The sequence below is a fragment of the Streptomyces sp. NPDC028928 genome (assembly GCF_055564915.1).
Genome location: NZ_JBVHVI010000001.1, coordinates 845980 through 903650, shown reverse-complemented (window position 1 = coordinate 903650; position 57671 = coordinate 845980). Strand labels below are relative to the sequence as shown.

Sequence of the window (57671 nt, the reverse complement as noted above, 5' to 3'; positions counted from 1 at the left end):
CGGCGCCGGGACCACGAGACCCGCTCCGGCCGCGTGCACACCGCCGGACTGTCCGACGAGGTCTCCGCCCGGCTGGCCCGCACCGCCCGCGCGGCCGGACTCACCCTCGGCACCGTCGTGCAGGGCGCCTGGGCGCTGCTGCTGTCCCGCTACAGCGCCGAGCCGGACGTGCTGTTCGGCACCACCGTCTCCGGACGCCCCGACGACCTGCCCGGCGTCGAGTCGATGGTGGGCATGTTCATCAACACTCTGCCCACCCGCGTCCGCGTGGACGGCGGCCGCGGTGCCACCGCCTGGCTCCGGGAGCTCCAGCAGGCGCAGGCCGAGGCACGGCGGTTCGCGGCGGTGTCCCTGGCCGAACTGACCTCACTGAGCGACGTCCCCGCCGGCACCCCGCTGTTCGACAGCATGGTGGCCTTCGAGAACTACCCCTTCGACCAGGCCCGTTCGGCCGGTACGGGGATACGCCTGGCGGACGTCTCCGCCCGCGACGCCACCAACTACCCCCTCGTCCTGCGTGCCTACCAGGGCGAGCGGTTCGGTTTCGACCTCGCCTACGACCCCGAGCTGTTCGACGCCACGACGGTACGCGGCCTCGCCGACCGGCTGTGCCTGCTGCTCACCGAGCTGGCCGACGACCCGGACCGGCCCGTGCGCGCCCTCGCCTGGACGACCGCCGAGGAGCGGCGCCGGCTGCTCGCCGACGGGAACGGCACCGAGGAGGGCAGGCCCGCCGACACCCTCGACGCCCTGTTCGCCGCCCAGGCCGCCCGCACCCCCCACGCCGAGGCCGTCAGCTGCGGCGACGACCGGCTCGACTACGCCACCCTCGACGCGCGCGCGGGCCGGCTCGCCCACCGGCTCGCCGAACTCGGCGCCGGCCCCGAGACGTACGTGGCCCTCGCGCTGCCCCGCTCCACCGACCTCGTCGTGGCCGTCCTCGCCGTCCTCAAGACCGGCGCCGCCTACCTGCCCATCGACCCCGCGCTGCCCGCCGAACGCGTCCGGCAGCTGCTCGCGGACACCGGGCCGGTGGCCCTGGTGACCACCACGGGTACGGCAGTCGAAACAGCCGTACCGCTCCTCCCGCTGGACGAGCCCGGCGTCCGCGCCGACCTCGACCGGCGCCCGGCCGCCGGCCCGGCCCGCCGGGCGCTGCCCGAGAGCCCCGCCTACGCCATCTACACCTCCGGCTCCACCGGCCGGCCCAAGGGTGTCGTCGTCCCGCACGCGGGCGTGGTCCGGCTGTTCACCCGCACCCGGCAGTGGTTCGGCTTCGGCCCCGACGACGTGTGGACGCTGTTCCACTCCTACGCCTTCGACTTCTCGGTGTGGGAGCTGTGGGGCCCGCTGCTGCACGGCGGCCGGCTCGTGATCGTGCCCGAGGACACCGCCCGCTCCCCGGAGGACTTCCTGCGCCTGCTCGCCGACGAACAGGTCACCGTCCTCAACCAGACCCCCTCCGCGTTCTACCCGCTCAGCCGGGCGGACGCCGAACTCCCCGAGGTGAGCGCGCGGTTGGCGCTGCGCACGGTGATCTTCGGCGGCGAGGCGCTGGACGTGACCCGGCTCGCCGACTGGTACGCCCGCCACCCGGACACCGCGCCTCGCCTGGTCAACATGTACGGCATCACCGAGACCACCGTGCACGTCACCTACGCCCCGCTGGACCGCCGGGCGGCCGGCGCGGGCGCCGCGAGCCCCATCGGCACCGGCATCCCCGACCTGCGGCTGTACGTCCTCGACGACACGCTGCGGCCGGTGCCGCCCGGCGCCGTCGGCGAGCTGTTCGTCGCCGGCGAGGGCCTGGCGCGCGGCTACCTGAACCGGCCCGGCCTCACCGCGACCCGCTTCGTCGCCGACCCCTTCGGCAGGCCCGGCACCCGCATGTACCGCACCGGGGACCGGGTCCGCCGGCGGGCCGACGGCACCCTGGACTACCTGGGCCGCGCCGACCAGCAGGTCAAGATCCGCGGCTACCGCATCGAACCCGGGGAGATCGAGGCCGCCCTGCACAGCCACCCGGGCGTGGGCGCGGCCGCCGTCGGCGTGTACGAGGACACCGCCGGGACCCGCCGGCTGGTCGCCCACGTCGTCGGCACCGGCACCGGCGACCGCGCCGTACCGCCCCCGCCCGCCGCCGAACTCCGCGCCCACCTGGCCGGATTGCTGCCCGCGCACATGGTGCCGGCCGCCTACGTCCCGCTGGCCGCGCTGCCGCTCACCGTCAACGGCAAGCTCGACCGGCGCGCCCTGCCCGCGCCCGGCCCCGACGGCTTCGCCGCCGACACCACCCGGACCGCGCCGCGCACCCCGGCCGAGCGGCTGGTCGCCGCCGCGTGGACCGACGTCCTGGACACCGACGAGGTCGGCGCCGACGACGACTTCTTCGCCCTCGGCGGCGACTCCATCCTCGCCGTCCGCGTCACCTCCCGGCTGCGCGCCGCCTTCGGCACGGACGTCTCGCCCCGGCTGCTGTTCACCCACCCCACCCTGTCCGGCCTCGCGGCCGCGCTGGGCGAGCCCCGGGCCACGACTACCGCCGACGTGATCCCGGCCGCCGCCCCGGACGCGCCGGCACCGCTGTCGTACGCCCAGCAACGCCTGTGGTTCCTCGACCGGTTCGAGCCGGGCGGCACCGAGTACACGACCCTGTCCGCGCTGCGGTTGCGCGGCCCGCTCGACACCGCCGCCCTGCACACCGCCCTGGACGGTCTCGTCGCCCGGCACGAGGCCCTGCGCACCACGTTCGCCGAACACGACGGCCAGGCCCGGCAGACCGTCCACCCGCCGCGGCCCGTGGACCTCCCGCTGGACGACCTCGCGGACACCACCGCCCTGGACGCCCTCCTCGACCGCGAGGCCGCCACCCCCTTCGACCTGACCACCGGGCCGCTCTTCCGGGCCCGCCTGGCCCGGCTCGCCCCCGACGAGCACGTCCTCGTCCTGGCCGCGCACCACATCGTCACCGACGGCTGGTCCACCGGCGTACTGGCCCGGGACCTGGGCGAGCTGTACACGGCGGCCCTGACGGACCGCCGCCCCGACCTGCCCGACCTGCCCGTCCGCTACACCGACTACGCCGCCTGGCAGCGCACCCGCGCCGAACGCGCCGAGGCCGAACTCGCCCACTGGCGCCGGGCCCTGGACGGCGTGACCCCGCTGGAGCTGCCCACCGACCGGCCGCGCCCCGCCGTCCGCACCCGCGACGGCGCCCTGGTGACCTTCACCCTGCCCGCCGCGCTCACCGAGCGGCTGCGCGAGCGGGGCCGGGAGTCCGACGCCACCCTCTACATGACCCTGGTGACGGCCTGCCAGGTCCTGCTCGCCCGGTGGGCGGGCCAGGAGGACGTCAGCGTCGGCACCGTCACCGCAGGCCGCGAACGGCCCGAACTCCACGACGTGGTCGGCATGTTCGTCAACACCCTGGTGCTGCGCGCCCGGGTCCGCCCCGGACTGCCCTTCCGGGAACTGCTCGCCGAGGTCCGCACCACCGTCCTGGAGGCGTTCGCCCACCAGGAGGTCCCCTTCGAGCGTGTCGTGGACGCGGTCCAGCCCGAGCGGGACACCAGCCGCACCCCGCTGTTCCAGGTCATGGTCGCCCTGCACAACCTCGGTGCCGCACCGCCCCGGCTGCCCGGCCTGGCGGTGGAGCCGCTGACCCCGCCGGTCCGCACCGCCACCTACGACCTCGCCTTCGACTTCGTGGAGTCCGACGGCGGGCTCACCGGCCACCTGGAGTACAACACCGGACTGTTCGACGCCGACACCGCCGAACGCCTCGCCGCCCGGCTGCGCATCCTGCTGGAGGCCGCCGCCCAGGACCCCGGGCTGCCCGTGGGCCGGCTGCCGCTGATGACCGACGACGAGCACCGGCAGGTCCTCGGGTACGGGCAGGGCACCCGGCTGCCCGAGCCGGACACCACCTTCCCCGCCCTGTTCGAGGCCCAGGCCGCCCGCACCCCGCACCACACCGCCCTGGTGGCCCGCGACACCACCCTGGACCTCGCCGCGCTCAACCAGCGCGCCAACCGGCTCGCGCACCACCTCATCGCCCAGGGCGCGGGCCCCGAGGACGTCGTCGCCGTACGGCTCCCGCGCACCTCCGACCTGATGGTGGCGCTCCTCGCCGTCCTCAAGGCGGGCGCGACTCTCCTCTGCCTCGACCCCGGACTCCCGCGGGAACGCCAGGACTTCCTCCTCGCCGACGCCCGCCCCCACACCCTGCTCACCGACCTCGGCACCGTCCCCTGGGACCGGCTGCCCGCCCACGACCCGACCGACGCCGACCGCGTCCGGCCCCTGCTGCCCGAGCACACCGCGTACCTCGTCCACACCTCCGGCTCCACCGGCCGCCCCAAGGGCGTCGCCGTCGAACACCGCCAGCTGGTCAACCTCTGCCACGACCACCGCGCGGGCCTGCTCGCCCCGCACACCGCCGGCGGACGGCGGCTGCGGGCCGCGCTCAGCGCCTCCTTCTCCTTCGACACCTCCTGGGAAGGGCCGCTGCTGCTCGCCCTCGGACACGAGGTCCACCTCGTCGACGAGGACGTGCGCCTGGACCCGGAGGCCTTCTGTGCCCAGGTCGCCGCCCGCCGCCTCGACCTGGTGAACGTCACCCCGTCCTTCCTGCGCGAACTCACCGCCGCCGGACTGCTCGCCCCCGGCCGCCACCACCCGCGCCTGCTGCTCGTCGGCGGCGAGGCCGTCACCCCGGCGGGCTGGCGCGAACTCGTGCGCGCCGAACGGGAGCTGGGCGTGGCGGTGTACAACATGTACGGGCCCACCGAGTGCACCGTCGACGCCGTCTACGGCCGCGCCGGCGACCGGCCCGACCGCCCGGCCATCGGCCGGCCCGGCGGCAACCTGCGCGCCTACGTCCTCGACGGCGCCCTGCGCCCGGTGCCGCCCGGGGTGCCCGGCGAGCTGTACCTGGCCGGGGCACAGGTGGCCCGCGGCTACCTCAACCAGCCCGGTCTCACCGCCGCCCGCTTCCTCGCCGACCCGTACGGCGCGCCGGGGGAGCGGATGTACCGCACCGGGGACCGGGCCCGCTGGGACCGGGACGGGCTGCTGGAGTTCCTGGGCCGGGTGGACGAACAGGTCAAGATCCGCGGGTTCCGCATCGAGCCCGGCGAGGTGGAGGCCGCACTCCTGGACCACCCGGACGTCGCCGACGCCGCGGTCACCGCCCGCGAACACGCCGGCCGGCTCATGCTCGTCGGCTATGTGGTGCCGTCCGCCGGCCGCACCCCGTCCGCCGACGAACTGCGGCTCGCCCTGCGCCGTACCCTGCCCGACCACATGGTGCCCGCCGCGTTCGTCCCGCTGGCCCGCATCCCCCGCACCACCACCGGCAAGACCGACCGGCGCGCCCTGCCCGCCCCGCCCGCCCAGCCCGACAGCACCACCCCGTACGTCGCCCCCCGGGCCGGCGCCGAGGAGCGGCTGGCGGCGATCTGGGCGGAGGTGCTCGGCGTCGAACGGGTCGGCGCCCGCGACAACTTCTTCGCGCTCGGCGGCGACTCGATCCTGAGCATCCAGATCGTCTCCCGCGCCCGGCAGGCCGGACTCGCCCTCACCACCAAGGACGTCTTCCGCCACCAGACGGTCGCCGAACTCGCCCTGCGCATCCGCGAGTCGGCCCCACGGCCGGCCGCCGAGGAGGAGACGGCCGAGGCGCCGCTCACCCCGATCCAGCACTGGTACCTGGACGGCCGCGAACCCGGGCAGCGGCTCCGGTTCACCATGACCCAGCGCCTCGAACTCGCCGCCGGCACGGACGGGCCGGCGCTTCGGTCCGCCGTCGACGCCCTCGTACGCCACCACCCGGCCCTGCGCACCCGGTTCCACCGCACCGGCGACGGCTGGTGCCAGGAGGTGCTGCCCGAGGCCCCGGACGGCGTCTTCACCCGCCACGACATGGCCGCACTGGACGACGCGGCGCTGGAGCGCGAGGTGCAGCGGCTCACGGACGAGACGCAGGCCGCACTCGACCCCCTCACGGGCCGGGCCGTCCGCGTCCTGTTCTTCGACCGGGGCCCCGAGCTGCCGGCACAACTGGTCGTCACGGCCCACCACCTGGTGATCGACGGGGTCTCCTGGCGCATCCTGCTGGCGGACCTGGAGACCGCCCACCAGGCCGCCGCGGCCGGCCGCGACGTCGAGCTGCCCGCCACGGGTACCTCCTACGGCCACTGGGCCGCACGGCTCGACCGGCACACCCGCTCCGGCGCGCTGGACGCCGACCTGCCGCACTGGACGCGCACCTGCGCGGCACCGGCCGAGCTGCCCGCCGGGCGGCCCGGCCCGAACACCCACGGCACCGCCGCCACCCTCACGGTCACCCTGGACGAGGAGACCACCGACGCCCTGCTGCGGCAGGTCCCCGAGACCTACCGCACCCAGGTCAACGACGTCCTGCTCAGCGCCCTCGGCCGCACCCTGGCCCGCTGGTGCGGGCGGGACACCGTCCTGCTCGGCGTGGAGGGCCACGGCAGGGAAGACCTCTTCGACGACGTGGACCTCTCCCGCACCGTCGGCTGGTTCACCGCCGAGTACCCGCTCGCCCTGCGCGTCGACCCGGACGCCGGCTGGCACGACACCCTCCGTACGGTCAAGGAGCAGCTGCGCGCGGTGCCGTCGCGCGGCTTGAGCCACGGCGCCCTGCGCCACCTCGTCCCCGGCAGCCCGCTCGCCGGTGCCCCGGCGCCGCAGGTCGGCTTCAACTACCACGGACAGTGGGACACGGGCGGCACCGGCGGCCTGTTCCGCGGCGCCCTGCCCCCGGCCGGCCGGGACACCGACCCCGACGAACCCCGTCCCTACGTCCTGGACATCACCGGAGTGGTACAGCAGGGCCGCCTGGAACTCGGCTGGACCTACCCGGCGGCCGTCCACGACGAGGACACCGTCCGCCGGCTCGCCGAGGAGACGCTCGCCGCCCTGCGGGACATCGTGGCCCACTGCGCCCACCCCGACGCGGGCGGCCGCACCCCCTCCGACTTCCCCCTCGCCGGTCTCGGCCAGGACCAGCTGGACGGGCTCGTCGGCACCGGCCGGCACGTCGAGGACGTCCTGCCGCTCACCCCGCTCCAGTCCGGCATGCTCTTCCACGGCCTGGTGGACACCGAGCACGCCTACTTCGACCGTACGGCCGTACGGCTGTCCGGGGTGTCCGACCCGCGCGCCTTCGCCGCCGCCTGGCAGCAGGTCGCCGACCGCACCCCGGCGCTGCGCACCAGCGTCCACTGGCAGGGCCTGCCCCACCCCGTTCAGGTCGTCCACCACCGCGCCGAGCTGCCCGTCACCCACCTCGACTGGCGCGCCCTCACGCCCGAGCGGCGCGCCGAGGCCACCGAGCGGCTGCTCGCCGAGGACCGCGCCGCGGGCATGGACCTCACCACCGCGCCGCTGACCCGTCTCACCCTGGCCGCCCTGCCCGGCGACGAGGTGCTGCTGCTGTGGTCCACCCACCACATCGTCCTCGACGGCTGGAGCACCGGGCAGCTGCTCACCGAGGTGTGCGAGCGGTACGCCGCCCTGACCGGCGGCCCGGACCCGGTGCCCCCGGCACGGCGGCCCTTCGCCGACTTCCTGCACTGGCTGCGCGAGCAGGACGAGACGGCGGCCGAACGGCACTGGGCCGACACGCTGGCCGGGTTCACCGCCCGCACCCCGCTGCCGTACGACCGCACCCCCGCCGAGGCCCACCGGGCCCGCTCCGCCGCGGCCGTCCACCGCGAGCTGGACCCGGGGGTCTCGGGCCGGCTGCGGGAGACCGCCGCCCGCGCGGGCCTCACCGTCAACACCGTGGTGGAGGGCGCCTGGGCGCTGCTGCTGGCCCGCTCCAGCGGCCGCGACGACGTGGTGTTCGGCACCACCGTCTCCGGCCGCCCGGCCGAACTGCCCGGCGTCGAAGGCATGATCGGCATGTTCATCAACACCGTGCCGACCCGCGTCCGCGTCCCCGCCGGGCCGGTGCTGCCCTGGCTGCGCGGTCTGCAGGACCGGCAGAGCGACGCCCGCCGCTTCGACTTCCTCGCCCTGCCCCGCATCCAGGCCGTCAGCGAAGTCCCGCCCGGCGAGCCGCTGTTCGACAGCATGGTGGTGTTCGAGAACTACCCCGTGGACGAGGCGGCCACCGCCCGCACCGGCGTCCGCGTCGAGGAGGTCCGCGCCGACGACGCCACCACCTTCCCCTGGTGCCTGCGCGCCCACCTGGCCGGACGGCTCGGCTTCGACCTCGCCTATGACCCCGCCATGTTCGACCCCGGCACCGCCGAGCGCGCCGCGGACCGGCTGGCCGCCCTGCTCACCGCCCTCGCCGACGGGTTCGACACCGACCTGGCCGGCCTGGACCTGCTCACCCCGGCCGACCGCGACCTGCTGGCCGCCTGGAACACCACCGCCCGCCCGGCCGCCCCGGCGAGCCCGGTGGACCTCTTCGCCGAGCAGGCCCGCCGCACCCCGGACGCCATCGCGGTACGGGACGGCGACCGCGAGCTGTCCTACCGCCGACTGGCCGACTGGGCCGGTGCGTTGGCCGGTCGGCTGGTGGCCGGCGGGCTGGCGGCCGAGGACCGGGTGGCCCTGCTGATGGACCGCTCCGCCGAACTCGTCGTCGCCCAGCTCGCCGTGCTCATGGCCGGCGGCGCCTACGTCCCCGTCGACACCCGGGCACCCGAGGAACGCCGCCGCACCCTGCTCGCCCAGGCGGGCACGACGGTCCGGCTCACCACCGCCGAGGTGGCCGCCGCCCGCACAGGCGCGGTGGACGACCGGACACCGACCGCCGACGTGTCGCCCACCGACACCGGCCGACCGACCGCGGAGCGTACCCCGGGCTCCGGCCTCGGCCTGTCGGCGCCCGGTACGGGTGAGGGGGCGGAGCGTGTTCCGGGCTCCGGTCTCGGCCTGTCGGCGCCCGGTACGGGTGAGGAGGCGGAGCGGACTCCGGGCTTCGGCCCCGGCCTGTCGGCGCACGGCATGCGCGTGGAAGCGGAGGGCGCCCCGGCCCCGGAGCCCGGCCGGCCCGCGCCCGGCGCCCTGGCGCGGCGGATGCCGGACGCCGATCCCGACCGGCTGGCCTACGTGATGTTCACCTCCGGCTCCACCGGCCTGCCCAAGGCGGTCGCGGTGCGGCACCGGGACGTTGCGGCGCTGGCCACCGACAGCCGGTTCGCCGGCGGGGTCTGCGACCGGGTGCTGCTGCATTCGCCGGTGGCCTTCGACGCCGCCACCTTCGAGGTGTGGGCACCGCTGCTGAACGGCGGCTGCGTGGTCGTGGCCCCGGGCGGCAGCGTGGACGCGGCCCTGCTGCGCCGGCTGGCCGCCGACGAGGGGCTGACCGCGCTGTGGCTGACCGCCGGACTGTTCCGGCTGCTCGCGCAGGACGCCCCCGACTGCTTCCGGGGCCTGACCCAGGTGTGGACCGGCGGCGACGTCGTCCCCGCCCAGGCCGTGCGCCGGGTGCTGGCCGCCTGCCCGGGCCTGACCGTCGTGGACGGCTACGGGCCCACCGAGACCACGACCTTCGCGACCTCCCACGCCCTCACGGACCCGGCGGCCGTCCCCGGCACCGTCCCCATCGGCCGGCCGCTGGACGACATGCGCGTGCACCTTCTCGACGCCCGGCTGCGGCCCGTACCACCCGGCTGCGCGGGCGAGATGTACCTGGCCGGCGAGGGCGTCGCCCGCGGCTATCTGGGCCGCCCCGGAGACACCGCCGCCCGCTTCCTCGCCGACCCCTGGGGCCCGCCCGGCGCCCGTATGTACCGCACGGGCGACCTGGCCCGGCGGCTGCCGGACGGCACCGTCGAGTTCCTGGGCCGCGCCGACGACCAGGTGAAGATCCGGGGCTTCCGGGTGGAGCCCGGCGAGGTCGAGGCCGTGCTCGCCGCCCACCCGGACGTCGTGGACGTCGCCGTGCTGGCCCGCGAGGACCGCCCGGGCGCCAAACGGCTCGTGGCCTACGTCGTCGGACCGGCCGGGGCGGACCCCGAGGAGCTGCGGGCCTTCGCCGCCCGTACGCTGCCCGACTACCTCGTCCCCACCGCCGTCGTCCAGCTCGACGCCCTCCCGCTCAGCCGCAACGGCAAGGTCGACCGGGCGGCCCTGCCCGCACCGGAGGCCCTGCCGGGGCGCGTCCGGGTCGAGCCGCGCACCGAGGCCGAGCGCCGCACGGCCGCCGTCTTCGGCGAGGTGCTCGGCAGCGAACCACCCGGTGTGGAGGACGACTTCTTCCAGCTCGGCGGCGACTCGATCCTCAGCATCCGGCTCGCCTCCCGCCTCGCCGAGACCTTCGACACCGACCTCACCCCGCGCGAGGTGTTCACCCACCCGACCCCGGCCGGCCTGGCCCGCCTGCTCGGCACCCGGCAGGGCAGCGGCCGGGCGGTGATCGTCCCGACCGCCCGCGACGGGGCCGCACCGATGTCGTACGCCCAGCAACGCCTCTGGTTCCTGGAGGAGTTCGCCCCTGGCGGCGCGGAGTACGTGACCGCGCTCGCCCTCCGGCTGCGCGGCGCCCTGGACACCGGCGCCCTGCGCGCGGCCCTCGCCGCCCTCGTGGCCCGGCACGAGTCGCTGCGCACCACCTTCGACAGCGTCGACGGACACGGCGTACAGCTCGTCCACCCGCCCCACGACGTACCCCTGCCCGTGCGGGACCTGTCCGGTGCCGCCGAACCCGCGGCGGCGCTGCGGGAGTTGCTCGCCGAGGAACGCTCCCGCCCCTTCGACCTGCGTCAGGGGCCGCTGCTGCGCACCGGACTGGTCCGGCTGGCCGAGCAGGACCACGTCCTCACCCTCACCCTGCACCACATCGTCACCGACGGCTGGTCCACCTCCGTCCTGCTCGGCGACCTCGCCCACTTCTACCGCGCCGGACTCGGCGCCGAGCGAGACGAGTTGCCGCCGCTGCCGGTGCAGTACGCCGACTACGCGCACTGGCAGCGCGCCGCCGGCGACAGGGGTGCGGACCTCGCCTACTGGAAGCGGCAACTGGCCGACACCGCACCGCTGGAGCTGCCCACCGACCGGCCCCGCCCGCCGGTGCGGACCAGCGCCGGCGCGACCACCCGGCTGGTCGTGCCCGCCGGGACCGTCCGGCGGCTGACCCGGCTCGCCCGGGAACACGGGACCACCCTGTTCACCACGCTCGTCGCCGCCGCCCAGGCCTACCTCGCCCGGCTCTCCGGCACCGAGGACATCGCCGTCGGCACCGTCACCTCCGGCCGCGACCGGCCCGAGACCCAGGGCGTCGTCGGGTTCTTCGTCAACACCCTGGTGCTGCGCTCCCGGGCCGGGGCCGAGGAGCCCTTCACCGGGTTCCTCACCGCCGTACGGCAGACCGTCCTCGACGCCTTCGCCCACCAGGACGTGCCGTTCGAGCGGGTCGTGGACGAGGTGGACCCGGTCCGCGACCCCAGCCGCAGCCCGCTCTTCCAGGTCATGGTCGTCCTGCAGAACACTCCGGCCGCCGCCCTCGACCTGCCCGGACTGGACGTCACCGACGTCGAACCGGACTCCGAGCAGGCCGCGTTCGACCTCACCCTGGAGTTCGCCGAGACCGGCTCCGGCGACCTGCACGGCCTGCTCACCTACAACACCGACCTGTTCGACCCGGCCACCGCCGAACGCATGGCCGGACAGCTCGGCACCCTGCTGCACGCCGTCGCCGAGGACCCGGGCCGCCCGCTCGGCGCCCTGCCGCTGACCTCCGACGACGAGCTGAAGACCCTGCTGGAGCAGGGCCGGGGCACCTTCCGCCCGGTGCCCGAGTCCACCCTGCCCGCCCTCTTCGAACGGCAGGCGGCCCGTACGCCGGACGCGGTGGCCCTCGTGGACGGCGAGCGGGAACTGACGTACGCGGAGGTGGACCGGGCCGCCAACCGGCTCGCCCACCGGCTCCTGCGGGACGGGGTCGGACCGGAGCGGGTCGTCGCGCTGGCGCTGCCCCGCTCGGCGGCGGCCGTGGTGGCCCAGCTCGCGGTCGCCAAGGCCGGCGGTGCCTTCCTGCCCGTGGACCCCGACTACCCGCCGCAGCGCCGGGAGTTCATGATCCGGGACGCGGGCGCCCATCTGGTCCTCGGCGACCCGGCCCAGGTGTGGGCCGCCGACGGGCCCGAGACGGCACCCACGGACGCCGACCGCACGGCGCCGCTCACGCCGGCCCACCCCGCCTACCTCATCTACACCTCCGGCTCCACCGGCACCCCCAAGGGCGTGGTGGTCACCCACCGCGGCCTCGCCTCCTTCGCCGCGGCCGCCGCCGAACAGTACGCGGCGGGCCCCGGCGACCGGGTCCTGCAGTTCGCCTCGCCCAGCTTCGACGCCTCCGTGCTGGAGCTGTGCGTCTCCCTGCTCGGCGGGGCCGCGCTGGTCACCGGCGAGGAGGGGCCGCTGGTCGGGGAGCGGCTGGCCGAGGTGCTCGCCGAGCGGCACGTCAGCCACGCCCTGATCCCCCCGGCGGCGCTGGCCACCGTCCCGCCGGAGACCGCCGCGGCACTGCCCCGCCTGCGCACGCTCATCGTGGGCGCCGAGGCCTGCCCCGCCGACCTGGTCGACACCTGGGCCCCCGGCCGCCGCATGATCAACTCCTACGGGCCCACCGAGGCCACCGTCGTCGCCACCTGGACCGGCCCGCTGACCCCGGGCACCGGCGCCCCGCCCATCGGCCGCCCCGCGGCCGGCACCCGCGTCCGCGTGCTCGACGCCGCCCTGCGTCCCGTACCGCCCGGCGTGACCGGCGAGCTGTACCTCGCGGGGCCCGGGCTCGCCCGCGGCTACCTGGGCCGGCCCGGCCTCACCGCCCAGCGGTTCGTCGCCGACCCGTTCGGCGCGCCGGGAGAGCGGATGTACCGCACCGGGGACCTGGTCCGCTGGACCGCCGACGGCCGGCTCGTCTTCGCCGGACGCGCCGACGACCAGGTCAAGCTGCGCGGCTTCCGCATCGAGCCCGGCGAGATCGAGAGCGCACTGCGCCGCAGCCCCCTGGTCCGGGACGCGGTCGTGGCCGTACGCGCGGAGGAGACGCCCGGCGCGCCCGCCCGGCTCGTCGCCTACGTCGTCCCGGCCGAGCCGTCCGGCGCCGGGCTGCCCGTCGGCGAGCTGCGGCTGCACCTGGCCGGGCTGCTGCCCCCGCACATGGTCCCGGCGGTCTTCGTCACCCTCGACCGGCTGCCGCTCACCCCGAACGGCAAGACCGACCGGCGGGCCCTGCCCGCACCCGGGCCCGTGCAGGCCGCGGACGGCCCCAGGACCGCGCCGCGCACCGACACCGAACGCCGGATCGCCCGTATCTGGGCCGATGTGCTGGGCATCGAGGAGGTCGGCGCCGACGACAACTTCTTCGCGCTCGGCGGCGACTCCGTCCTCAGCATGCAGGTCGTCTCCCGGCTGCGCCGTGACGGGCTGCACGTCGCCACCCGGGACCTGTTCACGCACCAGACGGTGGCCGAACTCGCCACCGTGGTCCGCGCCGTGTCCCGGCGGACCGGGGACGGCCCGGTGACCGGCGAGGTGCCGCTCACCCCGATCCAGGAGTGGTTCCTCACCACCCCGCGCGCCGCCCACCACCACTTCAACCAGTCCGCGCTGCTCGAACTCGACGGCACCCCCGACCCGCGGGCGCTGCGCGCCGCCCTCGACGCGCTGCTGGAGCACCACGACGCGCTGCGCATGCGGTTCACCCGGGACGCCGACGGCTGGCGGCAGTTCAACCCGCCGCCCGCCGTCGGCCACGACCTCCTCGTCCGGCACGACCTGACCGGCCTCTCCCCGGAGGAGGCCGACACGGCCATGGCCAAGGCCGCCGACGAACTCCACGCGAGCTTCGACCTGTCCGACGGTCCGCAGCTGCGGGCGGCCCTGTTCACCGGGGACCCGGACCGGCCCGCCTTCCTCCTCCTCGTCGCCCACCACCTGGTCGTGGACGCCGTCTCCTGGCGCATCCTCCGCGACGACCTGGAGACCGCCTACCGGCAGGCCGTCCAGGGCGAGACCGTCACCCTGGGGGAGCGGAGCACCAGCTTCCGGGACTGGGCCCGAGGACTGGCCGGGTACGTCGCCGAGGGCGGCCTCGACCAGGAACTGCCCTACTGGGAACAAGCGGTGCGCACCGAGGAAGCACCCGCCCCGGCACCCGGCGAGGGGTCCGTATCCAGGGAGGGGTCCGCATCCGACGAGGGGTCCCTGTCCGGTGAGGCCCCGGCATCCCCCACCGCCCCGATCGCCCCGGTCGCCACGGTCGGCGTGGAACTCGGCGAGGAGGACACCACGGCCCTGCTGCGCTCCGCGCCCGCCGCCTACCGCACCCGGGTCAACGACGTACTGCTCGCCGCGCTCGCCCTGGCGCTGGCCCGCTGGACCGGACGCGACCGGGTCCGTCTGGACCTGGAGGGACACGGCCGCGAGGACCTGCTCGACGGCGTCGACCTCTCCCGCACCGTCGGCTGGTTCACCACCGTCTACCCGGTCGCCCTCCAGGTGCCCGACCCCGGCGACCTCGGCCCCGACCGCGACTGGCGGTCCCTGGTGAAGTCGGTGCGCCGCCAGCTGCGCGCCGTACCCGGCAACGGCATCGGCTTCGGCGCGCTGCGCACCTTCGGCCCGCCCGAGGTCCGCGCACGCCTCGGCGGCAGCGCGCACAGCCAGGTGGTGTTCAACTACCTCGGCCAGTGGGACGCCCGCCCCGAGACCGCCGACGGCGGCCTGGTCCGCGCCGAACACGGCTCCTTCGGGCAGGACCACGACCCCCGGGACCCGGGCTCACATCTGCTGGAGGTGGTGGGCGCGGTGCAGCACGGCCGGCTCTCCTTCACCTGGCACCACCGGCCCGGCGTCCACGACACGGCGACCGTGCGCCGGGTGGCCGAGGAGTTCGCCGCGGCCCTGCGCCACCTCGCCCGGCACGCCCGGGGAGGCCGGTGACGACCCTCCGGACCCGCGAGGCGCCGGCCCGCCGCACCGCCCGGCCCGGCCCCCGCTCACCACCGACGCTCCGCTGACCACCGCCCACCCTCACCCGAACCGGACGACGAAGGAAGACGACATGGACGAGAACACCCGCTACCAGGTGCTGCGCAACGACGAGGAGCAGTACTCCCTGTGGCCCGTCGACATCGAGGTGCCCGCGGGCTGGCAGCCCGTCGGCAAGGAGGGCACCGAGGCCGAGTGCTCCGCGTACGTCGACGAGGTCTGGACCGACATGCGGCCCAAGAGCCTGCGCGAGCGCATGGAGAACGCCGGCGCCTGACCGCCGGGACCACACCGGGCCGGCGGGATGCACGCCGGCCCGGCGGTGGCCGCCCCCCCACGTGCCGCACCCACCCGACGCCCCCCACGCCGCCGTCCCGGCGCCCCACCGCCCTCGGCCCCCGCCCCACCGCATCACTCCCGAGGAGCCCGCCATGACCACGCCCGTTCTGCGCACCGCACGCCTGGAGTTCCTCCCCTACCGGCCCGAACACGAGGACGTCTTCGTCGCCCTGCTGCGCGACGCGGAGGTGTGCCGCTGGATGGGCCAGGAGCTTGTCCCGGAACCGCAGGTCCGGGAGCTGTTCCGCGCCATCCTCACCGACGTCTACCCCCAGCGCCGCTTCGACGTCTGGGGACTGTGGCTCGCGGGCAGCTACGTCGGCCACGCCGAGGTCAAGCCGACCGGCAACGTCGACGGCCACGAACTCGTCACCGCGCTCGCCCCCGGCTACTGGGGCCGCGGCCTGGGCGGGGAGGCGGTCCGCGGCCTGCTCCGGCACGCCGCCGACAACCTCGGACTCACCGAGGCCTACGGCATGGTCGGCGCCGAGAACACCGCCAGCCTGGCCATGTGCGACCGCCTGGGCTTCCGCCACGTCCGCGACGTCGTCGCCGAGGACGGCTCCGTGACGAAACTGCTGGTGATCTCCACCACGGATCCGGGCGGTGAGGATCCCGCATGACCCGGGCGTCGCTCGGCGAAGAGGCCGCCCGGCCCGGTCTGTGGCGGAACCGGGACTTCAATCTCCTGTGGACCGGGCAGTGCCTGTCCGACCTGGGCGGTGCCATGGTGGATCTGGCGCTTCCCCTGCTGGTGCTGCAGCAGACCGGGTCCCCGGCCCGGGCCGGGCTCGTCGGCACCGCCGGGCTCGTCACCACGCTGGTGTGCCGGCTGCCGGCCGGAGTCCTCGCCGACCGGTTCGACCGCCGTAGGCTGATGATCGCCTGCGATGCGCTGCGGCTCGCCGCGTACGCCCTGCTCGGCTGGGCGGTCGCGGCCGGCACGGCGAGCCTGCCGGTGATCCTCGCGGTGGTGGTGGCCGGCGCCGCCGCCACGGCCGTGTTCAGCACCGCCGAGCACGCCTCGGTGCGCGCCCTGGTCGGCCCCGACCGGCTCACCTCCGCCGTCGCCCGCAACGAGGCGCGGACCTACGGCGTCACGCTGGCCGGCCCGCCCCTGGGCGGCCTGCTGTTCGGACTCGGCCGGGCCCTGCCCTTCTTCTGCGACGCGCTGAGCTTCCTGCTGTCCCTCGTGGCCGTCAGCCGCATCCGGCGCCCCCTCCAGCAGCCGCGGCGGGAGCCGGCCCCGCCCGTCGGCGCGTCCGCCGCGGAGGGCCTGCGCTTCCTGCTGGGGCACCCGTTCCTGCGGGCCCTGCTGCTGATCGCCGCTCCGCTGAACATGGCCTTCACGGGCATGGTCTTCGCGATGACCCTCGCGCTGCGCCGGGCCGGCGTCTCCCCGTTCCTGGTGGGTGTCGCCGGCACGGTCTTCGCGCTGGGCGGTCTCCTCGGCGCCCTCGCCGCCCCGGCGCTCCAGCGGCGGCTGCGGCTGCCCGTCCTGCTCACGCTGCTGTGCTGGGCGACCGCCGCGCTGATGACGGTCGGCGCGCTGCTGGCCGGCACGATCCCGGCCGCCGTACCGCTGGCCGCCGCCGTGTTCCTCGGGCCGACGGCCAACGCCGCCCTCTTCGCCCACCAGGCCGCCGTCACCCCCGACCACCTCCAGGGTCGCGTGGTCGGCGGCGTCCTGCTCGCCGCCGGCTCGGCCGCCGCGCTCGCCCCCGCCCTGGCCGGCGCGCTGCTCGCCCGCTGGGCCCCGGGACCGGCCCTGCTGGTCTTCCCCGCGCTGGTCACCGCCGCCGCGGTGACGGCCACCCTCAGCAAGGGCATCCGCACGACGCCCGGCTAGGGCCTGTCCGACACCGGCCCGGGCGACGACGGGACCTGTCAGGCAGGGCCTGACGCCGGTCACAGGGGCTGCGCGGGCGGCTCATACGCGCTGTAATGGCGACGTGGTGAGTGAGGGCGCTGCGGTCAGCGGGACGAGAACGGCGCCGGAGCGTGCCGAAGTCGCCCTCGCCTCGCTGATGGCGTCCCCGCCGACCCCCGACCGGCTCCGCCGGCTCCTCGAACAGGCGCTGGTGCTCGCCGGGGTGTCCTTCGCCGGGGTGTACACGCCCGGCGACGACCCCGCCCAGCTCTGCCTGGCCGAGTCGGCCGGCCTGCCCCGCACCCTGTACGGCCTGAGGGACTGCTATCCGGCCGCCGGTGCCTTCCCGGTCGCCGAGACCCACCGCACCGGACGCCCCCGGTGGCTCGGCCCCGCCGAACTGGCCGGGTGCCCGGACGCCCGCCGCACCCCGTCCCCGGACTTCTCCCTGGCCGTCCTGCCGCTCGGCCCGGCCGGCGGCGGCTGCCTGCTGGCGGTCGGCGAGCACCCCGGCGGCTTCGGCACCGACGACCGGGCCTGCCTGGAACTGATCGCCCGCGCGGTCGCCGTCCCCGCCCCGCCCGCCGCCGGCGAGACGGGGGAGCTGCCCGAGGACGCCTTCAGCCTGTCCATGGACACCGGCCGGGTCGAGGTCGGCGAGGCCATCCTGCGGCTGTTCGGGATCGCCCGGGACAGCTTCGACGGCCGCGTGGAGACCCTGCTCGGCCGCGCGGTGCCCGAGGACCTGCCCGCGCTGATGTCCGTGGTCGAGGCCGACCACATGTCCATCGGCGACCGCGAGCTGGAGTTCCGGATCCTGCAGCCAGGCGGCCGGCCCAGGTGGCTGCGGCTGCGCGGCCGGCTGCAGCCCGGCGGCGAGGGCCGCCCCGCCCGGCTGGTCGGCACCGTCGCCGACGCCTCCACCCTGCGCTCCGACGTCACCGACGTGGCCCGGGTGCAGCGGCTGGCCGCCGCCCTCGCCACCGCCGGCACCGTCAAGGACGTCGGCCAGGCCGTCGTCGCCGCCCTGCGGGGACCGCTGCAGGCCGACCGGATCGCCCTGGCCGAACTGGAGAACGACCGGCTGGTCGTCACCGTCCTCGACCCGCCCGAACCCGAGGCCTGGCCCGACGTGTGGCGCAGCGAGTGGCGCACCGAGTGGCCCGACGCCCCCGTCCGCGCCATGCCCACCCTGGCCGCCGCGCTGCGCGAGGGCCGCGCCCGGATCTGGCCCGCCGGCAGCCCGCTGGAGCCCGCCCTCGCCGAGGTCGGCCCGGGCGGCCTGGCCGTACTGCCGCTGCCCGCCGGCGGCCGCATGGCAGGCGCCTGCCTGATCGGCTGGGACCGCCCGCACGAGTTCGCCCCCGACGAGCGCGCCCTGCTCACCGCCTGCGCCGGCCTGGCCGGCCAGGCCCTGCTGCGTGCCCACGCCTTCGACGCCGAGCACGAACTCGTCGGCATGCTCCAGCGCACCCTGCTGCCCCGCCGCCTGCCCAGGCTGCCCGGCGCGGTCGCCGTCGCCCGCTACCTGCCCACCACGGCGGGCCTGGAGGTCGGCGGCGACTGGTACGACGTGATCCCGCTCGCCGACAACCACGTCGCCCTGGTCATCGGCGACGTCCAGGGACACAACGCGGGCGCCGCCACCCTGATGGGCCAGATGCGCACCGCGCTGCGCGCCTACGCCGCCGAAGGGCACTCCCCGGACGTGGTCGTCGCGCACGCCAACCGGCTGCTGCTGGACATGGAGACCGACCTCTTCGCCACCTGCGCCTACGTCGACGTCGACATGGAGCAGGGCACCGCCTGGTGCGTACGCGCCGGGCATCTGCAGCCGGTGCTGCGGCACCCGGACGGCACCGCCGAGATCGCGCAGGCCGAGGGCGGCCCGCCGCTCGGCGTGCTCGCCCAGGCCGATTTCCCGATGACCCCGCTGCGCCTCCAGCCCGGCACCGTGCTCGCGCTGACCACCGACGGCCTTGTGGAGTCACCCGGCACCGACCTCGACGCCGGCATGGACCGCCTCGCCCGTGAACTGGCCGCCGCCGACCCCGCCCACCTCGGCCTGGTCGCCGACGCCCTGCTCACCGGCGCCCACCGCGGCGACGACGTGGCGCTGCTGCTGATGCGCTACGACGGCCTGGCCGTACGGCCGCTGCGGGAGAGCTGGACGGTGTGGCGGGTGCCGGAGGCGGTCCGGCACGCCCGCCGCTTCACCCGGCGCACCCTGCGCTCCTGGGGCGTGTCCCAGGACACCCTCGACGCGGCCCTGCTGGTCGTCTCCGAACTCGTCACCAACGCCCTGGTGCACACCGGCGGCCCGGTCCGGCTCGACATGAGCCTGGTCAACCACCGGCTGCGGCTCGCCGTCGCCGACTCCTCCCCGCGCAGCCCCGTGAAGCCCGCCAGCATCGGCTGGGAGGCCACCGGCGGCCGGGGCATCCTGCTGGTGGAGGCCGTGTCGGCGGCGTGGGGGACGGTCCCGGTCAGCGGCGGCAAGCAGGTCTGGGCGGACCTCGTACCCGACGGCTGACCCGCCACTCGGGTACGGGTGGGAGCCGTTCAGGCCGGTTGGACAGGCGGGCTCCGGCCCCGGTGCCTAGGGTCGGTTGATGTGGCACACACCTTCGAAGAACTGGTGCAGAAGCAGCGCGCGGCCGAAGCGGCCCGCACCACGGTCGAGGACCTCCGCACCACGTACGGCCCGCCGGCCGAGCGGCGGATGACGGGCGCCCAGTCGGGCACCTACGAGACCGCGCTGCGCGCCTGGCGCGACCTGGCCCGCGACGTGCAGACGGCGGTGAGCGAGTACGCCAGGGAGACGGGCCGCCCGAGGGCCGAGGTCGAGGCGGAGGTGGAACGCGCGGCGGCACAGGAGACGGACTGAACCCCTGCCCCACCTCCCGCCCGCCGGTATGTGGGGGTCCGCGCATCCGCCGAGCCGGGCCGGGTACCCGGCGGCCATGAACACTGCCATGTACGAAGCGGCCACCGGCGCGCAGGTCTTCGGATACGTCCTCATCCTGATCGCCGGCGTGGCCTGTGTCGTGGGACTGATCTGGGCCTTCCGGCTGGGCAGCAAGGTGCGGGAGCGCGAGCCGGCGCCGCCGCGGCCCGACGAACAGCCGAGGATGCCGCCGTCCGGACCGGTCCGCGAGACCCGCGAGGTCCGCGAGCCCGACGAGGTGCCCCGCGCCGCCGACGAGAGCGAACGCCTCACCCCGTACCAGCTCGGCAACGTCGGCTCCAAGCGCGCCGACGACCAGCGCCGCCCCCGCTGGTCGCCCGGTTCCAGCGGGTCCTTCGGTGGCGGAGGCGGCGGCCGGACCTGACCACCGCGGCCGGCGCCCCCGTTTGCGGGGCCCGTGACCCGGGGACCCGGTCGGACACAGATCGCAGCCCCGGGCCCGGCGGGCCCGGCGAACGGCTCCCGCAGCGGGCGGGACACGGCTCCCGCACCGGCGGGACACAGAAGGAAGATGAACGACGTGACCGCGCATGCCAGCGAGAAACCTGCCATACCTCACGCGGAGACGGGCTGGGCCGCCGCCCACCGCCTGCGGAACCGCGGAGTGCGCACCTGTGTGCCCGCCGTCCTGGACGGCGGCTCCGCGCGCCGGGAGGCCCCGGACACGGAGGACCACATCGTGCGCGGCGAGGACTGAACGGCCCCGTCACGGCAGTGCGGTCAGGGGTGGGTCTTGGCGAGCAGCTCCAGGATCTCGGCGGTCGTACCGGTCTCGCCGAGCCGGGGGAAGATCCGCTCGACACTGTTCGCGTGCGCCTCGCCGTCGGCGTCGGCCATGGCGTCCGTGGCGAGGGTGACGTGATAGCCGTGCGCGTAGGCGTCGCGGGCGGTGGACTCCACCCCGATGCTGGTGGCGATCCCGGTCAGCACGATCTGCGTGACGCCCCGGCGGCGCAGCTGGACGTCCAGGCCGGTGCCGTGAAAGGCGCTCCAGTTGTGCTTGGTGACCCGGATGTCGCCGGGGTGCCCGGACAGTTCGCCGACGACGACGTCCCAGCCCTCCGGGAAGGCGAGCCCGCGCGGCCCGCGCTCGGTCCGGCCGGGGACGGCGTCCGCACCGTCGGGGGCGAAGGAGACCCGGACCAGGACCACGGGCAGCCCGCGGGAGCGGAAGGCCTCGGCGAGTCCGGCCGTCCGGGACACGACGTCCGGGCCCGGGTACGGCTGGGTGGGCATGGCCACGATGCCGTTCTGCAGGTCGATCGCGACGAGGGCGGTGCGGGGGTCGAGCGCGGTGAGCGACATGAGTCGGTCAGGCCTTTCGAGAGGTGGGGGTGGGCCGGCCGGGGGACCGGTCGGGCAGGGGCGTCGCCGGCGGCGGCGCGGAGCCGGCGAGCATGAACAGGGCCGGGGTGTGCGGCCCGGCCGTGTCGGTGCGGTGGCGGCGGACGCGACCGGCGCGCCGAGGCAGGTGAGCCGATGGGCCCTCGGCCGGCACCGTCCTGAACGCGGACAGGCCGCTGGCTCGGCGCCGCGCTACGGTCTGCGCCCGGCTGAGCACCGGGTCCGTCCTGCGGCTCGCGGGCCGCGCGGTGCTGCCGGCCGGCCACCGGGGCCCGCCTCGGCCGCTACTCACGGTCGGTGTGCTCGGCGTGCCGCAGGGCGTGCTCGGCATCGCCACGCGGAACGCCCTGTGCCGGCAGGCCGAGCCGGAGCGAATCGCCTCCGTGGCCGGACCGCGGGACGAGCCGCCGGTCGAACGCGTCGGGGGACGGGCCGGCGAGCCGGGCGCGCGGGGCGGGCCCCGGCATCACGGCCGGGACAGCCGTTCCATCAGCTCCAGCGCCGCGAGGACCGTCTGCCGCTCCTCCTCGGTGTAGCGGTCCTGGAAGGCGCGGGCCAGCCACTCCTCGCGCACCTGCCGGTTCCCCTCGACGCGGGCCCGGCCGGCGTCGGTCAGCGTGACCAGCTGGCGGCGGCCGTCGTCGGGGTCGGGGGCGCGGCGGATCAGCCCGTGCTGCTCCAGGGCGGCCAGCGTGGTGGCCATGGACTGCGGGCGCACCCCCTCGGCGGCGGCGAGCGCGCTGGCCGTGGCCGCGCCGTGCTTGCCGACCAGGGCGAGCGCCGACTCCTGTGAGGGACTGAGGTCGGCGTCCTGCGCCACCTCCCGGATGCGGCGCCGCAGCCTGCTGAACACCACGCGCAGATCGCGTGCGGCGCGGGCGGCGGAGTCGGAGATGTCGGCCATGCCGCCAGGCTAGAACCGGCAGCGAAAACTGTCCAGCCTGGACTGTTCAGTTTTGGCTGTCGATTTGCCGGGGTACTCGCCGGGCTCGGACGGCGCGGCACGTCAGAGCGGCACGTCACGCAGTACGTCGGTGCACCCACGGAGCGACTCGAGGAGCGCAGATGACCCCTCCGGACAGGTCCGGCCTGGAGGCGGCCCTGAGCGCCGAGGTGGACGGCGAAGTCCGCTTCGACGCGGGCAGCCGCGGCGCCTACGCCACGGACGGCTCGAACTACCGGCAGGTCCCGCTGGGCGTCGTCGTGCCCCGCACTGTCGAGGCGGGCGCCCGCGCGGTCTCGGTGTGCGCACGCTTCGACGCCCCCGTCCTCTCCCGCGGCGGCGGCACCAGCCTGGCCGGGCAGTCCACCAACACCGCCGTCGTGATCGACTGGAGCAAGTACTGCACCGGGGTGCTCTCCGTCGACCCCGAACGGCGCACCTGCGTGGTGGAGCCCGGCATCGTCCTGGACCAACTCAACCAGCGACTCGCCCGCCACAAGCTCCAGTTCGGACCGAAGCCGTCCACCCACAGCCACTGCGCGCTCGGCGGCATGATCGGCAACAACTCCTGCGGCGCCTCCGCCCAGGCCTACGGCAAGACCGTCGACAACGTCCGCCGGCTGGAGATCCTCACCTACGACGGGCAGCGCGCCTGGGTCGGCCCCACCCCGCCCGACGAACGCGCCCGGATCGTCGCAGGCGGCGGCCGGCTCGCCGAGATCTACGCCGGCCTCGACCGCATCGCCACCGAGTACCTGGCCGACATCCGCCGCGGCTACCCTAAGATCCCCCGCCGCGTCTCCGGCTACAACCTGGACTCCCTGCTGCCCGAGAACGGCTTCGACGTCGCCAAGGCCCTCGTCGGCAGCGAGGGCACCCTGGTGACCGTCCTGCGCGCCGAACTCGACCTCGTGCCCGTGCCGCCGTACCAGTCCCTGCTCGTCCTCGGCTACGACGACATCTGCGCCGCCGCCGACGACGTCCCCCGCCTGCTGGAGCACTGCTCGCCCACCCAACTGGAAGCCCTCGACGGGCGCATGGCCCAGCTGATGCGCGAGGAGGGCGCCTTCCTGGACTCCCTCGCCGCGCTGCCCGAGGGCGACAGCTGGCTGATGGTGCAGTACAGCGGCGACAGCCAGGAGGACGTCGACGCCCAGGCACACGCGCTGCTGCGGGCCGTCGGCCGCGCCGAGAAGGACCCGGACGTCGCCTTCTCCGACGACCCCGCCCGCGAGCAGAAGATGCTCAAGGCCCGCGAGGCAGGCCTCGGCGTCACCGCCCGCCCGCCGGACGACCGGGAGACCTGGGAGGGCTGGGAGGACTCCGCCGTACCGCCCGAACGGCTCGGCGACTACCTGCGCGACCTGAAGGACCTGTTCGCCGAGTTCGACTACGGCCACCCGTCCCTGTACGGCCACTTCGGGCAGGGCTGCGTCCACACCCGCATCCCCTTCGGGCTGAAGACCGCCCAGGGCGTGGCCGACTTCCGCCGCTTCCTGGAACGCGCCGCCGACCTCGTCGCCTCCTACGGCGGCTCCCTGTCCGGCGAGCACGGGGACGGCCAGTCCCGGGGCGAGCTGCTCACCCGGATGTTCGGCGAACGGCTCGTCACCGCGTTCGGCGAGCTGAAAGCCCTCTTCGACCCCGGCAACCGGATGAACCCCGGCAAGGTCGTCCACCCCAACCCGGTCGACGGACAGCTGCGGCTCGGCCCGGCCTGGCACCCGGCCACCCCGCGGACCCACTTCGGCTTCCCCGAGGACGACCACTCCTTCGACCGCGCGGTCATGCGCTGCGTCGGCATCGGCAACTGCCGCAGCCACTCCGGCGGCGTCATGTGCCCCTCCTACCGGGCCACCATGGAGGAGGAGCACTCCACGCGCGGCCGGGCCCGGCTGCTGTTCGAGATGCTCGACGGACACGCCGACTCCGCGATCAAGGACGGCTGGCGCTCCACCGCCGTCCACGACGCCCTCGACCTCTGCCTGGCCTGCAAGGGCTGCAAGTCCGACTGCCCGACCGGCGTCGACATGGCCACCCTCAAGGCCGAGTTCATGTCCCACCACTACGAGGGACGGCTGCGCCCCATGGCCCACTACTCCATGGGCTGGCTGCCGGTCTGGGCCCGGCTGTCCCGGACCGCCCCCTCCCTGGTCAACTCCGCGCTGCACGCGCCCGGCCTCGCGTCCCTGGGCAAACGGCTCGCCGGGATCGACGAGGCCCGCCCGGCACCGGTGTTCGCCGGGCAGTCCTTCCTCCAGTGGTGGCGGGCCCGCGACCGGGACGAGCCCGACCCGGCCGACCCGCGCACCGTCGTGCTGTGGCCCGACACCTTCAGCACCTACTTCCACCCGTCGATCGCGATCTCGGCCGTCCGGGTCCTGGAGGACGCCGGCTTCCGGATCGCCGTGCCGTCCAAGCCGGTGTGCTGCGGCCTCACCTGGATCTCCACCGGCCAACTCCCCGTGGCGAAACGCGTGTTGCGCAACACCCTCGACGTGCTGCGCCCCTACCTGGAGGCCGGCACCCCGGTCATCGGCCTGGAACCCTCCTGCACGGCCGTCTTCCGCGCCGACGCCCCCGAGCTGATGCCCGGCGACCAGGACGTGGCACGGCTCGCCGCCCAGACGCGCACCTTCGCCGAACAGCTCGTCCACCACGCCCCCGACGACTGGCAGCCGCCACAACTGGCCCGGCAGGCGACCGTGCAGACCCACTGCCACCAGCACGCCATCATGAAGTTCGACGCCGACCGCGAACTCATGCGCCGCGCCCACCTCGACGCCGAGGTGCTCGACGAGGGCTGCTGCGGCCTGGCCGGCAACTTCGGCTTCGAACGCGGCCACCACGAGGTGTCCATGGCCGTCGCCGAACAGGGCGTCCTGCCCGCCGTCCGCGGAGCCGCCCCGGACAGCCTGGTCCTCGCCGACGGCTTCAGCTGCCGCACCCAGATCGAACAGGGCAACACCGGCCGCCGCGCCCTGCACCTCGCCGAGGTCCTCGCGCTCGCCCTCGACGGCACCCTGCCCAGCGACCACCCCGAGCGGCTCGCCGACCGCCCCGCCGAGCCGTCCCGCACGGCCCGCTGGGCGACGACCGCCTCGGTGGCCGCCCTCGCCCTGGGCGCCGTGGGAGTCGTCGGCCGGCTGCGGCAGCCGAGGAGGTGACCATGAGCGACCAGCCGGCCGTCGAGGCCGTGGACACCGCCGTCTACACCGTGCCCACCGACACCCCCGAGGCGGACGGCACCCTCGCCTGGGACAAGACCACCCTCGTCCTGGTCACCGTCCGCGCCGGCACCACCACCGGGCTCGGCTACACCTACGCGCCCGCCGCCACCGCCCACCTCGTCCGCGAACTCCTCGCCGGCACCGTCACCGGCCTCGCCGCGTACGACGTGCCGCGCGCCAACGAGCGGATGTGCCGGGCCGTGCGCAACGCCGGACTGCCCGGCGTCGCGGCCCAGGCGATCGCCGCCGTCGACATCGCCCTGTGGGACCTCAAGGCGCGACTGCTCGGCCTGCCCCTCGTCCACCTGCTGGGCGCCGCCCGCGACGACGTCCCCGTCTACGGCAGCGGCGGCTTCACCACCTACGACACCGCCCGCCAGGAGCGCCAGCTGCGCGGCTGGGCCGAGGAACAGGGCATCCCCCGCGTCAAGATCAAGATCGGGGAGTCGTGGGGCACCCGGGAGGAGCGCGACCTGCAACGCGTCGCCCGCGCGCGGGCCGTCATCGGCGACACCGCCGAACTGTACGTCGACGCCAACGGCGGCTACACCGGCGGCCAGGCCCTGCGCCTCGCGGACGCGCTCGCCGACCAGGGCGTCACCTGGTTCGAGGAACCCGTCTCCTCCGACCACCTGACCACCCTCGCCGACATCCGCCGCCGCACCCCGATCGACGTCACCGCCGGCGAATACGGCTACACCCTGCCGTACTTCGAGCACATGCTGGCCGCCGGAGCGGTCGACTGCCTCCAGGCCGACGTCACCCGGTGCGGCGGCATCACCGTCTGGCTGCGCGCCGCCGCGCTCGCCCACGCGCGCGGGATCGACGTCTCCGGGCACTGTGCCCCCCACGCCCACGCCCACGCGGCCGCCGCCGTGCCCAACCTGCGCCATCTGGAGTGGTTCCACGACCACGTCCGCATCGAACGGCTCCTGTTCGACGGCGTCCTCGACCCCGGCGGCGGCAGCATCACACCGGGCGCCGACGGGGCACCCGGCCTCGGCCTGACCCTCGCCGAGGTACGGGCGGCGCCCTACCGGGTCGAGTGACCGACACCGTCTGCACAGGAGGAGAGGAACATGCCCCCCACCGTCGTCATCACCGGCGCCAGCGCCGGCATCGGCCGCGCCACCGCCCGCCTGTACGCCCGGCGCGGCGCCGACGTCGTCCTGGTCGCACGCGGCGAGGGCGGCCTGGAGGCGGCGGCCGACGAGGTCGCGGCCCTCGGCGGACGACCTCTGGTGCAGGTGGCCGACGCGGCCGACCCGGCCCAGCTGGAGGCCGCCGCCGAGGCCGCGGAGAAGACCTTCGGTCCCATCGACGTATGGATCAACTGCGCCTTCTCCACCGTGTTCGCCCCGTTCGAGGAGATCACCGCCGAGGAGTTCAAGCGGGTCACCGAGGTGACCTACCTCGGTTTCGTCAACGGCACCCGAGCGGCCCTGAAGCGCATGCTGCCCCGCGACCGCGGCACCATCGTGCAGGTCGGCTCCGCGCTCGGGGAACGGTCCATCCCGCTGCAGTCGGCGTACTGCGGAGCCAAGCACGCCATCAACGGCTTCACCTCCTCCCTGCGCACCGAACTGCTGCACCGGGGCAGCAACGTGCACATCACCGTCGCCCAGATGCCCGCCGTGAACACACCCCAGTTCCAGTGGGTCCGCTCCCGGCTCGCCAAGCACCCCATGCCCGTCCCGCCGATCTACCAGCCCGAGGTCGCCGCGCGAGGCGTGCTGTACGCCGCCGACCACCCGCAGCGCAAGCAGTACTACGTCGGCGCGTCCACCGTCGCCACCATCTGGGCCAACCGGCTCGCCCCCGCGCTGCTCGACCGCTACCTGGCCCGCACCGGCTACGGCTCCCAGCAGGCCGACCGCATCCCGCCCGCCGGCCTGGACAACCTCTTCGCCCCGGTCGACCGGGAACCCACCGACGACCAGGGCGCCCACGGCGCCTTCGACGACAGCGCGCACGCCCGCTCCTGGCAGGAGACCCTGCTCCGGCACCCCGCCGCCACCGCCCTCGGCGCCGGCGCCGCCCTGCTGGGCACCGCACGCGGCCTGCGCCGCCTGACCTCCCGAGCCGCCTAGGCTGACGGTGTGCGCCTCCTGCTGATGTCCGACACGCATCTGCCCAAGCGGGCCAAGCGGCTCCCGGAGCAGCTGCTCGCCGAACTCCCGCGCGCGGACGTGGTGTTCCACGCCGGGGACTGGGTCGACACCGCCACCCTCGACCTGCTGGAGAGCCGCAGCCGCCGGCTGATCGGCGTGTACGGCAACAACGACGGCCCCGACCTGCGCGCCCGGCTCCCCGAGGTGGCCTACGCCGAACTGGGCGGCCTGCGCTTCGGCGTCGTCCACGAGACCGGCCCCGCCCAGGGCCGCGAGGCGCGCTGCGCCGCCCGCTTCCCGGACCTGGACGTCCTCGTCTTCGGGCACAGCCACATCCCCTGGGACACCACCGCCCCCGGCGGCCTGCGCCTGCTCAACCCCGGCTCCCCGACCGACCGCCGCCGCCAGCCCCACTGCACCTACCTGACGGCGACGGTGGCCGACGGAACGCTCAGCGACGTCACCCTGCACCGGCTGCCGCGGCGCTGACGGCCGGCCGTGCGAGGATGCCGGGATGATCTCCAGCCCCGGCATACCCGACGTCGTACCCGCGGGCCGCATGGCCGACCGCGACCAGCCCGTCCTCGACCTGCCGGGCGGCCACCGGCTGCGGCCCTGGCGGCCCGAGGACGCCGACGCGCTGCTCGCCGCCGGGCAGGACCCCGCGATCACGCGGTGGAACCTGTTCACCGTGGCCGACCGCGCGGACGCCCGCTCCCGGATCGACCGCATGCACGCGCGGTGGCGGGCCGAGACCGGCGCCGTGTGGGCCCTCGCACGGCCGGACGGCCCGGCCGTCGGACTCATCGGCCTCAACGACGTCGACCTGGCGGGCGGCGGCGCCGAACTCGTCTACTGGCTGCTGCCCGAGGCACGCGGCGGCGGCCTCGCCGTCACGGCGACCCGGCGGCTGTCCCGGTGGGCCCTGACCGACCTGGGCCTGCACCGGCTGCGGCTGTGCCACTCGACGGCCAACGCCGCGTCCTGCCGGGTGGCGCAGAAGGCCGGCTTCACCTTGGAGGGCACCCAGCGCAGCGCCCTGCTGCACGCCGACGGCTGGCACGACCAGCACCTGCACGCGCGCGTGGCCGGGGACCCCGAGTAGCGGGGGGATTGTCGGTGCCGGGTGGCACCCGTTGGGGTATGGCGCACTCACCGGCAACCCTCCGCGGACTCCAGTGGGTGGTGGACGGCTACGCGCTGGCCCTCGCCTCCCTGATGCTCACCAGCGGCACGGCGGGGGACCGGTACGGCCACCGGCGGGTCGTGCCGGCCGGGCTCGCCGTGCTCGGCGCCGGATCCCTCCGCTGCGGCCTCGCACCGGATGTGCCCGTGCCGGTCGCCGCCCGGGTCGTGCAGGGCACAGGCGCGGCGCTCCTGCTTCCCGGCACGCCGGCCATCATCGGCCGGGCCTTCCCCGACCCGGTCGAGCGGGCCCGCGCGATCGGCGTGTGGGCCGGCGTCGGCAGCCTCGCCCTGCCCGCGGGCCCGCTGCTCGGCGGCGCCCTGACCGACGGGCTGGGCCGGCGGGCGATCTTCCTGGTCGACGTACCGATCGTGCTCCTCGCCCTGCTCCGCTCCCTCGCCGTGGTCCGCGAGAGCCGGAACACGGCGGCCCACCCCCTGGACCTGCCCGGCCTGCTGCTCGGCGGCCTCGCCCTGCCCGCGACGACGTTCGCCTTCATCGAGGGCGGCCGGTCCGGCGCGACGGCCCCGGACGTGCTCACGGCGCCTGACGGGCCCGGCCAACGCTGACGCCGCCGGGCCCCGATGCGCGCCCTGTCACTCTCGGCCCGCCAGGCCCCTCCGGCCACCCGGACGAGGCCCTAGCCACCCGGCGCCCGGCATCCCGGCGGTGCCTCGGCTTCGTCGGCGGGCTTCCGGTTGCGCAGACGATGCCCCGGCCCATGACGGGCCCGGCGACGCTGACGCCCCCTGGGCCCCGATGCGTGCCCTGTCACCCTCGGTCCCCGAGGCCCTCCGGCCAGCCAGGCGACCACAGCCACTCGACTCCCCGGCCACCCTCACCCCACGTCACCCCACAAGTCACCCCACCCCACGTCACCCCACCCCCCGCGGATGAATCGCCCCCCTCGTCGCGCTGAGCGGAACCCCGCTGCCGCCCCAGCGCAGGGCCACGATCTCCGCTGCCACCGACACCGCCACCTCCTCCGGTGTGCGGGCCCCGAGGTCCAGGCCGAGCGGGGAGCGGAGGCGGGTCAGTTCCTGGTCGGTGAGGCCGGACTCGGCCAGGCGGCGGAGCCGGTCGTCGTGGGTGCGCCGGCTGCCCATCGCCCCGATGTAGGCCGCCGGGCGCCGCAGCGCCTCCCGCAGCACCGGCACGTCGAACTTCGGGTCGTGGGTGAGGACGCAGATCACCGTCCGCTCGTCGGTGCGCGTGCCGTGCAGATACCGGTGCGGCCAGTCCACGACGACCTCCACGCCCTCCGGGAACCGCTGCGGCGTGGCGAACACCGGCCGGGCGTCGCACACGGTGACCCGGTAGCCGAGGAAGTGCCCGAGCCGGGCCACGGCGGCCGCGTAGTCGATGGCGCCGAACACCAGCATGCGCGGCGGCGGAGCGAAGGACTGCAGGAAGACGGTCACCGTGTCCTCGCGCCGTTCCCCGTGCGGGCCGTAGTGCCGCAGGCCGGTCACGCCGAGGGCGAGTTCGCCGCGCGCGTCGGCGGCGACGGCCACGTCGAGCCCCCGCGTGCCCAGGCTTCCGGCGGCCGTGCGCGGCCACACCGCGAGGGTGGCCCCGCGCTGCGCCGGCCCGTCGACCACGGTGGCCACGGTGACCGGCTCACCGCCCGCGACGGACGCGGCGACCGCGCCGAACACCGGATCCCGGGCCCGGGTCACCGGCCGTACCAGGACGGTGATCTCACCCCCGCAGGTGAGCCCGGCCGCGAAGGCGTCGTCGTCGCTGTAGCCGAACGTCTCCAGCCGTGCCGCGCCGCTCTCGACGACCTCCTGGGCCAGCTCGAACACCGCGCCCTCCACACAGCCGCCGGACACGCTGCCGACCACCTCGCCGTCCGGGGCCACCGCCAGCGCGGCGCCGGGCGCGCGCGGCGCGCTGTGGCTGACCGAGACGACCGTGGCCAGCCCGAACGGCACCCGGGCGGCGTACCACCGGTCCAGTACGGGGAGAATCTCGCGCATCGTCCGCTCCTCGGCTCAGCCCCCCGCCACGGGCACCTAGTTGAACGTTAATCCGTTGGCGCCGCAGCCGCCCTTCTGCTGCACTGCACCGGTCGAGTTCCCGAGAGAACCAGGAGCGAAGATGCGCACTGCGTGCATGTCCACCCCCGTAGCAACCGCCCCCTCTCCCAAGGACATGACGCTTCGTGCCATTGCTCGACCCTCTGCTCAATCTGGGCATCCTCGCGCACGTCGACGCAGGTAAGACCAGCCTGACCGAACAGCTGCTGCACACCGCCGGAGTGATCGACGAGATCGGCAGCGTCGACGCCGGCAGCACCACCACCGACACCCTCGCGCTGGAGCGGCAGCGCGGCATCACGATCAAGTCCGCCGTCGTGTCGTTCCCGCTCGACGGCGTCACCGTCAACCTCATCGACACCCCCGGTCACCCGGACTTCATCGCCGAGGTGGAGCGGGTGCTCGGCGTGCTCGACGGCGCCGTCCTGGTCGTCTCCGCCGTCGAGGGCGTCCAGGCACAGACCCGCGTGCTCATGCGCACCCTGCGCCGGCTGCGCATCCCCACCCTGGTCTTCGTCAACAAGATCGACCGGCGCGGCGCCCGCGACACCGCCGTGCTCCACCAGATGGCGCAGCGGCTGGCCGTACCGGTCGTCCCGATGGGCACGGCCGCCGGGCTGGGCACGCGCGCCGCCCGTTTCCGCCCCGGTCTCGGCCCGGCCGCGCTGGAGGCGCTGGCGGACCGGGACGACGGCCTGCTCGCCGCCTACCTCGACGGCACGGTCCCCGAGGCCCGGCTGCGCCGCGCCCTGACGGCACGGACCCGCGACGCCTCGGTCCACCCGGTGTACTTCGGCTCCGCGATCACCGGCGCCGGCGTGCCCGAGCTGATCGGCGGCATCGAGCGGCTGCTGCCGCCCGCCGCCGGCGACCCGGACGGCCCCCTGTCGGGCACGGTCTTCAAGGTCGAGCGGGGCCCGGCGGGGGAGAAGGTGGCCTACGCCCGCCTCTTCTCCGGCACCCTGCGCGTCCGCGACCGGATCCCGTTCGGGGACGGCCGCCGGGGCACCGGCGACGCGGGGCGCGTCACCGCCCTCAGCGTCTTCGACCACGGCACGGACACCCGGACGGACAGCGCCGCGGCGGGCCGGATCGTCAAGGTGTGGGGCCTCGGCGGCATCCGGATCGGCGACGCGCTCGGAGCGCCGGGACGGTCGTACGAGCACCACTTCGCGCCGCCCACCCTGGAGACGGTCGTCGTCCCCGGCCCCGGCGCCGACCGGCGCTCCCTGCACCTCGCGCTCACCCAGCTGGCCGAGCAGGACCCGCTCATCGGCGTCCGCCACGACGAGCTGCGCGGGGAGACCTCGGTGTCCCTCTACGGCGAGGTGCAGAAGGAGGTCGTCCAGGCCACCCTCGCCGACGAGTACGGCCTGGACGTCACCTTCCGCGAGACGACGACCCTGTGCATCGAACGGCCGGTCGGCTCCGGACACGCGGTCGAGTTCAACAAGAAGGACCCCAACCCCTTCCTCGCCACCGTCGGCCTGCGCGTCGACCCCGCACCGCCCGGCGCGGGCGTCGCGTTCCGGCTGGAGGTGGAACTGGGCTCGATGCCGTACGCCTTCTTCAAGGCGGTCGAGGACACCGTCCGGGAGACGCTCGGCCAGGGGCTGCACGGCTGGCAGGTCACCGACTGCACGGTCACCATGACCCACTCCGGCTACTCGCCCCGGCAGAGCCACGCCCACCAGGGCTTCGACAAGAGCATGTCGAGCACCGGCTACGACTTCCGGGGCCTGACCCCGCTGGTCCTGATCGAGGCGCTGCGCCGCGCCGGCACCCTGGTGCACGAGCCGGTGCACCGCTTCCGGCTGGAGGCGCCGGCCGACACGCTCGGCGCGCTGCTGCCGGTGCTGGCCCGGCTCGGCGCGGTACCGGAGAGCACGGGCACGCGGGGCCTGGTCTGTGTGCTGGAGGGCACGGTGCCGGCCGCCCGGGTGCACGCGCTGGAGCAGCGGCTGCCGGGACTGACCCGGGGCGAGGGCGAGCTGGAGACGGCCTTCGACCACTACGCGCCGGTCACGCGCGGCACGGTGCCGGAACGCCCGCGCACCGACCACAACCCGCTGAACCGGAAGGAGTACCTGCTCAACGTGACCCGCCGGGTGGGGGAGTGAACCAGTTCCCGAGTTCCTGACTGATAGTCAACTTACTCACAGGTCAGAAGCTATTGACGCCCTCCGGGCAGCGTCGGACTGTGGTGGACATGCCGAATATCCGCGTGCGTCTGCTGGCTGTCCTGGTCGTCCTCGGCGGATCCCTGACGGTGGCGGGAGTCCCGCCCGCCACCGCCGCCACCCCCTCCGGCTCCCTCTGGTTCGACGGCGCCCCGCTGACCGTGCGGGACGGCCGGTTCACCGACGGCCAGGGCCGCGAGATCGTCCTGCGCGGCTACAACGTCTCCGGCGAGACCAAGCTGGAGGAGAACGGCGGCCTGCCCTTCGCCTCGGTCGCCGACGCCCGGAAGTCCGCCGCCGCGCTGCGCGCCCTCGGCGGCGGCAACGCGGTCCGCTTCCTGCTCTCCTGGGCACACGCCGAGCCGGTACGCGGCCAGGTGGACACCGCCTACCTGGCCGCCGCCACCGAACAGATACGCGCCTTCCTGGACGCGGGCATCCGGGTCTACCCCGACTTCCACCAGGACCTGCACTCCCGGTACCTGTTCGGTCCGGGCAGCTGGTACACCGGCGACGGCGCCCCCAAGTGGGCCATCGAGGCGGGGAGTTATCCGAAGGAGTCCTGCGGCATCTGTCTCTTCTGGGGGCAGAACATCACCCAGAACGCGGCCGTGCGGAAGGCCCAGTACGACTTCTGGCACAACGCCCACGGTCTGCAGGACGCCTTCCTGGCCACCGCCCAGACCGCCATGGCCTACCTGCGACAGCACCTGGGCGCCGCCGAGTTCGCGGGGATCGCCGGCTTCGACCCGTACAACGAGCCGTACGCCGGCGGCTACGACTCCGGGCAGACCTCGCGCACCTGGGAACGGGATCTGCTCTGGCCGTTCTACGTCGCGTTCCGGGCCCGCATGGACGCCGCCGGCTGGCAGGACAAGCCCGCCCTCGTCGAGCCGAACCTCTTCTGGAACGCCAACATCTCCACCCAGAAGCAGGAGGGCGGTCTGCTGGACGCGGGCACGCTCGGCCCGGGCTATGTCCTCAACACCCACTTCTACGACCAGAAGGCCATCTCCGGCGTCCTGATGTGGGGCAAGGCGGCCGACGGCCAGTACGCCGCCGACTTCGCCGCCGTCCGTGACCGCGCCTCGGCCGCCGGCACCGCGGCCGTCGTCAGCGAGTTCGGCCACCCCCTGTCCGGCACGGTGGCCGACAAGGCGCCGACCGTCCTGAAGGCCATGTACCAGGCACTCGACTCCCGCCTGAAAGGGGCGGGTTGGTGGACCGCCCCGGCCTCCTCGGGTCCCGTGCTGTCCGGCACCCAGTGGCAGTGGGACCTCTACAACGGCCGGCACCACGAGCTGATGAACGGCAACCCCGACAAGGTGCTCGACTCCGGGGACGCCTGGAACGACGAGGACCTGTCGGCGGTGCGCCTGGACGACTCCGGGACCGTCACCCTGCGCCAGGACGCCCGCCTCCTGGACCGCGTCTACCCGGGCGCCACGGCCGGCACCGCCCTCGCCTTCACCTACGAGGACCGCTCCCGCGACGGCTCCACCACCCTCACCTGGAACCCGGTGCCCAGTTCCCTGCCGAACGTGGCGAAGCTCGTGGGCTCGGGCCAGTACGGGCTGCTCGTGTGGCGCTCCGGCGACGGCACGGCACCCACCGAACTGCATCTGCCGGCGTCCTTCCCGACCGCCGCCACCACGGTCGTCTCCGACCTCGGCGCGGTGTACGCCCCGCCCGCGTACACCTCCGCCACCCCGGTCGCCGTGGCCCCGGAGCCGGGCGGCACGGGCAGCAGGCGGCTGCTGCTCACCGACGCGGACTCCGGCGTCCCGCACTTCGCCCTGGTCACCAACGGCGCCACGGCACCCTCGGCGGACCTGCTGAGCGCGGCGAAGGCGGAGCTGGCCGCGTGGGCGGCGGCGCGCTTCTGACGGCACGGGTGTGGCCTCCGGAGCGAGTGGGGGCGCCCCGGAGGCCACGGCTCGATGGCGTCACCTGCCGCTGGGACCCGTCCAGTCGGCCGGGACGTGTCCCAGCCGGACGCGCTGCGGGTGGTCGCCGACCGGGACCGACGTCACCTTCTTCCCGGTGGCGAAGTCGATCGCCGTCACCTGGTCGGCGCCGCTCTCGGAGACGATGCAGTCCTTGCCGTCCCCGCTGACCGTCGCCCAGTACGGCTTGGACGTCGTGACCAGCGGCCCCTCCTGGAGCGTGGCCCGGTCGACCACGGTCGCGTAGTCGTCCATGGTGCCCGCCACGCACAGCTTGGTGCCCCCGGGGTTCACCGACATGCCGTGGTGACGCGAGTCGTTGACCCAGGTGGTGCGGTCCTCGCTGGTCGCCGGGTTCTTCGGCAGTGTCTTCATCCGGGTGATCTTGTCGGTGGCGACGTCGTACTCGAAGAAGCCGTTGAAGAACGACACCTGGAAGTACAGCTTGGACTCGTCGGGGGAGAACACGGCCGGGCGGACCGCGTCGGAGAAGTCCTTCAGGCCGTACGCGTCCAGCCGCTGCCGCATGTCGACGACCCTGACCTGCTGGTACGTCGTCGCGTCCACGACCGTGATGCGCCGGTCGCCCTTGGTCCAGTCCCAGCCGGGGGCGTCCAGTGCGGTGTTGACGTCACCGATCGACATGTTCCAGATGTACGTGCCGTCCCTGGTGAAGATGTTCTCGTGCGGCTTGTCGCCGGTCTTGAACGAGCCGAGCTGCTTCCCGGTGCCGATGTCGAGGACGTGCACGGTGTTCGCGGTCGAGGCGGAGACCGCCACCCGGGTGCCGTCCGGGGAGACCGCCATGTGGTCGGCGCGGTGACCGGCCACGGGGAAACGCCAGTTGACCTTGTCGGTGGCCAGGTCGATGGAGACGACGTCCGCGAAACTCGGCCGGGACACCACCACCGACCGGCCGTCCGGAGTCGTGTACATGTCGTCGGCGAACTGGTCGTGACCCTCGCCGACGCTGTTGCGGATCGCCTGGAAGTAGATCCACTTGACCGGATCCGCGTTGATCTCCGCCATCCGCGCGTCCTTGTCCGGGACGACGTCGATCCGGCCGATCTTCGCGTAGTCGCCGGAGGAGCGGATGACATCGGCGGTGCCGTCCCAGTTGTTGCCGACGAACAGCACCTCGCGCAGCCCGTCGGGGGCGGCTGCGCTTGCGGAGGCGGCGGTCGCCGGGGCGGCGGCGGTCAGGGCGAGGGCGGCGGCCACGGAGCACAGGTGCCTGGTTCTGGAGGCAGCCATGACGGCTCTCTTTCCTCGGGGGAATCTGAACACGGGTGCATTCACAGTGAACTTACTGAAAAGTAAGGAGGGGTCGGCCTTCTCGACAAGATGTGTGCACGACAAGATTGGGATCGGTGGGACCGACGGAGGGGGACGCGTGGGGGGCAGGCTCAGAGCGCCGACGGGGCGCTACGGCGGACGGTCCGCCGAGGAACGGCAGGCCGAGCGGCGCCGCCGCTTCCTCGACGCGGCGCTGCGTTTGTTCGGCGACACCCCCGGCTACCGGGGCACCACGGTCGCCGCGCTGAGCCAGGCCGCCGGCCTGTCCACGCGCCAGTTCTACGAGGAGTTCCGCACCCTGGAGGACGTCCTCGCCGCGCTGCACCTGGAGGTCAACGGCTGGGCCGAGCAGGCCGTCCTGGACGCCCTCGCCACCGCGCAGGGCCTGCCGCTGGCCGAGCGCGCCACCGTGCTCTTCCGTGCCTACGCCCACGACGTCACCAGCGACCCGCGCCGCATCCGTATCGCCTTCATGGAGATCATCGGGGTCAGCCCGCGCCTGGAGGAGCAGCGCCTGGCCCGCCGCGCCCGCTGGGTCGACCTCATCCGCGCCGAGGCGGACGCCGCCGTGGCCCGCGGGGAGGCGGCGCCGCGCGACTACCGCCTCGCGGCCACGGCCTTCATCGGCAGCGTCAACGGCCTGCTGCACGACTGGACCGCCGGCTGGGTGGACGCCACGCTCGACGAGGTCGTGGACGAGCTGGTCCGGCTGCTGCTGGGCATGCTCCGGCCCGAGGGCTGGCGCCCCGGGAACCCCTGACCACGGGCCCGCGGGACCGGGCCGCCCAGGTCAGCGGGGTCCGGCGGGGTTCGGCGCGCGGGATCGGGCCGGAGCTGGTCTGCTGGTGCGGGAGACCGTCGTACCCGTACTCCGGAGAAACCCATGAGTACCTATCGAGTCGCGCAGGTCACCGAGCCGGGCGGCGCGTTCGAGCAGACCGAGCGCGAGGTGCCGAGGCCGGGACCCGGCCAGGTGCGGATCGCCGTCGAGGCGTGCGGGATCTGCCACAGTGACGCCTTCTTCGTCAACGGCGGACTACCGGGCGTCACCTTCCCGGTGGTGCCCGGGCACGAGATCGCCGGACGCGTGGAGGAGCTGGGCGAGGGCACGCAGGAGTGGGGCTACCGGCCCGGCGACCGGGTCGCGGTCGGCTGGTTCGGCGGCAGCTGCGGCCACTGCCGGCCCTGCCGCCAGGGCGACTTCATCGTGTGCGCCGACCTGAAGGTCCCGGGATGGGCCTACGACGGCGGGTTCGGCGAGCGGGTGATCGCGCCCGTCGACGCCCTGGCCCGCATCCCCGAGGCCCTCTCGGCGAGCGACGCCGGGCCCCTGGCCTGCGCGGGCGTCACCACGTACCACGGGCTGCGGCGCAGCTCCGCCCGGCCCGGCGACCTGGTCGCGGTGCTCGGCCTCGGCGGCCTCGGCCATCTCGGCGTGCAGTACGCGGTGGCGATGGGCTTCGAGACCGTGGCCATCGCCCGGGGCGCCGAGAAGGCCGACTTCGCCAAGCGACTGGGCGCCCACCACTATGTCGACAGCACCGCCGGGACACCGGTCGCCGAGGCGCTGCGCTCCCTCGGCGCGGCGCGGGCCGTCCTCGCCACCGCCGGCAGCTCCGACGCCATCACGGCCACCGTCGACGGACTGGCACCCCGCGGCGAACTGATCGTCATCGGCGCCGTTCCCGAGCCGCTGGGCATCACCCCGGTGCAGCTGATCATGGGCGGACTGGTCGTCCGTGGACACCCGTCCGGCACCGCGCAGGACGTCGAGGACACCATGGCGTTCAGCGCCCTGCACGGCATCCGCCCGATGACCGAGACCGTCCCGCTGGAGCAGGCCGGAGAGGCGTACGACAAGATGCTCGCCGGCGCCGCCCGCTTCCGGATGGTGCTCACCGCCGGCTGACACCCCGAGGCGCCGGCTGACACCCCGAGGCCGCCTCAGCCGTCCAGCCGGTCCAGCGCGGCCAGCACCGGCGCGGCGCCGTCCTCGGCCCGGACACGCGCGCCCAGGGCGCCGGCGCGCCGCCGGTACGCCGGGTCCCGGGTGGCCCGCACCAGCGCCGCGGCCAGCTCGTCCACGGTCAGACGGCGCAGCGGTACGACGGCCGGGGCGACACCCAGCGCGACCAGCCGGGCGGACCAGAAACCCGCGTCGAACTGGACCGGCACCGGCACGGCCGGCACCCCGGCGCGCAGCCCCGCCGCCGTGGTGCCCGCGCCCGCGTGGTGGACCACGGCGGCCATCTCCGGGAACAGCACCGAGTGCGGCACCTCGCCGATGGTCAGCATGTCGTCCCCGTCGGCCGCGAGCCCGCCCCAGCCGCGCTGGATCACCCCGCGCAGCCCGGCCCGGCGCAGCGCCGCCACCACCCGCGCGCTGACCCGCCCGGCGTCCGGCACGGTGGCGCTGCCCAGCCCGACGAACACCGGCGGCGGCCCGGCGTCGAGGAACTCCCGCAGCGGCCCGCCGAGCCGGGCCTCGGTGTCGTACGGCCACCAGTAACCGCCCACCTCCAGGCCCGTCCGCCAGTCCCCGGGCCGGGGCACCACCAGGGGGCTGAAGCCGTGGTGCACCGGCCAGTGCCGCCGCTCCCGCGCGCGCCGCGCCGCACCGGTCCGCAGCGGGGGCAGGCCGAGCCGCTCGCGCAGGGCCGGGACGGCCCCGGCGAAGACATGCTCCACGGCCAGGCTCACCCCCTGCCCGGCGAGCCGGTTGACCGGCCCGCCCCAGGAGCCGCCGCCGAGCATCGCCGGGGCGAACTCCCGGGTGGTGGCGAGGGGTTGCAGATAGACGCCGAGGCTCGGCAGGCGCAGCCCCTCGGCGATCGCGTGCCCGAGCGGGGCCAGGGAGGCGGACAGCAGCAGGACGTCGCTGTCCCGCGCCGCGTCGAGCAGGTCCTCGGTCAGCCGTCCGACCAGGCGCCGCGCCAGGCCCACCACCCGCAGCAGCTTTCCGGCACCGCTCGTGCTGCGGTGCAGGCCCCGGCCGCGCGGGGACTCCAGCTCCGCCCGCGGATCCAGCGGCAGCGCGCGGAACCGCACCCCCGACCCGGCCACCAGCGGTGCGAAGCGGCCGTGTGTGACCAGGGTGACCTCGTGTCCGGCCAGGGCGAGCCGGTGCCCGAGCCCGGTGTAGGGGGCGGCATCACCCCGGGATCCCGCCGTCATGATGGCAACGCGCACGACGGCCAGTATGCGACTCCCCGGGCACTCCGAACTCATCGACGCGCTCAGAGAGTTGCTGGACCACCGGACGCTCGGTGCCCGCGAGTCCGCGGCCCTGGTCCGGGTGCTCGCGGACGACAGGGGGTTGCGGCCCGCGGGACAGGTGACGGACCGCCTCGGCCGCCCGGGACGGGGTCAGCGCCTGGATGCGCTGACCCCACCGTCCCCTGCGTCCCCGCTCACGCCCCCAGCTGCCGGGCGGCGGCCTCCACGGTCTGCTCCAGCAGCGTGGCGATCGTCATCGGACCGACCCCGCCCGGCACCGGGGTGATCAGCGAGGCCCGCTCCACGGCCGAGTCGAAGTCCACGTCGCCGACGTTGCCCGGGTTGTAGCCCGCGTCGACCACGACCGCGCCCGGCTTGATGTCCTGCCCGCGGATCAGCCGCGGCCGGCCGACCGCGGCCACGACGATGTCCGCCTCGCGGACCGCCGCCGACAGGTCCCGGGTGCGCGAGTGGCAGTACGTCACGGTCGCGTCCCGGGCCAGCAGCAGCATGCCCACCGGCTTGCCGAGGATCGCGCTGCGGCCCACCACCACGGCCCGCTTCCCCGACGGGTCGACGCCGTACTCGTCCAGCAGCCGCACGATGCCGCCCGGCGTGCAGGAGACGAAGCCGGGCAGTCCGAAGCTCATCGTGGCGAACGAGGCGAAGGTGACGCCGTCCACGTCCTTCTCCGGCGCGATCGCCTCGAACGCGGCCCGCTCGTCGACGTGGTCGCCCACCGGGTGCTGCAGCAGGATCCCGTGCACGCCCGGGTCGGCCGACAACTCCCGCAGAGTACCGACGAGTTCGGCGGTCGTGGTGGCCGCGGGCAGCGCCACGTGCCGGGACTCGATGCCGGCCTTGCGGCAGCGGTTCTGCTTCATGCGGACGTACGTCACGGAGGCCGGGTCCTCGCCGACCAGCACGGTCGCGAGACAGGGCGCGCTACCGGTGCGTTCGGTGAGGACGGCGGCCTTCCGCGCCGTCTCCTCGACCATGCGGCGGGCGAGCGCGGTGCCGTCCATCAGACGGGCCTGGGTCATGCTGCACACTCCTGAGCTGGATCGACTCTCCTCGCCCAGGCGCGCGGCAACCACCACGGACCGCTCCCCGGTGGTGCTCCACCTCAGCGCCAGTCACGGCCCGCAGTACAGCGTAACCGAGCCGGTCCGGCCCGCGCCGAGAAGGTCCAGGTCAGCCGTGCGGTGACCTGGACCTTCCGACCTGTGGCCGGGCGCTACTCGTCCCAGGCCTGGATGATGAGCTGATCGGCGATCTTGCCGTCCCGCAGGGTGACCATCGACTCGGCGAGGACCCGGGTGCCGTCCGCGTATTCGCAGGACTCGCTGTAGGCGGCGCGGTCGCCCTGCACGACGCACTGGTCCAGCTTGTGCGTCATGTCGCGGCTGTAGACGTCGTCCAGCAACTCGGCGATCTGGCCCCGGCCGTGCAGAACCGTCGGGTGGCTGGGCTGGTTGTTGCGGTCGACGATGCGGATCTCCGCGTCGTCCGCGTAGAGCGACAGCAGGTTGTTGCCGGTGTTCCCCTCGATGGCCCGGCGCAGTGTCTCGGTGTCGAAACCGGACCCCGTCGTGGTACCCATGGTGACCTCCTTCAGGCGCCCGCGACCCGACCGGGAGCGGGCCGCACGGGTCCCCTCTCCGAGACTCCTCCGGCCCGGCGGCCACGGCAAGCGCAGCCGCCGCGCTCCGCCTCACGGGTGAGCGCGGCCCGCCGCCCGTGTCCGGGCGGGGCCCGCGGCCGTTGCTGAGGACATGATCTCAACACGACGTATCGTCGCCGCCGTCGGTCTGGCCGCCGGGATCGCGGGCCTCGCCGCACCGCAGGCGAGCGCGGCGGACACCGGCACACCGCTCGTCGGGAAGCTCGGCGTGCTGAACACGCTGGACTCGCTCTCCGCCGGTGATCTCCCCGCCCCGCACAAGGACCGCGTCCCGCGGGTCAGCGAACAGCTGGGGGAGCTGAAACACCTCCGCGAGCTGAACCAGCTGAACCAGCTGGAGCAGGTCATCGCCCCCGCGGCGCCCCTGCTCGGCCTGGTCGGCGGCATCCACTGACGAGACTTCCGCAAGATGAGGGCCGTCCCGGCCGGGGCGGCCCTCACCGCTGTGCGCAGCCGGTGCGGGCGTCCCCTGGTGGAAAGATCCACGATCACCCTTGTGGTCCGTCCCGCTACCCATCGGTCGCGCGTAGGGTCGGCGGAGAAGGCAACCGAAGGAAGGGACCAGACGATGGCGCAGGAAGTGCGCGGCGTGATCGCACCGGGCAAGGACGAGCCCGTACGGGTCGAGACGATCGTGGTGCCGGACCCGGGTCCCGGCGAAGCCGTCGTACGCGTCCAGGCCTGCGGGGTCTGTCACACCGATCTGCACTACAAACAGGGCGGAATCTCGGACGACTTCCCCTTCCTGCTCGGTCACGAGGCCGCCGGTGTCGTGGAGTCGGTCGGCGCGGGCGTCACCGACGTCGCCCCCGGTGACTTCGTCATCCTCAACTGGCGTGCGGTGTGCGGGCAGTGCCGGGCCTGTCTGCGCGGCCGGCCCTGGTACTGCTTCGACACGCACAACGCGCGGCAGAAGATGACCCTCGCCGCCACCGGCCAGGAGCTGTCCCCGGCCCTCGGGATCGGCGCCTTCGCCGAGAAGACGCTCGTCGCGGCCGGTCAGTGCACCAAGGTCGACCCGGCCGTCTCCCCGGCGGTCGCGGGCCTCCTCGGCTGCGGGGTGATGGCCGGCATCGGCGCCGCGATCAACACCGGGGGCGTCGGCCGCGGCGACTCGGTCGCCGTCATCGGCTGCGGCGGAGTCGGCGGCGCGGCGATCGCCGGGTCGAACCTGGCCGGCGCGGCGAAGATCATCGCCGTGGACATCGACGACCGCAAGCTGGAGAAGGCCCGCACGCTCGGCGCCACCCACACCGTCAACTCCAAGGAGACCGACCCGGTCGAGGCGATCCGCGAGCTGACCGGCGGCTTCGGCGCCGACGTCGTCATCGAGGCCGTCGGCCGCCCGGAGACGTACCGGCAGGCCTTCTACGCCCGCGACCTCGCCGGTACCGTCGTCCTCGTCGGCGTCCCCACCCCCGAGATGAAGCTCGAACTGCCCCTGCTGGACGTCTTCGGCCGCGGCGGCGCCCTGAAGTCCAGCTGGTACGGCGACTGCCTGCCCACCCGGGACTTCCCCATGCTGATCGACCTCCACCTGCAAGGCCGCCTGCCGCTCGACGCGTTCGTCACCGAGACCGTCCGACTGGACCAGGTGGAGAAGGCGTTCGAGCGGATGCACCACGGCGACGTACTGCGCTCGGTGGTGGTGCTCTGATGGCCGTACGCATCGAACGCCTCGTCACCTCCGGGCAGTTCACCCTCGACGGCGGCACCTGGGACGTCGAGAACAACGTGTGGATCGTCGGCGACGAGCGGGAGGTGATCGTCATCGACGCCGCCCACGACGCCGAGGCCATCGCCCGCGCCGTCGCCGGCCGGCGCCTGACCGCCGTCGTGTGCACCCACGCCCACAACGACCACGTCAACGCCGCACCAAAACTCGCCGACCTCACCGGCGCCACCATCTGGCTGCACCCCGACGACCTGCCGCTGTGGAAGCAGACCCACCCCCACCGCGACCCCGACCGGCACCTCCTCGACGGCCAGGTCATCGAGGCCGCCGGCGCCGACCTCACCGTCCTGCACACCCCCGGCCACGCCCCGGGCGCCGTCTGCCTGTACGACCCCGGACTCGGCACCGTCTTCACGGGCGACACCCTCTTCCAGGGCGGCCCCGGCGCCACCGGACGCTCCTACTCCCACTTCCCGACGATCATCGACTCCATCCGCAACCGCCTCCTCACCCTCCCGCCCGAGACCAAGGTCCTCACCGGGCACGGGGACGGCACCACCATCGGCGCCGAGGCGCCCCATCTGGAGGAGTGGATCGCCCGCGGCCACTGAGCCCCGGAACATCTCGCGAATGCCGACAGAAGATGTCCGGCTTCCCGGCGACAGTGGTGTAGGACAGCACATCGCACCGCACGGGAGGCCGGACATGTCAGGACCGCTGGAAGGCAAGGTTGCGCTGGTCGCCGGGGCGACCCGGGGCGCGGGCCGGGGCATCGCCGTGGAACTCGGCGCGGCCGGCGCCACCGTCTACGTATCCGGCCGCACCACCCGCGCCCACCGCTCCGAGTACGACCGCCCGGAGACCGTCGAGGACACCGCCGACCTCGTCACCGCGGCCGGCGGACAGGGCATCGCCGTACCCGCCGACCACCTCGACCAGTCCGCCGTACGGGACCTGGTGGACCGCATCGCGGACGAGCAGGGCCGCCTCGACGTCCTCGTCAACGACATCTGGGGCGGCGAGAAGCTCTTCGCGTGGGACACCCCCGTGTGGGAGCACGACCTCGACAAGGGGCTCCGGCTGCTCCGCCTCGCGGTCGAGACCCACGCCGTCACCAGCCACTATGCCCTGCCCCTGCTGCTGCGCCGCCCCGGCGGACTGGTCGTGGAGGTCACCGACGGCACCGCGGACTACAACCGCGACACCTACCGCGTGAACTTCTTCTACGACCTCGCCAAGGCGTCCGTCCTGCGCATGGCCTTCGCCCTCGGCCACGAACTGGGCCCGCGCGGCGCGACGGCCGTGGCGCTGACCCCCGGCTGGATGCGCTCGGAGATCATGCTCGAAGCGTACGGCGTCCGCGAGGAGAACTGGCGCGACGCCCTGGCACGCGCGCCCCACTTCGCCATCTCCGAGACCCCGCGCTTCACCGGCCGGGCCGTCGCCGCCCTGGCCGCCGACCCCGAGGTGTCCCGGTTCAACGGCCAGTCCCTCTCCAGCGGCGGGCTGGCGCAGGTGTACGGCTTCACCGACCTCGACGGCAGCCGGCCGGACGCCTGGCGGTACCTGGTCGAGGTGCAGGACGCGGGCAAGCCGGCGGACGTCACCGGCTACCGGTGAAACCCGGCGCCGCCCCGGTGAAAGCGGGCCCGGGGAGCCGTACCGTCGGCCCATGACTGATCCGACGCGCTTCGCAGGACACGGAGTTCTCGTCACGGGCGGCGGCCGAGGCATCGGCGCGGCCGTCGCCCGGCGCATCGCCGAGGAGGGCGGCCGGGTGCTGGTGACCGACCGGGACCTGCCCGAGGCCGAGCGGACCGCCGCCGCGCTGCGCGGGGAGGGCCGCACCGCCGAGGCGTTCGCCTGCGACGTGGCCGACCGCGCCGCCGTCGAGGCGGCCGTCGACCGCGCCGTCACCGCGTTCGGCTCGCTCGACGTGCTGGTCAACTGCGCCGCCCACTGCACCCCGGACGTCCCGCGCTACGAGGAGGACCCCGACGAATCCTGGGCGCTCGACCTCGACATCACCCTCACCGGCGCGCACCGCTGCTGCCGCGCCGCGCTGCCCCACCTCGCCGCCTCCGGCCGCGGGGCGATCGTGAGCATCGGCTCCGTCAACGGCCTGCAGGACTTCGGCAACCACGCCTACAGCGCCGCCAAGGCCGGCCTCGCCTCCCTCACCCGGACCCTCGCCGGGCACGCGGCGGCCCGGGGTGTCCGGGTCAACCTCGTGGTGCCGGGCACGGTCCGCACCTCCGCCTGGGAAGGGCGCGAGGACGATCTCGACGCCGTCCGCGCCCTGTACCCGCTCGGCCGCGTCGGCGAACCGGAGGACATCGCCGCCGCGGTCGCCTTCCTCGCCTCCCGCGACGCCGCCTGGATCACCGGGACCACCCTCGTGGTCGACGGCGGCCTCACCGCCGTCAACACCGGCTTCCGCACGGCCGTACGACGCTCGCGGCAGACCTGAACCTCAGCCCGAGGCCGCCGCCAGCACCCGCAGCACCCGGTCGGTGTCGGCCTCGGTGGTGCGCCAGTTGCTGAACGCCGCGCGCAGCCCGGGCACCCCGCCGTACACCGTCGGGGTCACATACGCCTGCCCGGACGCGGCGACCGCCCCGGCCAGCTCCGCCACCCGCTCCTGCGAGGGGTCCGCGGCGAGTGTGAAGCAGACCACGTTGAGCCGGACCGGGGCCAGCAGGCGCAGGTCCGGCAGCGCGTCGATGCCCGCGCCGAGCCGGCGGGCCAGGGCCACGTTCCGCTCCACGATCTCCCGGTGCCCGGCCCGCCCGTACGCCACCAGCGAGAACCAGGCCGGCAGGGCCCGCAGCCGGCGCGAGTTCTCCGGAGTCAGGTGCAGGAACTCCGGCTCGCCCCCGGGCAGGCCCAGATACGGCGAGGCGTTGTGGAACACCGCCACCTGCAGATCGCGCCGGCGGGTGAACTGGACGGCCGCGTCATAGGGCACGTTGAGCCACTTGTGCAGGTCCACGCAGACCGAGTCGGCCGCGTCCAGTCCGTCGACCAGAGCGGCGTGCTCCGGGGAGAGCGCCGCGAAGGCACCAAACGCCGCGTCCACGTGCAGCCAGAAGTCGTACCGCTCCTTCAGCGCGGCGATCGCCCGCAGATCGTCGAAGTCGACGGTGTTCACGGTGCCCGCGTTCGCGACCACGATCACCGGCCGGCCCGCCCGTTCGGCCAGGGCCGCCTCCAGCGCGGTCACGTCGACGGCCTCCCGGTCGCCGGGCAGCAGCGGCACCTGCCGCAGCCGGTCCCGGCCCAGGCCCAGCACCGACATCGCCTTCGCGATGCTGGAGTGCGGGCTGCCCGAGAGCACGTCGAGCGGGCCCAGCGCGGCGGCGCCCGCCCGGGAGACGTCCACGCCCAGCCGCTCACCGGCCCACTCCCGGCCGATCGCCAGACCGACCGTGTTCGACATGGTCGCGCCCGTCACGAACGCCCCGCTGTGCGCCTCGCCCAGCCCGAACAGCTCCCGCAGCCACGCCACCGTCTCCCGCTCCAGCTCCTGCGCCCAGGACCCGCCCGCCCCGGACAGGTTCTGGTCGAACGCGGACGTCAGCCAGTCCCCGGCGACGGCCGCGGGCGTCGCGCCGCCGGTGACGAAGCCGAGGTACCGCGGGCCGGCGGAGCCGGAGAAGCCGGGCGCCCACCGCTCGGCGAACCGGTCGAGCGCGCCGTCACCGCCCGCACCCCCCTCGGGAAGAGGGTCCCGCCCGGGCACCGGCCCGGGCGCGGTGACCGGCCGCTCGGCCAGGCCCGTCACCTCCCGGGCGGCGAGATCACGGGCGGCCTGCAGCAGTGCGGGGAGCCGGGAGAGATCACCGGCGAGCGTTCGGTGCATGCGCCGCAGCGTAGACCGGAGCGGCCGCCGGACACCTGGTCCACTTCACCACCACTGGATCAGTGAAACTGGACCGGTGGACACAGGATTCGTCGCCGCGCTCGGCGACTGGCGCACCCGCCCCGGCCCCCTCGCCCGCACCCTCGCCGCCGCGGTACGCGACGCCGTGATCGACGGCCGGCTCCCGGCCGGCACCCGGCTGCCCTCGGAACGGGAACTGGCCCGCACCCTGCGCCTGAGCCGCGGCACGGTGGTCGCCGCGCTCGGCCTGCTCCGCGCCGAGGGCTGGCTGCACACCCGGCACGGCAGCGGCAGCGCCGTACGCCTGCCCGCCCGCCTCACCGAGCGCACCACCCCCTGGTCCCTCGACCGGGGCGGCGCCCCCGACGCCGGCCTGGACCTCACCCTCGCGGTGACCGCCGCACCCCACCAGGCCTACCGCGCCGCCCTCGCCCGCGCCGCCGAACTCAGCGCACCCCTGCTCCTGGACTCCGGAGTCGCCACCGCCGGCCTGCCCCGGCTCCGCGAGCTGATCGCGGACCGCTACACCCGCGCCGGCCTGGCCACCCGGCCCGAGCAGATCCTGGTCACCTCCGGCGCCCAGGCCGCCCTCATCCTGCTCCTGGACCAGCTGCACACCGACCGCAGGGCACCCGTGGTGGTGGAGAACCCCGCCTACCCCGGCGCCCTCGCGGTGCTGCGCGCCCGCCGGGCCCGCCTGCTCCCGGTCCCGGTCTCGGCCCGGGACGGCTGGGACACCGAACAGCTCACCGCCGCCGTACGCCGGCACCGCCCCCGGCTCGCCTACCTGGTCCCCGACTTCCACAACCCCACCGGCGCCCACATGTCCGCGCCCGCCCGCCGGACCCTGGCCGCGCTCGCCGACCGCCATCAGCTCACCGTCGTCGCCGACGAGACCATGCGCGACCTGGACCTGCGCACACCGCCCGGCACCGAACCGCATCTCGCCGGGGCCCGGGTGATCCAGACCGGCTCCGTGAGCAAGACCCTGTGGAGCGGTCTCCGGGTCGGCTGGATACGCGGCACCGGGGACCTCGTACGACAGATGCTGCGCAACCCGCTCCAGGCCCAGCTCTCCCCGCCGCCCCTGGAGCAGCTCATCGCCGCCGAACTCCTCGGCGCACCGCTCCCCGCGCTGCTCGCCGACCGGCGCGCCCGGCTGCGGGCCCAGCGCGACCACCTCGCCGCGCTGCTCGCCGGCACCGGATGGACGTACACCGTCCCGGCGGGCGGGCTGACCCTCTGGCCGCACCTGGGCGAGAGCGGCCCGCACGCCGCCGACCTCGCGGCCCGCGCCGCCGCACGCGGCCTCGCGCTCACCCCGGGGCCCCACTTCTCCGCCGACGGCACCACCCTGACCCGCCACCTCCGCCTGCCGTTCACCGCGACACCGGACACCCTGACCCGGGCGGTCGCCCTCCTGCGGGAATGCGCCACGGCCCGAGTGCCGGCCTGAGCGCCGTCCTGAGTGCCGTTCTGTGTGCCGTACGGCCTGAAGTTCACCGTTTCGTCACAGCCTGACCGGAACCACAACCCTGCCCCGCCCGGCCGGGTCTAGTAGTCCGAGACCGCGGGAATCGCGCTGGAGAGCGGCGGGGAGGCCCGGGCGAACGAACCGGCACAAGGGGCAAGGGGAAGAGGCTGTCATGGGGGCAATACGCAGACGAGGCGTGGTCGCGCTGGGCGTCACGGGACTGGTGGCGCCGCTCGCGCTCGCGCTGACCGCGGCACCGGCGCAGGCCGCGAGCTGCACCACACGGACGGGGCCGTACCAGAAGCAGGTGGAGAAGTTCCTGGGCCGGCCGGTCGACGGCAGGCAGTCCGCCGCCGACTGCCAGGCCGTCCAGGCCTTCCAGACCAAGCACGGCATCACGCCCAGCATCGGCTACGCCGGCCCCGTCACCTGGGGTGTGATGGATCTCATGAACAAGCAGAAGGCCGTCGGGACCAAGCCGAACAAGGACGGCAAGTGCCCGGTGAACAAGGGCCGGATCGCCTGCGTGAACCTCACGCTCCAGCTCAGCTGGATCCAGGACGGCAGCCGGCTCGTCTACGGCCCGGTGCCGGTGCGCACCGGACGCGACGGCTACGAGACCCGCACCGGCCTGAAGAAGATCTACTGGCGGGACATCGACCACCGCTCGACCATCTACGACGTGCCGATGCCCTACAGCCAGTTCTTCGACGGCGGCCAGGCCTTCCACTCGGTGGGCCTGAGCATGTGGAACCCGCCGGGTTCGCACGGCTGCGTCAACATGACCACCAAGGACGCCAAGAAGTACTGGTCCCTGCTGAGGAACGGCGACGACGTCTTCGTGTACGGCCGCAAGCCGGGCACCTGAGCCCGCGGTTGACACAGTGACGTGATGAGCAACACGGTCTGGAATGTCCGTATTGCGGATGCTTGCTCACAGCGTCTTCACCCCGGTCGGCATATGCTTCACAGCATGTCCACCACTGTTGAAGCCGTCTCCGAGCGATCGGCCGCGGAGGTCAACGAGGAGATCCGGGCCCTGTGGCGCCGGTCGGGCGGGACACTGACCACCGAGCAGCGCGCGGAGTACCAGCGCCTCGTGATGGAGTGGGCCGCCGCGGCTCCGCAGCCGCACCGGGCAGTCTGACCGACCCCGCGCACGCCGCACACAAGGGGCACCCGTGAGCGTACGGGTGCCCCTCTCGCCGTAACCCCCTCGTACCGTCAGCCCCACGTCGCCGAGTAGTGCCGCTGATACGCCTTGCGGTCCTGCTCGGCCCGGATGTACCGGGTCGCCACCAGCGCGATCAGACTGCCCGCGATGACCAGCAGCCCCGGCCCGACGTTCCGGGTGTCCGTCAGCCGCGTCAGCAGGGTGCTGCCCTCCGACCCGCCCGTCACCGGAGCCGAGGAGCCCGGCGAGGCCGCGCTGGGGGCCATCGCGCCCTGCGACCCGGGCGCCGACGGCGCGGGAGAGGGAGTGCCGCCCGGGGTGCCGCCCGCGTTCTGCGCCGACACGATCAGCCGGACCCCGAGCGTCGCCAGCGCCTTGGTCACCGGCTGGAAGAACGTCGTCCCGCCCGTTGTACAGTCGCCGTTCCCGCCCGAGGTGACACCGAGCGCGATGCCCTCGGAGAACAGCGGGCCGCCGCTGTCACCCGGCTCGGCGCACACGTTCGTCTCGATGAGCCCGGTGACCGTCCCCTCGGGGTAGTTGACGGTCGCGTTCAGCGCGGTGACCTGACCGTCGTGCAGGCCGCTGGTGCTGCCGCTGCGGAACACCCGCTGCCCGACCGCCGGATCGGCGGACCCCGTGATCCGCACGCCCTTGCCGCCGCCGATCGCGACGACGTCGGCGCCCGCCCCCGCCTTGCCGCCGTCGTACTGCACGAGCGAGAAGTCGCTGCCCGGGAAGGCGCTGTTCACGGTCGTGCCGAGCTGCCGGTTCCCCTGGTTGTCGGCGAACCAGGTCGACCCGGACGGCCCGCAGTGGCCGGCCGTCAGGATGAACTCCGACTGCCCGTTGGTGACGTTGAACCCCGCCGAGCAGCGACCGCCCGTCGACAGGATCGGCTGGGCGCCGTTCAGCCGCGTGGTGAACGTGCCCTTCGTCCGCTCCATGTGCACGAAGGCGCCGATCCCCGTGGCGACCCGGCTCAGCCGGGACCAGTCACCTGCGGACACCGTGCGGTCCGCCCGCACCACCACCCGGTTGGTCCGGTAGTCCACCGCCCACGCCGTGCCCGCCACCCGAGGGGCCGAACGCAGCGTCGCCGTCGCCGACTTCAGCTCGTTCATGCTGTGCGACACGACCTTCGCCTCGGCCCCGGCCCGCCGCACCTCCCGCGCCGCCGTCTCGTCGGTCACCGCCACCACCGGACGCCCGTCCGCGCCGATCCAGCTGCCCGCCGTACGAGCCGTGCCGAGCCGCGCCACCAGCGCGGCACCCGTGTCGCCCGTGGCGGCGAGCGGTCTGGCGGAGGCGGGCGGAGTCTCGCTCGCCATGGCCGCCTGGGCGACCATCGCGCCCCCCAGGAGGAGTCCGCCGACCGCCGCCAGCCGTGTCACTCGCCGGACGACCCGTCGTCGTGCGTGCCGCATGCATGGCTCCCGAAGCCGAACCCGAACGCGCGCTGCCCGTACCGGCACCGCGAGGCCCCCGGATCGTCGAGGGCCCGCACCTCCATACGGGGGCCGGGGCCACGGCGTTCACCGGCAGCGGTGAACGCCCCTGCGCGGTCAGTTCTTGCGGGCCACCCCGCCGAACATCGCGACCTCCTCCGGCTCGGCCCCGTCGCCGTCCTCCGGGCGCCACCGCGAGCAGGACACCACACCCGGCTCCAGCAGCTCCAGACCGTCGAAGAACCGGGCCACGTCCTCGGGCCTGCGCTGTGTCAGCTTCGGAGTGCCGTGCTCGTTCCAGAACTTCACCGCCTCGTCCACATCCGGCATCGACGGGCTGGTGACGGTGTGCGACAGCACCAGGTGGCTGCCCGCGGGCAGCCGGTCCGTCAACTGCCGTACCAGCCCGTACGGGTCCTCGTCGTCACCGATGAAGATGACCACGCCGAGCAGCATCAGCGCCACCGGCTCGCTGAAGTCCAGCGTCTTCGCGGCGTGTTCGAGGATCGCGTCGACGTTGCGCAGGTCCTCGTCCAGATAGTCGGTACGGCCCTCCGGCGTGCTGGTCAGCAGGGCACGCGCGTGCGCCAGGACGAGCGGATCGTTGTCGACGTACACGATCCGGGACTCCGGCGCGATCCGCTGCGCCACCTCGTGCGTGTTGTCGGCGGTGGGCAGACCGGTGCCGATGTCCAGGAACTGCCGGATGCCCACCTCACCGACCAGGTGGCGCACGGCACGGCCCAGGAAGAGCCGGTCGGCGCGCGCGTACTCCCCGATACCCGGGTGCAGTCGGCGGATCTGGTCGCCGGCCGCGCGGTCGACCTCGTAGTTGTCCTTGCCGCCGAGCCAGTAGTTCCAGATGCGGGCGGTGTGCGGCTGGCCGGTGTTGATGCGGGCGCGCAGCGACGCGGCCACGTCGTTGGTGGCTGCCGGGTTGTCGGTCACGTGGGTCAGCTCCTGGATACCTGAGGAAAACCTGCGAGAAGTACACCGTGCAGCACGCAATCTAGACGCCCGAGTTGATCTCCGCCGCCCGGCCCGGGTTTTCCCCGGCCGGAGCGAGCCGCGCCCAGCTGCGCGCGTCGCCCCACACCGAGTCGGCCCCCACGTACGGCCGCAGACACGCCGTCAGCTCCGGGTCACCGGAGCCGGCCAGCTCGTCGGAGGCGATCTTGCGGGCCACCCCGGCCAGGAAATCGGCGATCTGCACCCGGGCGTCGTCCCGGGAGTCGACCAGCCGCAGCCCGCCGAGCGCGATCCCGTCCCGCCGGGCGGACTGCACGATCCGGGCCGTCCGCCCCGGCGTCAGCGCGTTCTGCCGGTCGTGCACCAGCACCACCGGACGCCCGTCCGCGCTCCAGTACGCGGCCGTGCTCCGGACCGCCGCGAACAGCGGATTGAGCACCGGGAAGAGCGGCGGTACCGCCCGCGTCCGGGCCCGGTAGGCCTTAGCCCGCGACCGGTTCGCGGCCAGCCCGCGCAGAATCCCCGCGGCCCCGGATCCCGGAGCCGCCCGGACGAGCCGGTCGACGGCCGCGAAGAACGCCTCCCCGGCCGCGTCCCCCGCCCCGCCCGGGCGCACCCGCAGCAGCCCGTTCGAGGCCACCAGGAACTCCCGCCAGGCCGCTTCGCCGAAGACCCCCGGCCCCTGCCGGTACAGGGCGACGGCGTCCGCCGGGTCCGCCGACAGCAGCCCGACGACCCGGTCCACGACGAGGAACGCCTTCTCCGTCAGATGCACACGGGCCCGCCCGTGGACCGGCCCGCCCTCGGCCAGCAGCCACACCAGCACCGCCCGGTGCTTCTCGCGCAGCAGATGGCCCGCCTTGTACTCCTCGGCGGGCGAACGGATCCGGCGCCGGATCTCCCCGACGCACTCCACGGCCGCCTCCACCGGCACGGCCACGCTCGCATGCGCGAACACCTCGGTGTTCCCGCCGACCAGGTTCTCCCCGTCCGACCCCGACTCGTCGCAGGCCACCTCCAGGACGCGGCCCGCCGCCGCCCAGGGTTCGCGTGCCCCGCCGGCTCCGTCTCCGTCCACGCCACAGCCCTTCCTCCGCCCCCCACCCGTCTACCCGACGGTGCCGCGTTAATCGCTGGTGCGCGGCCCGGTGGCCCTTGTAGGTTGGCATCGCGACCGCGCCTTCCGATGCGCTCGGCTGCGGCTACTTCCTTCTGACAGCCAAGTGACGCCGCCGCCCCCTTTGATCTCGGCAGGCGCGGGCGTCTTCGCCCCGCCGGACCTTTCGGCCGGGGCCCTCCCACACGTTCGAATCCGGGGGATTCACTGCCTCGTCACACCCCACGCGTCTCCAAGATCTGGCCCGAGATGCTCGTGGCCCCGCACGTCTCGGCGGCCGCCCGCTCCCCGCAGCCACCACGGCTCCCGCACGAACCCGCCCCGCAGGACTTCCGCACCCACGAGGGCGGCCCGGCCTTCGTCCGGGAACCCCGCGAGGAGCTGTTCCTCCTCGCGGTCGGCAACTTCGTCTCCCAGCGGTCCTTTTACGAGAGCGGTGAGGAGCGGGACGACCGGTACACCCGTCTCGTCGGTGAACTCGCCGTCCAGGACCCCCTCTGGACGGCCGGCCTGCTGCGCTGGCTTCGCGGCGAGGGCAACATGCGCACGGCGTCCCTGGTGGGCGCCGCCGCGTACGTACGAGCCCGGCTCCGGGCCGGGGCGTCCGAAGGCCCGTCCAACCGCTCCGTGATCGACTCGGTGCTCCAGCGCGCCGACGAGCCCGGCGAGCTGCTCGCCCACTGGATCGGGGTGTACGGGCGGAACGTGCCGCAGCCCGTGAAGCGGGGCATCGCCGACGCCGTACGCCGGCTGTACACCTCCCGGTCCCTGCTCAAGTACGACACCCCGTCCAAGAGCTTCCGCTTCGGCGACGTGCTCAACCTGGTCCACGCCTCACCCGACCCGGACAAGCCCTGGCAGGCCGCGCTCTTCCGGTACGCCCTGGACCGCCGCCACCACCCGGAGCAGGCGGTTCCGCCGGCCTCCGACCACCTGCTGTCCGCCCACCGGGCGCTGATGGAGTCGGCGGTGGGCGAGCGGCGGGCCGTGGTGACCGGGCCGGGCGGCCCCGAGCGGCTGGCCGCGGCGGGCATGACCTGGGAGGCCCTGGCGGGCTGGCTCCACGGACCGATGGACGCCGCCGTCTGGGAAGCCGTGATCCCCACGATGGCGCCGATGGCGCTCCTGCGGAACCTGCGGAACTTCGACGAGGCGGGGGTCTCGGACGACGTCGCGGCCCGGGTCGCCGCACGGCTCTCGGACGCGACCGAGGTCGCCCGGTCCCGGCAGTTCCCCTTCCGGTACCTGGCCGCCCACCAGCACGCCCCGTCACAGCGCTGGGCAGCCGCACTGGAGCGGGCACTGGGCCACTCGCTGGCCAACGTGCCGTCCCTGCCCGGCCGGACTCTGATCCTGGTGGACCGGTCGGACTCCATGTTCTGGGACACCGTCTCCGAGCGGTCCCAGCTGACTCGGGCGGACGCGGCGGCCGTGTTCGGCACCGCGCTGGCCATGCGTGCCGAGCAGGCGGATCTGGTGGAGTTCGGCTGGCGCAGCGCAGAGGTGCCGTTCGAGCGGGGCGAGCCGGTGCTCGACGTGCTGAAACGGTTCCACAGTCTCGGGGGCACCCACACCACCAAGGCGGTGCGGACCCATTACCGGGACCACGACCGGGTCCTGATCGTCACCGACGAGCAGGCCGCCCCCTACGGCCCCGGCGGGCCGACCGAACCGGTCCCGGCCGACATCCCCGTCTACACGTGGAACCTGGCGGGGTACCGGCCCGCCCACGGCCCCACGGGCCCCCACCGGCACACCTTCGGCGGCCTCACGGACGCCGCGTTCCGGATGGTCGGCCTCATCGAGGCCGGCCGTGAGGCCGCGTGGCCGTGGACGGCGAGCCGGCCTGATCCGAAAGACACGGCCGGTAGCGCTTCGTCCTAGCGGTCGACCGTCCAGAGGCGGATCCTGCGGTCGGCGCCCGCACTGGCCAGGAGCTTGCCGTCGGTGGTGAAGGCGACGGAGTGAACAGCGCCCGTGTGACCGACGAGGGGGTGGCCGAGCGGTGTCGGTTCCGCCGGGTCGGCCAGGTCCCGGAGACGGATCCCGCGGTCGGCGCCGGCACTGGCCAGGACCTTGCCGTCGGTGCTGAAGGCGAGGCAGAAAACCGCGTTCGTGTGGCCGGCCAGAGGGGCGCCGACCCGGGTCGGGTTCGCAAGGTCGGTCACATTCCACAGGCGGACCGTCCGGTCCCCGCCACCGCCGGCCAGGACCTTGCCGTCGGGGCTGAACACCACACTGTGGACGCGCTTCCTGTGGCCCGGCACGGGTGCGCCCACGACGGCCGGCGGGGTGGCCACGTTCCACAGCAGGAGCGAGTTGTCGGCGCTGCCGGTGGCCATGAGGCTCTGGTCGGGACTGAACGCCACGGAGAGGACGGCGTCGGTGTGGCCGGTGCCGCGCACCCCAGGCCCCTCTCGGGTGGCCGGCCATCCGGTCCGGTGCGCGGCCGCACGGTGTTCCGTCGAGCGCCCTCGCCGGAACCGCCCGCCCCCCGCGGTCGTCTTGTGCGCTGACCGAGCACGGAACAGTGATGTGGGGGACGTTGTGACGCGGAACGTGAGGAAGGCCGGTCTCGTGGTGGTGGCCATGGCGACGGTGCTCGGGGCCTCGGCCTGCGGCGGGGAAGCCGGCGCGGCCGCCGGGGGGAGCGGCGGGAAGCCCGCCGCGCACGGGAAGACGCGGCCGGCGCCGCCCTCCGGGGACGGGACGTCGTCCGGTTCGGCGCCGACGTCTCCCGCGAACGTCGGAAAGCTGTCCGGGACCGCGCGGACCGAGGCGTCGCGCATCACGCGCCACGTGCCGTGGAACCTGGACATCCTGGACCAGCGGTCACGGCCGCTGGACGGGAAGTTCACCACCAACGCCACGGGCAAGGGCGTTCACGTCTACGTGATCGACACCGGGATGGACATCGCCCACGACGAGTTCGGCGGACGCGCCCGCCTCGGCGCCGACTTCGTGGGCCGGAAGGACTCCGGTGACTGCTTCAGCGAGGACGGGGTCGGCCACGGCACGTTCGTCGCGGGCGTCATCGGCGGGACGAAGTACGGGGTGGCGCCCAAGGCGGAGCTCGTACGGGTCCAGGGCATCCTGTGCGAGAGCGAGGGCGGCGGCTCCCCGGGGGCGGCCGAGGCGGCTGTGGTGAAGTCGGTCAAGTGGGTCACCGCACACGCGCGGAAGCCCGCGGTGGTGAACATGTCGCTCAACTTCGACCACCGGTCCGCAGCCGTGGAGTCCGCCGTGAAGAAGATGGTCGACGCGGGGATCCCCACGGTGGTGTCGGCCGGCAACTTCCATGACGACGCCTGCAAGCACTCCCCGGCCGGCGTCCCCGGCACGATCGTCGTGGCGGCCTCCACCTCGAACGACCGCGCGTGGAGCGACGGCGGCTCCTACGGATCGGGCTACGGACGGTGCGTGGACCTGTACGCCCCCGGCCAGAAGGTCACCGCCGCCCTCGACGGCGGCGGTACGACCACGGAGGACTACGGCGCGACGTCCTGGGCCGCGCCGCACGCGACCGGCGTGATCGCGCTGTACCTGTCGGCACACCCCCGGGCCACGGCCCACGAGGTCCACGTCTGGCTCGACCGCACCGCCACCCGCGGTGTCGTGCGCGGCGTCCCCTCCGGCACTCCCAACCGGCTGCTCAACACCGGCGGCCTGTGACCTGCCCCGGCCGCACCCTCATCCGCATGGCGGACGCGCGTCGTGTGGCCACCGCGCCCACACCCTCGGCGCGATGGTGTCGGATACAGGCGAGCCGCCGCCGGTGCTCGCGGACGGCGGCCCCGCGCGCGGCGGGCAGCCTCCTAGACTGCGGGCATGGACGACACGCGGCTCGACCGGCTCGGGACCGGCAAGTACCTGCTGGTGACCAGCTACCGCAAGAACGGCACCCCCGTCGCCACCCCGGTGTGGGTGGTCCGGGACGGCGGCACCCTCGGTGTGTGGACGGCCGCCGACAGCTGGAAGGTCAAGCGGATCCGGCGCCGCGCCGACGTCCTCGTCGGCCCCTGCGACCTGCGGGGCAACCCCACCGGCGACCAGCTGCCGGCCACCGCCGAGATCACCGACGCGGCCACCACCGCCCGCTACCGGACCCTCATCGCCCGCAAGTACGGCATCCTCGGCCGCCTCACCCTGCTGGGCAGCCGGCTCCGGCGCGGCCTGGACGGCACGGTCGGCATCCGGGTGACCCTCACGGAGTGAGAGCCACCCGGTACCCGCGTCCTACGACGCGTTCCGCACCGAACCCGACAGCTCCAGGCCGCCGGACTGCGGTTCCCCGGTCTGCGGGTCGACCTGCCGGAACCGCACCGACTCCGTGGACTCCCGGACCCGGTCCCTCACCGTCGGCAGGGTGATGTCCGCGCTGGTGCGCCCCGCCGGGACGTCCACCCACAGATAGAGCCCGGACACCTTGGACAGCGCACGCTCGGGGTCGGGCCTCTCCCCGGTCATGTCCCGCAGCCAGTCCGCCGGGACGTCCTTGGTGGACAGCTCCGGAGCGGCGGCCGGCGCGACCGCGAACAGCGCGCCCATGTCGACGTCGACCGCCTCCGACAGCGACAGCCGCCACTTCAGCGAC

The 57671-nt window shown here is 74.6% G+C and carries 43 protein-coding genes and 1 riboswitch (2 of these 44 only partly in view); of the genes, 29 read left to right on the top strand and 14 right to left on the bottom strand.

The window, feature by feature from the left end; all coding sequences use genetic code 11:
- The 8 genes from ACZ4U1_RS04010 to ACZ4U1_RS03975 form a co-directional block, all read left to right on the top strand.
- Positions 1-14934: the 3' portion of a non-ribosomal peptide synthase/polyketide synthase gene (locus ACZ4U1_RS04010; RefSeq protein ID WP_467899271.1), read on the top strand. It extends 5295 nt beyond the left edge of the window; only the last 14934 of its 20229 coding nucleotides appear in the window; the start codon falls outside the window, past its left edge; its stop codon occupies positions 14932-14934.
- 121 nt (positions 14935-15055) lie between these two features.
- Complete coding sequence (locus ACZ4U1_RS04005) at positions 15056-15259, top strand: MbtH family protein (protein WP_014676677.1); 204 nt, start codon at positions 15056-15058, stop codon at positions 15257-15259.
- 154 nt (positions 15260-15413) lie between these two features.
- Positions 15414-15944 carry a GNAT family N-acetyltransferase gene (locus tag ACZ4U1_RS04000; protein WP_467899269.1) on the top strand — a complete coding sequence of 177 codons (531 nt, stop codon included), beginning with the start codon at positions 15414-15416 and terminating at the stop codon, positions 15942-15944.
- Positions 15941-17170, top strand: a complete 1230-nt coding sequence (locus tag ACZ4U1_RS03995) for an MFS transporter (RefSeq protein ID WP_467899266.1) — start codon at positions 15941-15943, stop codon at positions 17168-17170. Before ACZ4U1_RS04000 ends, ACZ4U1_RS03995 begins: the two co-directional genes overlap by 4 nt.
- A 103-nt stretch (positions 17171-17273) precedes the next feature.
- Complete coding sequence (locus tag ACZ4U1_RS03990; protein WP_467899264.1) at positions 17274-19724, top strand: SpoIIE family protein phosphatase; 2451 nt, start codon at positions 17274-17276, stop codon at positions 19722-19724.
- Positions 19725-19805: 81 nt separating this feature from the next.
- On the top strand, positions 19806-20078 hold the full coding sequence (locus tag ACZ4U1_RS03985) for a hypothetical protein (RefSeq protein WP_467899261.1): 273 nt from the start codon (positions 19806-19808) through the stop codon (positions 20076-20078).
- A gap of 76 nt (positions 20079-20154) precedes the next feature.
- Positions 20155-20523, top strand: a complete 369-nt coding sequence (locus tag ACZ4U1_RS03980) for a DUF6479 family protein (RefSeq protein WP_467899259.1) — start codon at positions 20155-20157, stop codon at positions 20521-20523.
- Between the two features lie 147 nt (positions 20524-20670).
- On the top strand, positions 20671-20856 hold the full coding sequence (locus ACZ4U1_RS03975) for a hypothetical protein (RefSeq protein WP_467899257.1): 186 nt from the start codon (positions 20671-20673) through the stop codon (positions 20854-20856).
- Between the two features lie 23 nt (positions 20857-20879).
- Here the strand turns inward: ACZ4U1_RS03975 and ACZ4U1_RS03970 are convergent, their stop codons facing one another.
- The 3 genes from ACZ4U1_RS03970 to ACZ4U1_RS03960 all read right to left on the bottom strand — a co-directional run bounded on the left by ACZ4U1_RS03970 (position 20880) and on the right by ACZ4U1_RS03960 (position 22407).
- Positions 20880-21464, bottom strand: a complete 585-nt coding sequence (locus tag ACZ4U1_RS03970; protein ID WP_467899255.1) for an isochorismatase family protein — start codon at positions 21462-21464, stop codon at positions 20880-20882.
- A gap of 323 nt (positions 21465-21787) precedes the next feature.
- Positions 21788-21970, bottom strand: a complete 183-nt coding sequence (locus ACZ4U1_RS03965) for a hypothetical protein (RefSeq protein ID WP_467899253.1) — start codon at positions 21968-21970, stop codon at positions 21788-21790.
- Positions 21970-22407, bottom strand: a complete 438-nt coding sequence (locus ACZ4U1_RS03960; protein WP_467899251.1) for a MarR family winged helix-turn-helix transcriptional regulator — start codon at positions 22405-22407, stop codon at positions 21970-21972. The genes ACZ4U1_RS03965 and ACZ4U1_RS03960 overlap by 1 nt, the downstream gene beginning before the upstream one ends.
- A gap of 161 nt (positions 22408-22568) precedes the next feature.
- Here ACZ4U1_RS03960 and ACZ4U1_RS03955 point away from each other — a divergent pair, with 161 nt between their 5' ends.
- From ACZ4U1_RS03955 to ACZ4U1_RS03930, 6 genes are read left to right on the top strand one after another with little or no spacing between them, the layout of a single operon-like run.
- Positions 22569-25613 (top strand): FAD-binding and (Fe-S)-binding domain-containing protein, encoded by a 3045-nt coding sequence (locus ACZ4U1_RS03955; RefSeq protein WP_467899248.1) that lies wholly within the window; start codon positions 22569-22571, stop codon positions 25611-25613.
- 2 nt (positions 25614-25615) lie between these two features.
- Entirely contained in the window at positions 25616-26725 is a 1110-nt protein-coding gene (locus ACZ4U1_RS03950) for an enolase C-terminal domain-like protein (RefSeq protein WP_467899246.1), read from the top strand.
- 30 nt (positions 26726-26755) lie between these two features.
- Positions 26756-27766, top strand: coding sequence for an SDR family oxidoreductase (locus ACZ4U1_RS03945; protein WP_467899244.1), 1011 nt, complete (start codon positions 26756-26758; stop codon positions 27764-27766).
- Between the two features lie 9 nt (positions 27767-27775).
- Positions 27776-28276, top strand: a complete 501-nt coding sequence (locus ACZ4U1_RS03940; protein ID WP_467899241.1) for a metallophosphoesterase family protein — start codon at positions 27776-27778, stop codon at positions 28274-28276.
- Positions 28277-28301: 25 nt separating this feature from the next.
- Complete coding sequence (locus tag ACZ4U1_RS03935) at positions 28302-28892, top strand: GNAT family N-acetyltransferase (RefSeq protein WP_467899239.1); 591 nt, start codon at positions 28302-28304, stop codon at positions 28890-28892.
- A gap of 38 nt (positions 28893-28930) precedes the next feature.
- The gene (locus ACZ4U1_RS03930) at positions 28931-29542 is read left to right on the top strand and encodes an MFS transporter (protein WP_467899237.1); all 612 of its coding nucleotides are present in this window, start codon (positions 28931-28933) and stop codon (positions 29540-29542) included.
- A 306-nt stretch (positions 29543-29848) separates the two neighbouring features.
- Here the strand turns inward: ACZ4U1_RS03930 and ACZ4U1_RS03925 are convergent, their stop codons facing one another.
- A complete protein-coding gene (locus ACZ4U1_RS03925; protein WP_467899235.1) occupies positions 29849-30955 on the bottom strand; it encodes an XdhC family protein in 1107 nt (368 codons plus the stop codon).
- Between the two features lie 185 nt (positions 30956-31140).
- Between ACZ4U1_RS03925 and ACZ4U1_RS03920 the strand changes: the two genes are divergently transcribed.
- Together ACZ4U1_RS03920 and ACZ4U1_RS03915 are read left to right on the top strand one after the other, a co-directional pair.
- The gene (locus tag ACZ4U1_RS03920) at positions 31141-33135 is read left to right on the top strand and encodes a GTP-binding protein (protein WP_467899233.1); all 1995 of its coding nucleotides are present in this window, start codon (positions 31141-31143) and stop codon (positions 33133-33135) included.
- 89 nt (positions 33136-33224) lie between these two features.
- A complete protein-coding gene (locus tag ACZ4U1_RS03915; protein WP_467899231.1) occupies positions 33225-35081 on the top strand; it encodes a glycoside hydrolase family 5 protein in 1857 nt (618 codons plus the stop codon).
- 60 nt (positions 35082-35141) lie between these two features.
- Here ACZ4U1_RS03915 and ACZ4U1_RS03910 read toward each other — a convergent pair whose 3' ends face one another.
- Complete coding sequence (locus ACZ4U1_RS03910; protein ID WP_467899228.1) at positions 35142-36395, bottom strand: YncE family protein; 1254 nt, start codon at positions 36393-36395, stop codon at positions 35142-35144.
- A gap of 139 nt (positions 36396-36534) precedes the next feature.
- Here ACZ4U1_RS03910 and ACZ4U1_RS03905 point away from each other — a divergent pair, with 139 nt between their 5' ends.
- Together ACZ4U1_RS03905 and ACZ4U1_RS03900 are read left to right on the top strand one after the other, a co-directional pair.
- Positions 36535-37197, top strand: a complete 663-nt coding sequence (locus ACZ4U1_RS03905) for a TetR/AcrR family transcriptional regulator (RefSeq protein WP_467899226.1) — start codon at positions 36535-36537, stop codon at positions 37195-37197.
- A gap of 123 nt (positions 37198-37320) precedes the next feature.
- On the top strand, positions 37321-38346 hold the full coding sequence (locus ACZ4U1_RS03900; protein ID WP_467899223.1) for an alcohol dehydrogenase: 1026 nt from the start codon (positions 37321-37323) through the stop codon (positions 38344-38346).
- 35 nt (positions 38347-38381) lie between these two features.
- Here ACZ4U1_RS03900 and ACZ4U1_RS03895 read toward each other — a convergent pair whose 3' ends face one another.
- The 3 genes from ACZ4U1_RS03895 to ACZ4U1_RS03885 all read right to left on the bottom strand — a co-directional run bounded on the left by ACZ4U1_RS03895 (position 38382) and on the right by ACZ4U1_RS03885 (position 41256).
- Positions 38382-39611 carry a glycosyltransferase gene (locus tag ACZ4U1_RS03895; protein ID WP_467900075.1) on the bottom strand — a complete coding sequence of 410 codons (1230 nt, stop codon included), beginning with the start codon at positions 39609-39611 and terminating at the stop codon, positions 38382-38384.
- 236 nt (positions 39612-39847) lie between these two features.
- On the bottom strand, positions 39848-40696 hold the full coding sequence (locus ACZ4U1_RS03890; RefSeq protein WP_467899221.1) for a bifunctional 5,10-methylenetetrahydrofolate dehydrogenase/5,10-methenyltetrahydrofolate cyclohydrolase: 849 nt from the start codon (positions 40694-40696) through the stop codon (positions 39848-39850).
- A gap of 26 nt (positions 40697-40722) precedes the next feature.
- A riboswitch (ZMP/ZTP riboswitch) is annotated at positions 40723-40803 on the bottom strand.
- Positions 40804-40890: 87 nt separating this feature from the next.
- Positions 40891-41256, bottom strand: a complete 366-nt coding sequence (locus ACZ4U1_RS03885; protein WP_467899219.1) for a nuclear transport factor 2 family protein — start codon at positions 41254-41256, stop codon at positions 40891-40893.
- Positions 41257-41428: 172 nt separating this feature from the next.
- On the opposite strand from ACZ4U1_RS03885, the gene ACZ4U1_RS03880 reads away from it, so the two are divergent.
- The 5 genes from ACZ4U1_RS03880 (at position 41429) to ACZ4U1_RS03860 (ending at position 45482) form a co-directional block, all read left to right on the top strand.
- Entirely contained in the window at positions 41429-41731 is a 303-nt protein-coding gene (locus ACZ4U1_RS03880; protein ID WP_467899218.1) for a hypothetical protein, read from the top strand.
- A gap of 174 nt (positions 41732-41905) precedes the next feature.
- Complete coding sequence (locus ACZ4U1_RS03875; RefSeq protein ID WP_467899216.1) at positions 41906-42994, top strand: S-(hydroxymethyl)mycothiol dehydrogenase; 1089 nt, start codon at positions 41906-41908, stop codon at positions 42992-42994.
- A complete protein-coding gene (locus tag ACZ4U1_RS03870) occupies positions 42994-43623 on the top strand; it encodes an MBL fold metallo-hydrolase (RefSeq protein ID WP_467899213.1) in 630 nt (209 codons plus the stop codon). The genes ACZ4U1_RS03875 and ACZ4U1_RS03870 overlap by 1 nt, the downstream gene beginning before the upstream one ends.
- 94 nt (positions 43624-43717) lie before the next feature.
- Positions 43718-44632, top strand: a complete 915-nt coding sequence (locus tag ACZ4U1_RS03865) for an SDR family oxidoreductase (protein WP_467899212.1) — start codon at positions 43718-43720, stop codon at positions 44630-44632.
- A 52-nt stretch (positions 44633-44684) separates the two neighbouring features.
- On the top strand, positions 44685-45482 hold the full coding sequence (locus ACZ4U1_RS03860; RefSeq protein WP_467899210.1) for an SDR family NAD(P)-dependent oxidoreductase: 798 nt from the start codon (positions 44685-44687) through the stop codon (positions 45480-45482).
- Positions 45483-45485: 3 nt separating this feature from the next.
- On the opposite strand, the gene ACZ4U1_RS03855 is transcribed toward ACZ4U1_RS03860, so the two are convergent.
- Entirely contained in the window at positions 45486-46874 is a 1389-nt protein-coding gene (locus tag ACZ4U1_RS03855; protein ID WP_467899209.1) for a pyridoxal phosphate-dependent decarboxylase family protein, read from the bottom strand.
- Between the two features lie 76 nt (positions 46875-46950).
- Here ACZ4U1_RS03855 and ACZ4U1_RS03850 point away from each other — a divergent pair, with 76 nt between their 5' ends.
- From ACZ4U1_RS03850 to ACZ4U1_RS03840, 3 genes are all read left to right on the top strand, one after another.
- A complete protein-coding gene (locus ACZ4U1_RS03850) occupies positions 46951-48351 on the top strand; it encodes an aminotransferase-like domain-containing protein (protein ID WP_467899207.1) in 1401 nt (466 codons plus the stop codon).
- A 190-nt stretch (positions 48352-48541) separates the two neighbouring features.
- The gene (locus tag ACZ4U1_RS03845) at positions 48542-49237 is read left to right on the top strand and encodes a L,D-transpeptidase family protein (protein WP_467899204.1); all 696 of its coding nucleotides are present in this window, start codon (positions 48542-48544) and stop codon (positions 49235-49237) included.
- A gap of 93 nt (positions 49238-49330) precedes the next feature.
- Positions 49331-49516, top strand: coding sequence for a hypothetical protein (locus ACZ4U1_RS03840; protein ID WP_467899202.1), 186 nt, complete (start codon positions 49331-49333; stop codon positions 49514-49516).
- A 77-nt stretch (positions 49517-49593) separates the two neighbouring features.
- On the opposite strand, the gene ACZ4U1_RS03835 is transcribed toward ACZ4U1_RS03840, so the two are convergent.
- From ACZ4U1_RS03835 to ACZ4U1_RS03825, 3 genes are all read right to left on the bottom strand, one after another.
- The gene (locus ACZ4U1_RS03835; protein ID WP_467899200.1) at positions 49594-50970 is read right to left on the bottom strand and encodes a S1 family peptidase; all 1377 of its coding nucleotides are present in this window, start codon (positions 50968-50970) and stop codon (positions 49594-49596) included.
- Positions 50971-51108: 138 nt separating this feature from the next.
- On the bottom strand, positions 51109-51939 hold the full coding sequence (locus ACZ4U1_RS03830) for an SAM-dependent methyltransferase (protein ID WP_467899198.1): 831 nt from the start codon (positions 51937-51939) through the stop codon (positions 51109-51111).
- Positions 51940-52000: 61 nt separating this feature from the next.
- Positions 52001-53038 carry a hypothetical protein gene (locus tag ACZ4U1_RS03825; RefSeq protein ID WP_467899195.1) on the bottom strand — a complete coding sequence of 346 codons (1038 nt, stop codon included), beginning with the start codon at positions 53036-53038 and terminating at the stop codon, positions 52001-52003.
- 288 nt (positions 53039-53326) lie between these two features.
- On the opposite strand from ACZ4U1_RS03825, the gene ACZ4U1_RS03820 reads away from it, so the two are divergent.
- Complete coding sequence (locus ACZ4U1_RS03820) at positions 53327-54961, top strand: TROVE domain-containing protein (protein WP_467899193.1); 1635 nt, start codon at positions 53327-53329, stop codon at positions 54959-54961.
- On the opposite strand, the gene ACZ4U1_RS03815 is transcribed toward ACZ4U1_RS03820, so the two are convergent.
- Positions 54958-55482: a WD40 repeat domain-containing protein gene (locus ACZ4U1_RS03815; protein ID WP_467899190.1), complete on the bottom strand. Its 525-nt coding sequence runs from the start codon at positions 55480-55482 to the stop codon at positions 54958-54960. The genes ACZ4U1_RS03820 and ACZ4U1_RS03815 overlap by 4 nt on opposite strands.
- A gap of 142 nt (positions 55483-55624) precedes the next feature.
- On the opposite strand from ACZ4U1_RS03815, the gene ACZ4U1_RS03810 reads away from it, so the two are divergent.
- Together ACZ4U1_RS03810 and ACZ4U1_RS03805 are read left to right on the top strand one after the other, a co-directional pair.
- Entirely contained in the window at positions 55625-56749 is a 1125-nt protein-coding gene (locus tag ACZ4U1_RS03810; RefSeq protein ID WP_467899188.1) for a S8 family peptidase, read from the top strand.
- 156 nt (positions 56750-56905) lie between these two features.
- A complete protein-coding gene (locus ACZ4U1_RS03805) occupies positions 56906-57292 on the top strand; it encodes a PPOX class F420-dependent oxidoreductase (protein ID WP_467899186.1) in 387 nt (128 codons plus the stop codon).
- Positions 57293-57313: 21 nt separating this feature from the next.
- On the opposite strand, the gene ACZ4U1_RS03800 is transcribed toward ACZ4U1_RS03805, so the two are convergent.
- Positions 57314-57671 carry the final stretch of an alpha/beta hydrolase gene (locus ACZ4U1_RS03800; RefSeq protein ID WP_467899184.1) on the bottom strand. It continues 2408 nt past the right edge of the window, so only the last 358 of its 2766 coding nucleotides appear in the window; its start codon lies off the right edge, out of view; the stop codon is at positions 57314-57316.

Excerpts from the sequence above, each read along its gene's own strand:
- ACZ4U1_RS03865 (WP_467899212.1), top strand. The coding sequence starts at position 43,718 with ATGTCAGGACCGCTGGAAGGCAAGGTTGCGCTGGTCGCCGGGGCGACC.
- ACZ4U1_RS03805 (WP_467899186.1), top strand. The coding sequence starts at position 56,906 with ATGGACGACACGCGGCTCGACCGGCTCGGGACCGGCAAGTACCTGCTG.
- ACZ4U1_RS03950 (WP_467899246.1), top strand. The coding sequence starts at position 25,616 with ATGAGCGACCAGCCGGCCGTCGAGGCCGTGGACACCGCCGTCTACACC.
- ACZ4U1_RS03975 (WP_467899257.1), top strand. The coding sequence starts at position 20,671 with ATGAACGACGTGACCGCGCATGCCAGCGAGAAACCTGCCATACCTCAC.
- ACZ4U1_RS03965 (WP_467899253.1), bottom strand. The coding sequence starts at position 21,970 with ATGCCGGGGCCCGCCCCGCGCGCCCGGCTCGCCGGCCCGTCCCCCGAC.
- ACZ4U1_RS03910 (WP_467899228.1), bottom strand. The coding sequence starts at position 36,395 with ATGGCTGCCTCCAGAACCAGGCACCTGTGCTCCGTGGCCGCCGCCCTC.
- ACZ4U1_RS03945 (WP_467899244.1), top strand. The coding sequence starts at position 26,756 with ATGCCCCCCACCGTCGTCATCACCGGCGCCAGCGCCGGCATCGGCCGC.
- ACZ4U1_RS03835 (WP_467899200.1), bottom strand. The coding sequence starts at position 50,970 with ATGCGGCACGCACGACGACGGGTCGTCCGGCGAGTGACACGGCTGGCG.
- ACZ4U1_RS03845 (WP_467899204.1), top strand. The coding sequence starts at position 48,542 with ATGGGGGCAATACGCAGACGAGGCGTGGTCGCGCTGGGCGTCACGGGA.
- ACZ4U1_RS03960 (WP_467899251.1), bottom strand. The coding sequence starts at position 22,407 with ATGGCCGACATCTCCGACTCCGCCGCCCGCGCCGCACGCGATCTGCGC.
- ACZ4U1_RS04000 (WP_467899269.1), top strand. The coding sequence starts at position 15,414 with ATGACCACGCCCGTTCTGCGCACCGCACGCCTGGAGTTCCTCCCCTAC.
- ACZ4U1_RS03860 (WP_467899210.1), top strand. The coding sequence starts at position 44,685 with ATGACTGATCCGACGCGCTTCGCAGGACACGGAGTTCTCGTCACGGGC.
- ACZ4U1_RS03890 (WP_467899221.1), bottom strand. The coding sequence starts at position 40,696 with ATGACCCAGGCCCGTCTGATGGACGGCACCGCGCTCGCCCGCCGCATG.
- ACZ4U1_RS03915 (WP_467899231.1), top strand. The coding sequence starts at position 33,225 with ATGCCGAATATCCGCGTGCGTCTGCTGGCTGTCCTGGTCGTCCTCGGC.
- ACZ4U1_RS04005 (WP_014676677.1), top strand. The coding sequence starts at position 15,056 with ATGGACGAGAACACCCGCTACCAGGTGCTGCGCAACGACGAGGAGCAG.
- ACZ4U1_RS03980 (WP_467899259.1), top strand. The coding sequence starts at position 20,155 with ATGAACACTGCCATGTACGAAGCGGCCACCGGCGCGCAGGTCTTCGGA.
- ACZ4U1_RS03875 (WP_467899216.1), top strand. The coding sequence starts at position 41,906 with ATGGCGCAGGAAGTGCGCGGCGTGATCGCACCGGGCAAGGACGAGCCC.
- ACZ4U1_RS03955 (WP_467899248.1), top strand. The coding sequence starts at position 22,569 with ATGACCCCTCCGGACAGGTCCGGCCTGGAGGCGGCCCTGAGCGCCGAG.
- ACZ4U1_RS03880 (WP_467899218.1), top strand. The coding sequence starts at position 41,429 with ATGATCTCAACACGACGTATCGTCGCCGCCGTCGGTCTGGCCGCCGGG.
- ACZ4U1_RS03900 (WP_467899223.1), top strand. The coding sequence starts at position 37,321 with ATGAGTACCTATCGAGTCGCGCAGGTCACCGAGCCGGGCGGCGCGTTC.
- ACZ4U1_RS03855 (WP_467899209.1), bottom strand. The coding sequence starts at position 46,874 with ATGCACCGAACGCTCGCCGGTGATCTCTCCCGGCTCCCCGCACTGCTG.
- ACZ4U1_RS03840 (WP_467899202.1), top strand. The coding sequence starts at position 49,331 with ATGCTTCACAGCATGTCCACCACTGTTGAAGCCGTCTCCGAGCGATCG.
- ACZ4U1_RS03970 (WP_467899255.1), bottom strand. The coding sequence starts at position 21,464 with ATGTCGCTCACCGCGCTCGACCCCCGCACCGCCCTCGTCGCGATCGAC.
- ACZ4U1_RS03930 (WP_467899237.1), top strand. The coding sequence starts at position 28,931 with ATGGCGCACTCACCGGCAACCCTCCGCGGACTCCAGTGGGTGGTGGAC.
- ACZ4U1_RS03820 (WP_467899193.1), top strand. The coding sequence starts at position 53,327 with ATGCTCGTGGCCCCGCACGTCTCGGCGGCCGCCCGCTCCCCGCAGCCA.
- ACZ4U1_RS03870 (WP_467899213.1), top strand. The coding sequence starts at position 42,994 with ATGGCCGTACGCATCGAACGCCTCGTCACCTCCGGGCAGTTCACCCTC.
- ACZ4U1_RS03885 (WP_467899219.1), bottom strand. The coding sequence starts at position 41,256 with ATGGGTACCACGACGGGGTCCGGTTTCGACACCGAGACACTGCGCCGG.
- ACZ4U1_RS03995 (WP_467899266.1), top strand. The coding sequence starts at position 15,941 with ATGACCCGGGCGTCGCTCGGCGAAGAGGCCGCCCGGCCCGGTCTGTGG.
- ACZ4U1_RS03925 (WP_467899235.1), bottom strand. The coding sequence starts at position 30,955 with ATGCGCGAGATTCTCCCCGTACTGGACCGGTGGTACGCCGCCCGGGTG.
- ACZ4U1_RS03935 (WP_467899239.1), top strand. The coding sequence starts at position 28,302 with ATGATCTCCAGCCCCGGCATACCCGACGTCGTACCCGCGGGCCGCATG.
- ACZ4U1_RS03895 (WP_467900075.1), bottom strand. The coding sequence starts at position 39,611 with ATGACGGCGGGATCCCGGGGTGATGCCGCCCCCTACACCGGGCTCGGG.